This is a genomic window from uncultured Flavobacterium sp. (genome assembly GCF_963922255.1).
In the GTDB taxonomy this organism is placed as follows: domain Bacteria; phylum Bacteroidota; class Bacteroidia; order Flavobacteriales; family Flavobacteriaceae; genus Flavobacterium.
Genome location: NZ_CAWUIC010000012.1, coordinates 1 through 57,671, shown reverse-complemented (window position 1 = coordinate 57,671; position 57,671 = coordinate 1). Strand labels below are relative to the sequence as shown.

Below are 57,671 nucleotides of genomic sequence, written 5' to 3'. Positions count from 1 at the left end.
ACAGTTAATAATAACAAAGCATATCTTTTTTTAGCTTTCATAATAAATAATTCTTAAAATAAATTTATTCAACAATCAATTTCTTCGATTTAATAAACTTATTGTCTTTGTAATAAAATGCTTTTCCTTTACTTAAATCAACTTTTATAAAATCACAATTTGGAATGATTTTTAATAAGGTAGGTTTTCCCATGTATGATAATTCAACTTTTTTAGTTTTATTATTCATGATAACAAATGCATTTCCATCAAAATCAGTTTGAACAATTTTTGAATTATTAGAAATTAAACTCGCACCTCTTAAAGCACCTTGATTATCAAAAATTTGAAAGGTTATATTCTTATTATTTTTATAATTTTCAAATCCATAATCATCAAACATTTTTCTGAAATATCCCAACCTTTTATCACACTCTAAACCTAAAACGTCTTTAAATTCTTTAGATTTAGGAAATAAATAATATTGAATACACTCAAAACAAATTTCTAGAACTGAAATTACTTTTTCATTTTTATCAAGAAATATAATGGCATTTCTTGGAGTATAGCAATCAACAACTGAAATTGTTAATAGTGTGTCATTAGCTTTTGTTTTGTAATCATAATTAAACATGAGGTTACTCAACTCTTTTATTGTTTTACTTTTAAGTTCAACAATTTTAGTAGCATCATATAATTTAACCTTCAAAGAATCATGAAAAACAAATTCCTTTTCAATTTTGTATCCAAATTCAGATAAACCAACACTATCCTTTCTTTTTAAATGATATTCTTCAGCATTTGGATAACTTATCAACAAAATCATTTCAGCTTCACTAAAAGGAAAAATAGCATTTCGCTCTTCAACAGTTGTCGTTCCAAAAAATCCACACTCAACATTACTTTTATCCTGTGAATATGAGATATAGTGAAGACACAAAATAAGTAGTAAAATGTTGAAGATGTTTTTCATAATGGATAATTAAATACTTAAAATTAGATAAATCCAAAAATATACTGGAACTAAAGAAATCATTACTAATATAATTTTCTCCTTCAATTGTTTAATTTCTTTTAAAATAAGTGTAGAATTAATCAAAGATAAAAGTAAAGCAAAAAATTGAAGTAAATAACAAGAGTAATTTCCATAAACATAAATCCATCTATAATCAGAAAACCTAAAATATCTTGAAACTCTGACTATAAAAAAAGCAGCTAAAAAAGCAACAATAATATAATCTGTATTTCTATATAAGTTTTTAAAAATCATATTATTATTAATTGAAATTAACTGCTAACTATAAACTGAACACTGCAAACTTCCTTAAATCCCAGCGACTTCCGTAATCTCTCCAATAATTCTATTCGCTAAATCATCTGCTAATTGTTGGGTTTGAGCTTCTGTGTAGATTCTAATAATTGGCTCTGTGTTTGATTTTCTTAAGTGTACCCAATTTTCAGCAAAATCAATTTTTACACCATCTATTGTAGTGATGTCTTCGCTTTTGTACTTTTCAGTCATGGCTTCTAAGATTGCATCAACATCAATTTGAGGTGTTAATTCAATTTTGTTTTTACTCATGTAATATTGAGGATAGCTCGCTCTCAATTCGGCAACAGTCATGTCTAAATTAGCTAAATGTGTTAAAAATAATGCTACACCAACCAAACTATCTCTTCCGTAGTGACTTTCTGGATAAATGATTCCACCGTTTCCTTCACCACCAATTATGGCATTGGTTTTCTTCATTAATTCTACCACATTTACTTCACCAACAGCACTGGCTTGGTAGTTTCCGTTGTGTTTATTCGTAATATCACGCAAAGCACGAGACGAACTCATGTTAGAAACCGTATTTCCTGAAGTTTTGCTCAATACGTAATCAGCACAAGCTACTAAAGTATATTCTTCACCAAACATTTCACCATCGTTCGAAATGAAAGCTAATCTATCCACATCAGGATCAACTACGATTCCGAAGTCCGCTTTTTCATCAACAACTAGTTTACAAATATCTCCTAAATGTTCTTTTAAAGGTTCCGGATTATGAGGAAAATGACCGTTTGGTTCGCAATATAGTTTCACGACTTCAACACCCATTTGCTCTAATAAATTCGGAATCACAATTCCACCAGAAGAATTCACACCATCAACAACTACTTTGAATTTTCGTTTTTTCACCGCTTCAGCATCAACTAAAGGTAAATCCAACACTTCATTAATATGAATATCCATGTATGAATCATTCACCGTAACTTCACCTAATGAATCTACATCCACAAAATCAAAAGCTTCACTTTCTGCAATTTCAAGGATTTTTTCTCCTTCAGCTCCACTCAAAAATTCACCTTTTGCATTCAGTAATTTCAAAGCGTTCCATTGTTTTGGATTGTGAGAAGCTGTTAGAATAATTCCACCATCAGCTTTTTCCAAAGGAACAGCAATTTCAACGGTTGGAGTTGTTGATAAACCTAAATCAATGACATCAATTCCTAATCCAACCAAAGTATTTTGTACTAAATTATGAATCATTGGACCCGAAATTCTCGCATCTCTTCCAATAACAACTTTTAGTTTTCTTCCAGCTTCTAACTTCCCTCTTCCAGTTTTCAAAAATGTTCCATAAGCTGAAGCAAATTTTACAGCATCAACTGGTGTAAGGTTCTCTCCTACTTTTCCTCCAATGGTGCCACGAATTCCTGATATTGATTTTATTAAAGTCATTTTTATTTTTAGGTATTAGGTTATGGGTAAATGGTAATAGGTTACCAATTTTGAAAAACAAAGATAGCAAGTTGAAACTAATAAAAAAATTGATTTAAATTAGTATATTTACCATTAACAAAATTATTCAAATTATGAATAAAAAAATTACCCTATTGGTTTTCTTATTTTTTGCGCCTTTTATGTTTTCTCAAGAAGTTTCGTCCGAATATAGGTATAAGAAAGAAAAAAATAAATCAGGTTGGAATTTTACTGAACAAGATAATATTATTCTTTATTCAAATAATACTTTTTTAAGAACTTATAGTTTACAATATCATGAAGTTATTAAATTTCAAGAAAAAGGAACATGGGAAATGAAAAATAATACACTTACTCTGAAAATAGAATATAAAAAAGTAGAAAAGTGGATTGAGACTGAAATTTTTCAATATTATAAAGTTAAAAATAAAAGCATAATTCAATTAGATAATTTTAATGAAAATAGAAAATTAAAAAAAATCAATTAATATTCTCAATCCCTTTTAACCATTTAAACACCTAACCTTTTAACCTATTTAATGAATTTCCTAGCCCACATTTACCTTTCTGACAACAACGATTTCATAAAAATCGGCAATTTTATGGCTGATGGTATTCGTGGAAACGATTATTTGAATTATCCTGATGAAATCAAAAAAGGGATTATTTTGCATAGGTATATTGATACTTTTACTGATGCGAATGAAACCTTTAGAATAAGTAAACACAGGCTTCATGAACGTTATGGGCATTATTCTGGTGTGATTGTAGACATTTTGTATGATCATTTTTTAGCTAAAAATTGGAATAAATATTCTGATGAATCTTTAACTAGTTTTGTTTTTCGTTTTTATCAACTTTTACAAGACAATTATGATGTTTTAAGTCCAAAGACAAAAAGAATTCTTCCTGTAATGATAGAACAAAATTGGCTGAAAAGTTATGCAACTATTGAAGGTATATCAAAAATATTATATCAAATGGATTACAGAACAAAATTCAAATCTAAAATGCAATTTGCTGTAGAAGAATTAGAAACTTTTTACAGTGATTTTGATAATGAATTCACTTTATTTTTTGAGGAATTGCGAAATCATGTGAAAGAAAAATTGATTGAATTAAATGAACTTTAAAGAAGAACTCATCAAGGAATTAAAAGCAAATTCCAATCATGAAATAGCTATTCCAATGGAAAATTACATGAAAAATAATTTCACGTTTTTAGGAATCAAAACCGAAAATCGAAGAGCTATTTTTAAAGCTGTTTATGAAAAACATAAACCAGAAATCAAACTAAATTACAGAGAAATCACTTGGCAACTGTATCAAGAAAAAGAGCGAGAAATACATCAATGTGCTATTGATTTGATTCAGAAAGAAATTAAAAAAAAGTTTGTCATCGAAGACATTCAATTCATTGAAAAACTTATCATTACAAATTCTTGGTGGGATTCAGTTGACACAATTGCTAAATATTTGGTTGGTGGTTATTTAGAACAATTTCCAGCAGAAACTTTAAAAGTAATTGAACGCTTTTCCAATTCTGAAAATATGTGGTTAAACAGAACTGCTATTATTTTTCAATTAAGTTACAAAGAAAAAACCAATTTTGATTTACTAAAATCCGAATGCGAAAAACACAAGCATTCCAAAGAATTTTTTATCCAAAAAGCAATCGGTTGGGCTTTGCGTGATTACAGTCGTTTTAATCCAGATGCAGTAAAAAAATATGTGGAATCAACCAACTTAAAACCGTTGAGTCAAAAAGAAGCTTTACGTTTACTCTAAAAATCTTTCACAATCCAATCAAAAATGGTAATTTCGCAAGAACTAAAAAAACAAAAGAATGTCCACGAAAAAAGTCAATCCTTTTTTTCGATTTATAAGTAAAAACTTTAAACGATTAGAGCGATTTATTTTTCTTTTAAAAACATTTCTAACACCTCGACAATTCATTTATTTTTCTTGTGTTTTAGTTGGAATTTCTTCAGCCTTAGCGGTGATTGTTTTAAAAGCATTTGCACACAAAGTTTACCAATTTTCTCAATACTTAGACGGTTATCTTCATTTACCCTATAGTAATAGTATTTTACCTGTCATTGGAATTATTTTAACTGTTTTTGTAGTAAAAAAATTCTTAGATGGTAGCATTCAAAAAGGAACATCTCACATCATGTATGCAGTGGCAAAAAAAGATGGAATTCTTCCTAAAAAGCAATTGTATTCGCAAATAATAACAAGTTCCTTAACTGTTGGTTTGGGTGGAAGTGCTGGTTTAGAGTCACCAATTACTGTAACTGGAGCAGCTTTTGGAAGTAATTATGCTCAAAATTATAGATTAAGTTATAAAGACAGAACCTTATTATTAGCTTGTGGTGTTGCTTCTGGAATTGCAGCTGCTTTTAACGCTCCTATTGCTGGTGTTTTATTTGCGATTGAAGTAGTATTAGCAGAAATAAGTATTACAGCTTTTATTCCAATTATGATTAGTGCTGCAACTGGTGCATTAATATCTACAATTGTTTTGGATGAAGACATCTTAATTACTTTTAAAAACGTAGAAAGTTTTGATTATCATAATATTCATTTTTATGTTCTCTTAGGCTTGCTTTCTGGTTTACTTTCCATTTATTATGCTCGTTATTTTAGAAAAATTGAGACCCATTTTGCCAAAAGTAGACTTGGAGTTTATCAAAAAGCTTTATATGGAGCTGGAATTTTAGCAATATTAATTTTCTTATTTCCAACATTATTTGGTGAAGGTTACGCTAGCATAAAAACTATAGCAGATAATCATCCTGAAAAAATATTAAACAACACCTTATTATCTGGTTTTGAAGACAATAAATGGATTTTATTAGCCTTTGTTGGAGCAACTATGATGGTGAAAGTCTTTGCTACAGGTTTAACTTTAGGTTCTGGTGGAAATGGTGGAAACTTTGCTCCTTCTCTATTTGTAGGTTCTTATTTAGGATTTGTACTCTCGTATTTTGTAAACGCAATTGGTTTAGCCAAGTTACCTATTACAAATTTTACATTAGTTGGAATGGCAGGAATTTTAAGTGGTCTGTTTCATGCACCTTTAACAGCAATTTTCTTGATTGCAGAGATAACAAGTGGTTATGAATTAATGGTTCCCCTAATGATAGTTTCATCTGTAAGTTATGCTATTTCAAAACGTTTTGAGCCTTATTCTTTTGACATCAAGCACTTAGCGGACAAAGGAGAAGTTTTTACAGATAATAAAGATAAAAATATTTTGACTTCTTTAGAATTATCAAAACTATTACAAACAGATTTTAAGGCAATTGTTGTTTCAGAAAACTTGAATGAATTAATTGATAAAATCCAACAATCCGATGAAATCATTTTTCCAGTTTTAAATGAAAAACAAGAATTAGAAGGTTTAATATATTTGGATGATGTTAGAAAATATATGTTTTCTGCTTTCAAAATCAAATACACTTCCACAGATGAAGTCATGCAACAACCAAAAGAAATAGTTTTCTACGACGAAACTATGGAAACGGTTATGGATAAATTTGAAAACAGTGGTTCTAAAGTTTTACCTGTTCTTAAAAATGGTAAATTTATAGGTTTTATTTCTAAACATTTTGTTTTAATAAAATATCGAGAAAAATTGAAAGATATGATTATTGAGTAAAACCCTTTAGAGTACAAAACTCTAAAAGGGCTATTTTTATTTACTTTTTTCTCCAACAAAATTGTCACTCTGATTTTTAAACAACACGTTAAATGTAGTTAAACTTCCATAACATCTTGTAATGTATTGTTGCAACTCAATTTTCTCAAAAGCTTCTAAATTACTTGAATTTATTTTTTGTTCCATCACACGTAGTCTATCTCTAACCATTATAATTTTATTGAAAAAAGTATCAATCGGAATTTCTTTGTTTTGAGTTTGTGTACCTGGTTCTAAAACGATTTTCCCACCTTTCCATTTATCTGCAATTGAAACTTTTGGTCCAATATCGCTATACTTTTCTAGCAAGTTCTTTAAGGCTTTTTCAATTTCATAAAAACTAACTGAATCCACTTCGTCTTCTAAAGCTTCAATTACTTCAAATTCACTGTCTAATTCAATTGTTTCTAATCCATTTTCTACAAAAGTTACCCAATAAAATTTTGGAGATACATTTGTAACAACTCCAATTCCCAATTCTTGATGTTTTATTCTTGATCCTATTCCTAATAATTTCATGTATTTCATTTTTTTAATCGCTCAAAAATATAAAAACTTTTCTTAAAACAATTCGTCTCATTCTTGAAATCTCTATAAAAATAGTATCTTTGCTTTTTGCCAAAAAATTATGCTAAAAACAGAAGAAACTATCGAAATTATTGGTGCTCGAGCCCATAATTTAAAAAATATTGATGTAATAATCCCAAGAGAAAAACTGGTTGTTATCACAGGTGTTTCAGGTTCTGGAAAATCTTCATTAGCCTTTGATACCATTTATGCTGAAGGACAAAGAAGGTACATTGAAACCTTTTCTGCTTATGCAAGACAGTTTTTAGGTGGTTTAGAACGTCCAGATGTTGATAAAATTGACGGACTTTCTCCTGTTATCGCCATCGAACAAAAAACTACCAGTAAAAGTCCACGTTCAACCGTTGGAACTATTACAGAAATATATGATTTTCTTCGTCTTTTATATGCTAGAGTTGGTGACGCTTATAGTTACAACACTGGAGAAAAAATGGTCTCTTATTCTGATGAGCAAATCAAAGAATTAATTGTTGAAACTTTTAATGGCAAAAGAGTCAATATTCTAGCACCTGTTGTTCGTTCGCGTAAAGGTCATTATCGTGAACTTTTTGAGCAAATTGCTAAACAAGGTTTCTTGAAAGTTAGGGTTGATGGAACCATTCGTGATTTAGATTTCGGAATGAAAGTCGATCGTTACAAAACGCATGATATCGAAATTGTTATTGATAGAATGGCTATTGATGCAACAGAAGATACAGATAAAAGATTAACTGAAAGCATCAAAACAGCTATGTATCATGGTGATGATATCTTGATGGTTATTGAACAAGAAAGTCAAGAAGTACGTTACTTTAGTCGAAATTTAATGTGTCCTTCAACTGGAATTTCTTATCCAAATCCAGAACCAAATAACTTTTCATTCAATTCTCCAAAAGGAGCTTGTGAAAACTGTAATGGTCTTGGAGTTGTGAATGAAATCAATCTGAAAAAAATTGTTCCAAATCCCAAATTATCTATAAAAGCTGGTGGTTTTGCTCCTTTGGGTGAAATGAAATCGTCTTGGATTTTTAAACAATTGGAAATTATTGCACATAAATTTGATTTCAAACTTTCTGATCCAATCGAAACCATTCCACAACAAGCCATGGATATCATTTTATATGGTGGAAATGAAAAATTTGAAGTGGTTTCAAAAGTAATGGGGATTACCAAAGAATATAAAATCGATTTTGAAGGTATTTCTAACTTCATCAAAAATCAGTATGAAGAGAGTAACACAGCATCTTTGAAACGTTGGGCAAAAGAATTCATGGACGAAAATGAATGTCCGGTTTGTGAAGGAAGTCGTTTAAGAAAAGAATCGCTTTATTTTAAAATTGACGATAAAAATATTGGTGAATTAGTTCACATGGATATCAATGAACTCTTTGATTGGTTCAAAAATTTACCTGAAAAATTATCTGAAAAACAAAATGCCATTGCGGTTGAAGTCATCAAAGAAATCGAATCTAGATTACAGTTTTTATTGGATGTTGGATTAAATTATTTGACTATTAATAGAAGTTCCAAATCGCTTTCTGGTGGTGAAGCACAACGAATTCGATTGGCCACACAAATTAGTTCACAACTTGTTGGAGTTTTATATATTTTAGATGAGCCCAGCATTGGATTGCATCAAAGAGATAATGAACGATTGATCAAATCACTTGAAAACTTACGTGATATAGGAAATTCGGTAATTGTTGTTGAACACGACAAAGACATGATCGAAAGAGCTGATTATGTGATTGATATTGGACCCAAAGCAGGAAGATTTGGTGGAAAAATCATCAGCGAAGGAACTCCAAAAGAATTATTAAAAGAAAACACTATAACTGCTCAATACATGAGTGGTAAAATGAAAATAGAAGTGCCAAAAGAAAGAAGAAAAGGGAATGGAAAAACCCTAAAACTTTCAGGTGCAACAGGAAATAATTTAAAAAATGTTACCGTAGAATTTCCTTTAGGACAAATGATTTCTGTGACTGGAGTTTCAGGTTCAGGAAAATCTACGTTGATTAATGGTACGCTCTACCCTATTTTAAATGCTCACTTTTTTAATGGTGTTAAAAAACCTCAACCTTACAAAAAAATTGAAGGTTTAGAACATATTGACAAAGTTATTGAAATTGACCAAAGTCCAATTGGTAGAACTCCTAGAAGTAATCCAGCAACTTACACGGATGTTTTTTCTGAAATTAGAAAATTATACACCATGACACCAGAAGCCATGATTCGTGGTTATAAAGCTGGTCGTTTTAGTTTTAATGTTTCTGGAGGAAGATGTGATACTTGCGAAGGTTCAGGTGTTAGAACAATTGAAATGAGTTTCTTGCCAGATGTTTATGTAGAATGCGAAACTTGTCAAGGAAAGAGGTTTAATAGAGAAACTTTAGAAATTAGATACAAAGGAAAATCAATTTCTGATGTTTTAAATATGACAGTTGATGAATCGGTTGATTTCTTTGAAAACATTCCGAAAATTCATAGAAAAGTAAAAACTATTCAAGATGTTGGATTAGGTTATATTACATTAGGACAACAAAGTACCACACTTTCTGGTGGTGAAGCACAACGAATTAAATTAGCATCCGAATTATCGAAAAAAGACACAGGAAACACTTTTTATATAATGGATGAACCTACAACAGGTTTGCATTTTGAAGATATTCGTGTTTTAATGGGAGTTTTGAATGAATTGGTAGATAGAGGAAATACAGTTTTGATTATCGAGCATAATTTAGACGTAGTAAAATTGGCTGATTATGTGATTGACATTGGTTATGAAGGTGGAAAAGGTGGTGGACAATTAATCGCAAAAGGAACTCCAGAAGAAATTGTAAAAAATAAAAAAAGTTACACGGCTCAATTCTTGAAAAAAGAATTAATTTAGCGTGTTTGTTAAATAATAAAAGAAAGAATATGTCAGTAGAAAAATACGAAAACGACGATCAAAGAATACAAGAAAAGTTAAAACAAAAGACTTGGAATGAAATAAGAACTAACGATTCGTGGGCAATTTTTAAAATTATGTCAGAATTTGTCAACGGATACGAATCAATGGGAAGAATTGGCCCATGTGTATCTATTTTTGGTTCAGCTAGAACTTTACCAGAAGATCCTTATTATTTATTAGCTGAGAAAATTGCTTACAAAATCAGTAAAGGAGGCTATGGAGTTATTACTGGTGGTGGACCAGGAATTATGGAAGCCGGAAATAAAGGAGCTCATTTTGGTGGTGGAACTTCAGTAGGTTTAAATATAGAATTGCCTTTTGAGCAACATTTCAATCCTTATATTGACAGAGATAAAAACTTAAATTTTGATTACTTCTTTGTTAGGAAAGTAATGTTTGTAAAATATTCACAAGGTTTTGTAGTTATGCCTGGTGGATTTGGAACTTTAGATGAATTATTTGAAGCAATTACTTTAATTCAAACAAAAAAAATTGCCAAATTTCCAATTATATTGGTTGGAACAGAATTTTGGTCAGGTTTAATGGATTGGATTAAAGCAACTTTAAGAGACAAGTACAAAACTGTTAGTCCAGATGATTTAAACTTAATTAAAATCGTAGATAATGAAGATCAAGTTTTAGAAGCTTTAGATAGTTTCTATAAGAAATATAATTTGTCTCCTAACTTTTAATAATATAAAAAGTCCTTTAAATTGAAGGACTTTTTTTTATAATTTTTTTTTAATAATACTTACTGTAATATTCAATAAAAATAATAATTGACTTATTATAGTTATAGTTAATGCAGAAAATAAAGCAAAATTTATTCTTTGAATAGTTTTTGAGTATTTAAAGAAAGACTCTATATTACTAGTATTAACTTCTAAATTTTTTACTACTTTGAATAAAATATAAATAATTATAATTCCCAGTATACTTATTATAACATGAGTAATTGAAAGCCAATTAATCAATGGAATATTAAATAATTTAATTAGAAAATATCCTAATGAAATTATTCCTAGAACAGTTGATAATATAATCGCTAAATGAAAATTATTAATTACGTAGTAAGTATCATGAACGTTAATATCCAATGTTTCTTTTCTATTTAAAAATCCCATAATCAAAATTATTGGAATCAAAATTAAAAAAGGAACATACGTCTTTTCAATAATCCAATTCATCTTTTTAATTACTTAATTATAATCTTTCTAGTAATACTTGAATTATCATTAGAAATTTTAACAAAATAAATTCCAGAAGTAACATCACTTAAAGATAAAATAATTTCATTAGTAAATGATACTTCTTTAATTAATTGACCTGTTATCGAATAAATTTCAGCTTTAGCTTCTGCTTCAATTCCAGCGATTACTACATAATCTGTTGTTGGATTTGGATAAACCACAACTTTAGAAACTTCAAAATTTTCATTAGATAAAACGTATGGTTGCCCAACATTACTTCCAAAAATATAACTCGCTAAATCTGGATTATCAATAAAAGGATTTCTATTTACTTGCCAAGTGTAGATATAGTTATTTCTATTCATTTCAAAATCATCTGGTGGATCTTGTTGGTGCCATTGTAATAAAGTAGCTAAATCACCAATAAAACCGCTTGGAGATTCTGCAACATTACCGTTCACAACATTTAAAGCGTTATATCGAACATCCATATAAAATAAAGCTCTTGCTACATCACCTTTCCAACTACCTTGTGTTCCTGATGGTCCATTGTAGTCAAGTCCATAGTTTCTATTGCCTCTTAAACTGTTTTCGGCTCCATCTTCAGCTCTAATATGGTGTGCATCTCCATGACCTGCTAAAACATCGTTTGCACTTACAGGAAACCAAATGTTTATGCCATCTGAAGAAGAGAACGTTCCATCTTGAAAACCACCTCTTGATTGCGGAAAAATATGTTCTCTATTCCAAACACCAATATTACTACTGCTTGTTTGATAGTCGATTTTTGATTTAGGTTGTTCCACATACATCAACCAAACTTGACTACTGTTTAAAGGATTTACATCACATTCTTTTAATATAAACTCCACATCTCCATAAGTATGCCCATGAACTACGTTTGGATCAGCAATAATATCTTGTAAGGCTTGTTTTAGAGTACTTCCAGATAAACCATTTAAACTTGAATAATAATTTGCAGGAGCTGTACTTGAAACAATACCATAAGTGGGGTTTAAAGGTGTTCCCCAAGGTTGAACAATAAAATCATTATCATGAACACGAACAATAACGTCATTATTGGTCAATGTATAAGCACTAGGTACATTTAGAACAGAAATTTTTAATTCTTCATCACCTTCATCTGTTGTATCGTCAAAAATTGTAATAGTTGCAGTAGCAGAAGATTGACCTACTAAAATTGTTGTAGTAAGATTTCCAGTAAAATCATTTACTCCAAAATTTCCATTAGAAAGTGTGTAATTCAAAATCAAATTTGAATTTTGAACAGGATTTTGAGTTGTAAAAGTGATTATAAAAGATTCACTTTCAGTTAATTCTGTTACAGATGAAGCTATTGAAATACCATTTAAAACAACACCAGTTCCATCATTATTTGCTCCTGGAGTTGGAGTAGCAACAGCATAAGTTCCATCATTATTACGTTGAATTGATTTTGTAGCAGCACTAGAAGTTTGATTTTCATTCACACAAACTGTTAAACCAAAAGTAGACATTAAAGTTGTAGGACTTGTTGTTGCACTGTTGGAATAGGCTAAAGCATCTACAACATTAGTAGCTGTTGCAGGAGTATCAAGAGGAAAATCAGATGCATTTCCTAAGTATAAAGCGACTAAATCAGGTCCGTTTTGAATAGTTGAATTAGGAATAACCAAAGCTGGAGATGGAGAAAGCAAAGAATTTCCTAATAAAAAAATTCCATTTATATCTGTAGAGTATCCATCTAAGTCAATTGAGTTGTAACTTAATGTTCCTGTTCCACTTGTGAAACCATTGTAAAAAACTAAAACATAACCATCTAAAGAAAAATTAGGAGTAGTAGATTTTAGCTCTAAGAATTCAAGGGTATCAGTACTTGGTGTATCTGCATCTAATTCATTAATAACAACTTGAGAAAAAATAAAGTTACACAACAGAAGTGTAAAAATTAAAAGTATTTTCTTAATCATAATTTTTTTTACAAAGGTAACTATTTAAAAATGAATGAAAAAAAATCATTGTTAAACTAATATCAACAATTCAGCAAAAATAATGTTAATATACCACTTGTTAAGTCTTGCTTTTGCTATATTTACATTCAAAAAATTGCTAAAATTTGAAATTAATTCGTTTCATACTGTTTTTCCTTTTGCTTCAAAGTAACGTTTGGGCACAACATAAAACAAATTTGAATGTAAAAGTTGATCCCAAAAATCATCTTTTATACGTTCAACAGGAAATCTTATATTCCAATAACACTACTGATACTCTCAAAACTATTTTATTAAATGACTGGAATAATGCATTTTCTTCCAAAAATTCTGCTTTAGCTAGACGTTTTTCAGATGAATTCTCTAGGGTTTTTCATTTGGCAAAAGATGAAGATAGAGGTTATACCAAAATTAATTCTATTGTAGATGAAAAATTCAACCAATTGGCATGGGAAGATTTTGATAATAGAGTTGATGTAAAAAAATTAACGCTTACAGAACCCATTTTACCGAATTCACAGCATAAAATTCTTTTGAATTATGTAGTAAAAATTCCGAATGAAAAATTCACTAAATATGGATTTGACAACAATGGAAAACTATATTTAAAAGATTGGTTTTTAACCATCCCAAGGTATGAAAACAAGCAATTTATTGTTCAAAGCAATGAAAACTTAGATGATATTTCAAACGCTTTAAGTGATTATAAAATTGATATTGAATTTCCTAAAAATTATGAAGTTTTTAGTGATTTAAAACGAACAGCGTTTTTTGAGGATTTAGATAGTAAAAAATATACTTTAACAGCTAAAGGAAAACAAACCATTTCACTTGTTTTTGAACCCAAAGAATCAATTTCTTTTAAAAGTTATAAAAATGAAAATATTGAAGTTGTTTCTAATTTTGAAGACAAACGATTATCTGAAATTGACATAGCTTTAGTAATCGATAAAGTTACCAAATATGTTACGAATCAAATTGGAGTTCCAAAAGAAAATAAAATTCTTATTTCTAATGATGATTACAACAAGAATCCGTTCTATGGTGTAAATCAATTGCCTTCATTTATCAATCCTTTTCCAGATGAATTTATATTTGAAGTACGATTTTTAAAGACCTATTTGAATAATTTATTAAAAGAAAACATCCAAATTAACCACAGAAAAGACCATTGGATTGAAGAAGGAATTCAACAATATGTTCTTATGAATTATATTGATTATCACTATCCAAAATTCAAAATGATGGGTAGCTTGTCTAAAATTAAATTGCTTAAAGGTTACAACATTCTTTCCACAGATTTTAATGATCAGTTTTATTATGTTTACCTGTTAATGGCCAGAAAAAACTTAGATCAACCCATTGGAAGTGATAAAAATTCCCTAATAAAATTCAACGAGCAAATAGCAGGAAAATATAGAGCTGGTTTGAGTTTACGTTATTTAGATGCTTACTTAGAAAACAATATTGTTCCAAAAAGTATTGTTGAGTTTCTGGAAATGAATAAAAACATGCAAACTTCAAGATATGACTTTGAATTCATTCTAAAACAAAATGCAGCAAAAGATATTGATTGGTTTTTTGATACTGTAATCAACAAAAGAGATTTAATTGATTATAAATTTGGATCTATAAAAAAACAACAAGAAAACATAAGTGTCTCAATAAAAAATAAAACATTAACAAACGTTCCTATACCTTTATATGGGTTAAGTAACGATACGATTGTTTATAAAAAATGGTTGACAAATATTAAATCAGACACCACTATTATAATTCCTAGAAACAATATTGATAAATTGGTTTTAAATTACAAAACTGAGGTTCCAGAATTTAATTTAAGAAACAATTGGCATTCTCTTAATGGTTTCATTTTCAACCATAGGCCTTTAAAATTTAGTTTTTTTAAAGACTTAGAAAACCCATATTACAATCAGGTTTTTTATGTTCCAACAGCTGAATATAATTTATATGATGGCATTAAAGTAGGAATGAAAATTAATAATCGTTCTGTTTTAAACAAACCATTTACATTTGATTTATCACCAGAATACTCTTCAAACACCCAAAAAATAGTAGGAAGTATATCAGGAATGGTGAATCAAAATGTTCGAGAAGGAAGATTATATAACATTCGTTATGCCATGTCAGCTTCTACTTCGCATTATGCTCCAGAAGCTTTGTATACACGTATTATTCCTACGATCCAATTTAGGTTTAGAGATGAAAATTTCAGATACAATAAAAATGAATACATCCAATTATCTCAATATTATGTGGACCGAGAAAAATCAGCTTTTACCACAGATGCTAACACGGATAATTATTCAGTTTTTAATGCTCGATACTACAATATTCAATCAGAAATGACTAAATATTATTCTTTTCACACAGATTTACAAATTGCAAATTCTTTTGGAAAACTAGCTGCTGAAATTGAGTATAGAAAACTGTTTGAAGATAACAGAAGAATAAATCTTCGTTTTTATATAGGAACTTTCATGTACAGAAGCACCAATTCAGATTTTTTTAGTTTTGGTGTTGATAGACCAACGGATTATTTATTCAATTATAATTTGTTAGGTCGTTCAGAATCTACAGGTTTATTTAGCCAACAATTTGTAATGAGTGAAGGTGGTTTTAAATCCAAATTTGATACAAGATATGCCAACCAATGGATTTCAACGATTAACGGAAGTTTTAATATTTGGAATTGGATTGAAGTTTATGGTGATGTAGGTTTAATTAAAAACAAGTCTATCAGTACTCAGTTTATCTATGATAGTGGAATTCGTTTAAATCTTGTTCCTGATTATTTTGAATTGTATTTTCCTGTTCAGTCTTCAAACGGATTTGAATTAAATCAAGATAATTATGGTCAAAAAATAAGATTTGTAGTTACTTTAAGTCCAAAAACTTTAATTTCACTATTTACCAGAAAATGGTTTTAGTATATAATCTTGAAAAATAATCACCTTTAGCGTGATTTTAGTTATTTATTTCTAATGAAATAGCCAAATATTATGAATAATTTATTTTTTGTTTAAAAAACAACAGCTATTAACATAAATAATTCATTCAATTTATTAAATTTGTACCAAACCCAATTGTATTATTTATGGAAGCACAAACCAAACAAAATATTTCATTTGAAGATTTTAAGCAAGAAGTTCTTTCTGACTTAAAAATAGCAATTACTAGTAGAGAATGTAGTCTTCTTGGTAGAAAAGAAGTACTTACAGGAAAAGCTAAATTTGGTATTTTTGGAGACGGAAAAGAAGTGCCACAATTAGCTATGGCAAAAGCGTTTAAAAATGGTGATTTCCGTTCTGGATATTATCGTGATCAAACCTTTATGATGGCAATTGGAGCTTTGAACATAGAACAATTTTTTGCTGGTTTGTATGGTCATACCAATTTAGAAAATGATCCAATGAGTGCTGGTCGTCAAATGGGTGGACACTTTGCAACGCATAGTTTAGATGAAAATGGAAACTGGAACAACTTAACGTTACAAAAAAATTCGAGTGCAGACATCTCTCCTACTGCTGGACAAATGCCTCGTTTGCTAGGTTTAGCACAAGCTTCAAAAATATATAGAAATGTAAACGGAATTACCAATAAAACTAACTTTTCAATCAACGGAAATGAAGTAGCTTGGGGAACAATTGGAAATGCCTCAACTTCTGAAGGTTTATTTTTCGAAACAATCAATGCTGCTGGAGTTTTACAAGTACCAATGGTAATGAGCGTTTGGGATGATGATTATGGAATTTCTGTTCATGCAAGATACCAAACTACTAAAGAAAACATCTCTGAAATCTTAAAAGGATTTCAAAGAGATGAAGATAATAAGGGTTACGAAATATTAAGAGTAAAAGGTTGGGATTATCCTGCTTTAATTGAAACCTATCAAAAAGCTTCGGAAATAGCCAGAGAAGAACATGTTCCTGTTTTAATTCACGTGCAAGAATTAACACAACCACAAGGACATTCCACTTCTGGAAGTCATGAAAGATACAAAAATGCAGAACGTTTAGCTTGGGAAGCTGAGTTTGACTGTTTAGCAAAAATGAAAACTTGGTTAATTGAGAACAATTTAATTACAGCTGAAGAAATTGAAGAGTTAGAGAAATCAATCAAGAAAGAAGTTTTAGAAGGAAAAAAAGCAGCTTGGAATGCCTACTTAAATCCAATCAAAACGGAACGTGATGAATTAGTGGAATTATTAAATTCAATTGCTGCTTCTAGTTCAAACAAAGTTTTTATTGAGAAATATGCTTCAGATTTAGCTTCTATAAAAGAACCAATTCGAAAAGACACGCTTTCAACCGCTAGAAAAGTATTGCGTTTAATCAAAAACGAAGACAGTAAAGCCAATTTATCATCTTGGATTTTTGGATATAAAGAAACTATTCAACCTAAATTTAGTTCACACTTATTTTCTTCTTCGAAAGATGCTATTTCAAAAATCAATGAAATAAAACCAACATTTGATGATTCAGCAGAAGATGTTGATGCAAGAGTTGTTATTAGAGATAACTTTGACGCTATTTTCTCAAAATATCCTGAAACCTTAGTTTTTGGGGAAGATGCTGGGAATATTGGTGATGTAAACCAAGGTTTAGAAGGAATGCAAGAAAAATATGGAGAATTCAGAGTTTCAGATGCTGGAATTCGTGAAGCTACTATATTAGGCCAAGGCATTGGAATGGCTATGAGAGGTTTACGTCCAATTGCAGAAATTCAATATTTAGATTATTTATTGTATGCTATTCAAATCATGAGTGATGATTTAGCTACACTTCAATACAGAACCAAAGGAAGACAAAAAGCACCTTTAATCATTCGTACACGTGGACATAGATTGGAAGGAATTTGGCATTCAGGTTCTCCAATGGGAATGATAATAAACGCTATTCGTGGAATTCACGTTTTAGTACCAAGAAACATGACTAAAGCAGCAGGTTTTTACAATGCTTTATTGCAAACCGATGAACCAGCTTTAATCGTAGAATGTTTGAATGGATACCGTTTAAAAGAAAAAATGCCAACTAATCTAGGAGAATTCACTACACCAATTGGAGTAGTAGAAACCATTAGAGAAGGTTCTGATATTACAATTGTTTCTTATGGTTCAACATTAAGAATCGTAGAACAAGCGGCTAAAGAATTACAAGAACATGACATTAATGTTGAAGTTATAGATGTTCAATCGTTATTACCTTTCGATTTGAATCATGATATTGTAAAAAGTATTCAAAAAACAAATCGTTTATTAGTAGTAGATGAAGATGTTCCTGGTGGAGCAAGCGCTTATATTTTGCAAGAAATTATTGAAAATCAATCAGCTTATAATTACTTAGACAGCAAACCACAAACCTTAGCTGCTAAACCTCACCGACCAGCCTATGGCACAGATGGTGATTATTTCTCAAAACCAAGTGCAGAAGATATTTTTGAAAAGGTTTATGAAATAATGCATGAAGCGAATCCGAAGAAATATAGTAGTTTGTATTAGAAAATAATAAAAAATCCCGATTTTAATTAAATCGGGATTTTTTTATGTCATTAATAACACTGTTTTTACCTGTAAAATTTTCTAATGAATCTAAATATTTTAATGAAGTTTCGCTATCATTAGTGTAATAATACAATTCAGAAGCTTTTAAATATCTAAAACATTTATTATCATAATTTAAACTAATCCAATTTTCTAAAGTTTCTGCATATAAATACTCATCTTTCATTTCATGAGTGATTTTAACTTTTAAAATATAAAAATTTGGGAAAGTCTGAAAATATTCTGGAATCTGATTGAACATATTTAATGCTTCATCATATTCTTTTCTTTCATACAAAGAATTGCTCGCAACCAAATATTTTTGTGCATGATAATATTCTGTTACATTCATTAATTGGTTTTGAATTGCCCAATTAAAATGTAAATTCAAATTAAAACTTGTTACAGTTGATATATAATTTGTTATGTGAATTTTATTGTTTCTTTCTTCTAAAATAAAATCAGTTATTTCAAAATTATCATTATTTTTTATCATGATTAATGCATGATATTTATTCTTTTCCTTAAATAGTTTTAAAAGTTTGGTTTCACTTTCTTTAGTAACTATTTTCATTATATTTTTTAAATACGGTGCATAAATCTGAAAAAGTTGATTAACTACATAAGTTTTTCTCAGTTTATATTGATTAGCAACACCTAAAGTATCTGATGTTTTTTTGATATCGTCTAAAATAAAATTTATATCAAACTTATCTTGTAGTTTTTTGACTTCCTTTTTTTTAATATTTATAACTATTTCTTCAGCGTATGCTTTATATTCATCCTCAGACAATTCACTATCTGAACAACCAATAAGTATAAAAAAGATAACGAAAAATAGATAATAAATATTTTTCATTTTATAACTTCCTCCTTTGCTTCTCAGCCTTAATCAAACTCAATTCTCTACTAGTCTGTCCAGCTACAGAAGTGTTTTCTTCGGCTCTTCTTATTAAGTAAGGCATCACATCCCTAACAGGTCCAAAAGGCAAATATTTGGCAACATTGTACCCATGAGCTGCTAAATTATAACTGATATTATCACTCATACCATATAATTGTCCAAACCAAATTCTAGTGTCATTTGGCAAAATTTTACGCTCTTTCATTTGTTGCATCAACTTGTAAGAACTCTCTTCGTTGTGAGTTCCTGCAAAGATTGACATTGTATCAATATGGTCTAACATAAAAGTTACAGCTGCATCATAATTTTCATCAGTAGCTTGTTTGGAAACACAAATCGGAGATTTATACCCTTTTTCTTCAGCTCTTGTATTTTCTTTTTCCATGTAAGCACCACGGACCAATTTCATACCTATATAAAAACCTTCTGTTTTAGCTTCTTCGTGTAGTTTTTTCAAATAATCCATTCGATCCCAACGATACATTTGTAACGTATTAAATACAATGGCTTTTTCTTTATTATATTTTTGCATCATTTTAGCCACAACATTATCAGCAGCATCTTGCATCCAACTTTCCTCACCGTCAATCAAAACCGCTACATCTTTATCATAAGCTGCTTTACAAAGTTTGTCAAAACGCTCCACTACTCTATTCCATTCATCTTGTTCTGAAGCTGTTAACTCTTTATTTTCTCCAATTTTTTGATATAAAGCAAAACGTCCCAAACCTGTTGGTTTAAAAACAGCAAATGGTATAGCATCACGCTCTTTTGCAAATTCTATAGTTTTCATAGTCATAGCAAAAGCAGCTTCAAATTGGTCTTCAGCCTCTTTACCTTCTACAGAATAATCCAAAACCGATGAAACTCCTTTGGTATACATTTTATCTACAACACTTAAACAATCATTCTCATTAACACCACCACAAAAATGATCAAAAACAGTAGAACGAATTAAACCTTCTACAGGTAAATGAGCTTTTAATGCAAAGTTAGTAACTGCCGTTCCAATACGAACAAGTGGTTGACTTTCAATCATTTTAAACAAAAAGTAAGCTCTTTCTAACTCAGAATCACTTTTTAAAGCAAAAGCAGTTTGTGTATTTGTAAATATTTTTTCCATTGTTTATTCATCAAAAATGTATGCAAATATACGGTAGTGTTACATATTATTAAATAAAAATTACCTTATTTTGCATTAAATTGAAACACTTGATAATGCAAACCATAAAAGCCAATACATATTCTGTTTATTTTAACGAAGAAGGGTATTCTTATCTTTCAGAATTACTTTTACCTACTAAATATTCTAAAATATTCGTTTTAGTTGATGAAAATACTAATACACATTGCTTACCAAATTTTTTAGCCAATTTAGCTACTGAAATCGAAATTGAAATTATCGAAATTGAAGTCGGTGAAGAGCAAAAAAATATTGAAACTTGTATGCAATTATGGCAAGCATTAACAGAATTAGGTGGTGATAGAAAAAGTATTTTAATTAATCTTGGTGGTGGAGTTGTTACTGATTTGGGTGGATTTGTAGCTTGTACATTTAAAAGAGGCATCGACTTTATTAATGTTCCAACAACACTTTTATCAATGGTTGACGCTTCAATTGGTGGAAAAAATGGTGTTGATTTAGGACAATTAAAAAACCAAATCGGAATTATTAGAGAACCAAAAGCAGTAATTGTAATTCCTTCGTTTTTAGAAACTTTGGCTCAATTAGAAATGCGATCTGGATTAGCAGAAATGTTGAAACATGGTCTAATTTATGATAAAAAGTATTGGAACAAATTCAAAAGTTTATCAGAATTAGATGGTGATGATTTATCCGCTTTAATTTATGAATCTATTGAAATAAAAAATAAAATTGTTTCAGAAGATTTAACTGAAAATGGAATTAGAAAAGCATTAAATTTTGGTCATACATTAGGACATGCTATTGAAAGCTATTTTCTTGAAAATGAATCCAAAACAAAGTTACTTCACGGTGAAGCTGTTGCTGTTGGTATGATCCTTGAAAGTCATATCTCAATGGAAAAAAATTTACTTTCAAGAGAAGATTATCATGAAATAAAATATGTTTTAAAAGATATATATGACACTATTTTATTTGATAAAAATGATATTGAAAAAATCATCGAATTACTAATTTACGACAAAAAAAATGAATTCGGAAAAATTCAATTTGCTTTATTAGAAGGTATTGGAACTGTAAAAATCGATCAGACAGCAGATAATGAATTGATTTACAAAGCTTTTGATGATTATAAAACTTCTTAAAAATTTAATATAATACCTAACAAAAAAATAAATTAATTTTTACCTTTGTGACAATGAAAGACAACAGTTACACATTTAACACAAAGAATAACGACAGAAGTGAAAGCAAGACAATTGACATACAATTGAACACGGCTTTGTTTTATGAATTAAACGTTGAATTATTTTTACTTTCAAAAACCTTTAAAGAAAAATTAGTAGTTATATTTGCTAATATTAGAGTTTGAATAATCTAAATTACTGATTTTCAAAACTTAATTACTATAAAAATATATCTTACACTAATGAATACAAAATATTTCGACTTAATTAATCAAACATTTTATTTTCCTCAGGAAGAATTCAAATTGAACAAAGACAATCTTGAATTTCATAATATTGATTTAATGAAGTTGGTTGAACAATATGGAACTCCTTTAAAATTTACCTACTTACCACAAATTTCTAATAACATCAACAAAGCAAAAGGTTGGTTTAGAAAAGCAATGGAAAAACATAAGTATGAAGGAAACTACCACTATTGCTATTGTACTAAAAGTTCTCATTTTCAGTTTATTATGAATGAAGCTTTTAAAAACAATATTCACATTGAAACTTCTTCTGCTATAGACATTAATATTGTGGAAAATCTTTTGGCTGAAGGAAAAATATCTAAAAAAACTTATGTTATATGCAACGGTTTTAAACGCGACGCATATGTAGACAACATAGCACGTTTGATCAATAACGGACAAAAAAATACGATTCCTGTAATTGATAATTATGAAGAATTAGATCTTTTACAAGAGCAAATTGACGGAAAATTCAAAATAGGAATTAGAATTGCTGCCGAAGAAGAACCAAAATTTGAATTCTACACTTCAAGATTAGGAATAGGATATAAAAACATTGTTCCATTTTACAGAAAACAAATTCAAGAAAATAAACAAGTAGAGCTGAAAATGCTTCATTTCTTTATAAATACTGGAATTCGTGATACAGCTTATTATTGGAACGAATTATTAAAATGTTTAAAAGTATACATTGCTCTTAAAAAAGAATGTCCTTCATTAGACAGTTTGAATATTGGTGGTGGTTTTCCTATCAAAAATTCATTAGCTTTTGAATATGATTACCAATATATGATAGATGAAATCATCAACCAAATTAAAATTGCTTGTGATGATGCTGAAGTTGATGTACCTAATATATTTACAGAGTTTGGATCTTTCACAGTTGGGGAAAGTGGTGGAGCCATCTATCAGGTTTTATACCAAAAGCAACAAAATGATAGAGAAAAGTGGAACATGATTGATAGTTCATTCATTACTACTTTACCAGATACTTGGGCAATCAACAAACGTTTCGTCATGTTAGCCATCAACCGTTGGAATGATACTTACGAAAGAGTTTTATTGGGTGGTTTAACTTGTGATAGCGATGATTATTATAATTCAGAACAAAATATGAATGCAGTTTACTTACCAAAATACAATAAAGAAAAACCATTATATATTGGCTTTTTTAACACTGGTGCTTATCAAGAGACTATTGGTGGTTTTGGAGGTTTACATCACTGTTTGATTCCGCAACCAAAACATATTTTAATTGATAAAGATGAAAATGGAATCATAGCTACAGAAATATTTTCAGAACAACAAAAAGCTGAAGATATTATGAAAATATTAGGATACGAAAAGAAAGAATAAAAAACAGTTTAGCAACTAAACAGTTAAACAATAAAAAACAAGAAGATGAAAGGACCAATTAGTCAATTTATAGAAAAAAACTATTTACATTTTAATGCTGCTGCTCTAGTTGATGCTGCAAAAGGATATGAAGAACATTTATTGGAGGACGGAAAAATGATGGTAACTTTAGCTGGTGCAATGAGTACTGCTGAAATGGGAAAATCATTAGCTGAAATGATTCGTCAAGATAAAATTCATATTATTTCTTGTACAGGTGCAAATTTGGAAGAAGATATCATGAATTTGGTAGCTCATAATTCGTACAAAAGAATCCCAAATTACAGAGATTTAACACCTCAAGAAGAATGGGATTTGTTAGAAAATCACTACAACCGTGTAACAGATACATGTATTCCAGAAGAAGAAGCTTTTAGAAGATTACAACAACATTTAATTGATATTTGGAAAAAAGCAGAAAACGAAGGAAAAAGATATTTTCCACATGAATTTATGTATCAAATGATTAATTCAGGTGTTTTAGAGCAATATTATGAAATTGATCCTAAAGATTCTTGGATGGTAGCTGCAGCAGAAAAAAACTTACCTATTGTTGTTCCTGGTTGGGAAGATAGTACAATGGGAAATATTTTTGCTTCTTACTGTATTAAAGGAGAGTTACAAGTTTCAACTACAAAAAGCGGAATTGAATACATGATGTGGTTAGCCGATTGGTATCCAAAAAATTCTGGTGGAAAAGGAATTGGTTTTTTCCAAATTGGTGGTGGAATTGCAGGTGATTTTCCAATTTGTGTTGTACCAATGCTTTATCAAGATATGGAAATGACTGATATTCCTTTCTGGAGCTATTTCTGTCAAATTTCTGATTCTACAACAAGTTATGGTTCTTATTCTGGAGCAGTACCTAATGAGAAAATTACTTGGGGAAAATTGGATATTAACACACCAAAGTTTATAGTTGAATCAGATGCAACCATAGTAGCACCGCTGATTTTTGCTTATATATTAGGAAATTAATTATTTTCATTTTTTTGAAAAAAAATCTTTGATAATATAAATTAGGATATTACATTTGAAAAATATTTAAGATTAAATACAACCCAATGAAACGAGTAATTGTTGATTACGCTAAATTAACAAACGAAATCCTTACCCTATTAGTAGAACGATTTCCAGATGGATATGATGATGCAGATATCATTAGATTCAAAAACGCTAAAAATGAAACGATTGAAGCTGTTGAAGTAAAAACAGAAGACACTATCTTTTTAGTAAAAGTAAGTACGAAGTTAGCAGACAGAATTGAAAACTTTGACGATGATGATGATGATGACTTAGATGTTGAAAATCCTACAGAAAATTTAGATTCTTTAAAAGAACTAGATATTGAAGACGACGATGACGATGATGATATAGAAAACACCGACACTTCAAATGATGAAGATGAAGATGAAGAATAAATTAAAAAGCCTCTTAATTGAGGCTTTTTTTATAAATATCTTTCTTTAATGATTTTAATGTGATGTAATTCGTGACCTAAAATTATAAATCCGATTGCTCTAACCGAAACATCTTTTCCTGAAGCATTTCCCATTAAAATTAATTTTTCTTCATCAAAACTATCAAACAAAGAATATGTAGCAAGTCTTACCGATTTATACTCTATAATAAGTTGGTCTAAAGAACGATTTGTCGCATTGGCTTCAATAGCATAATTATTTTCCTCAAAACCTGGTAAAGATGTTTTATCATTTCTGGAAATTCGCAAAGCTCTATATTGAAATATTCGTTCGCAATCTATAAGATGTAATAAAATATCCTTCACAGACCATTTCTCGGGTTGATAACGATAATCTAACTTATCAGATGGAACAGATTGAAAAAAAGCAACAGTCTCTTCCATATTAAGCAAAAAACTTTCTAATAAACTTAATGCTCTTGATAAACTAATATAAGTTTCAAAATAAGGAGCGAATTCGTTTTTATTTAATTCCATAAAATAGTAGATATAAAAAAAGCCTCAATTAAGAGGCTTTGTATTAGATTACATATCTTTAAAAATTGTATGCATTAATCGTTTTTTATCATTTATACTTTCTTCTAAAGAAATCATAGTTTCTGTTCTATAAACTCCTTCGATATCATCAATCATGAAAATTACTTCTTTTGCATGTTTAGTATCTTTTGCTCTAATTTTACAGAAGATATTAAATTTACCCGTAGTGATATGCGCTACAGTTACAAAAGGAATTTCACTAATTCTTTCTAAAACAAATTTAGTTTGTGAAGTATTGTGAAGAAACACACCTACATAAGCAATAAAAGAATAGCCTAATTTTTCGTAATCCAATGTCAAAGAAGAACCTTGAATGATTCCTGCATCTTCCATCTTTTTTACTCTTACGTGTACTGTTCCTGCAGAAATAAGCAATTTTTTAGCTATATCAGTGAATGGAACTCTAGTATTATCAATCAACATATCCAATATTTGGTGATCAACTTCGTCTAATCTAAACTTACTCATAGTTTTGTTTTATATTTTGTGCAAAAAAATTAAATATTTTTCAGTAAAAAAACAATCTTATTACTTTTTTAACAATCCATCGATGAAATTTTTGTTTTTTCCGATTAAAAAATCAGCTTTAACATCATTTTGCGGAAATTGGCAATGATTTGAAGAAAACTCTTCTCCTTTTAAATCATATTCAACATGTCCAAAGTATTCTGTTTCGTTATTTTCGGTAGTTACCAAATAAGGTTCAAAAGCAATTGTTCCGTTTTTTACGACTTCTTTATATTGTGCAGCAAAATTAATTATTTTTTGTATACCATTCTCATTTATTTTAACATTTTTATAAAGAATATCAAAAAAACTGACTTTATTATCAGGAATATTGAAATATTCTGCATTATTGTTATCAACTATAACGTTTTCGTGAATTATATCAAATGCGACTAAAAGTCCTATAAAAATATATTTACGAGTAATATCTCTTGCATAATCATTTGGGTGATGACCCGCTTCAAAAAGAATAGTAACTGCATTTTTAGAAGCAAAATAATCTCCAAAACAAGTATCACAATATGCATCATTATATCTTCCAATATGTCCAGGAATATAGGTTTGTAAGACATTATTCATCTTTCCAATAACATACATAGCTTTCGAACGTTGTTCATTTATATCTCTATTTAGGTTATAAGCTGGTGCCAAAAATGAAATTATAGCTGATTTATTGGTATCACCAACTCCATAAATTGTTCGCTGATCATGCATATTTAAGCAATAATCAGGTTGAAAATCATTAAAAATTTGCTTTAATATTTTACTTTCTGGTTGGGTACTTTCATTCACATCTCTGTTTAAATCAACTTTATTTATGTTCTCTCTAGTATGAACTTCTGCTCCATCTGGATTTGCTAATGGAACAATATATAAGGTATATTTTGATTGAATAAAGTCTGAATATTTTTTATCACTTAACAAAACTTCAAAAAAATCAATTATGGCTTTTGTACAAGTTGCTTCATCACCATGCATTTGTGACCACATATAAATTTTCGTTTTTCCATGACCAAATTGTACAGAATAAATTGGTTTTTCTAATACCGATTTTCCTTCAATTTTGACCTTAAAATCATCGTTTAATTTGCTTAAAATTGGCTTTATAGATTCGTTAGTGATATGTCTACCTTTTATTTCTTTGTTGGTATAAGTAGAAAAAATTTCCTCGTATTGCATAGTTTACATTTATGAATTACAAATGTAAACAACTTATTTTTTACAATTGTAAACAATGAAATTTACAAATTAATTTACTTCTGTAAACGCTATTTAAAACTGTTTAAAATGTTAATGTTTACAATATGAAACAAAATCACACAAAACATTAAATTAATTGATAACCAGTTTTTTAGTGTTGTTTAATTAAAGTATTTGTTAGCGCTTAAATTGTGGTTTACAAAAGTAAATTTGCTTTCTCAAAACTATTTATTTACATTTGTAACAAGTAATTCAATATGTACTATTTACAATGGTAAACATCGAAGATTTCATCAAAAGATTAGAATTAATTTTAGAATATTACAGTTTAACTGCTTCTTCTTTTGCAGATAAAATTAGTGTGCAGCGTTCAAGTATGTCGCATTTATTATCTGGAAGAAATAAACCAAGTTTAGATTTTATTATGAAGCTTGTAGAAGAATTTCCTGAAGTAAGTTTAGAATGGATTTTAAATGGAAAAGGTAGTTTTCCTAAAGATGACTTTGCACCTACTCCAACAATTATTTCACCCGAAAATAAAATTGTACAAGAACAAAAAGAAGATTTATTTTCCTCTCAACCTGAAAAACAAAATGAAACTTTTGAAGAAAAAAAAGTAACCCAAATTTCAAATTTTGAAAATCATTCTGAAAATGAAATTGAACGTGTAGTTATCTTTTTTAAAAATGGAACTTTTAAAAGTTATACTTCCTAAATTAAATAATTTAGAAAAAGAAAAAGTCTTCATTTTACAATGAAGACTTTTTCTTTTTCTTAGACATAATTAAATATTAATTCAAAATAGAGAAACCTAAAAAGGTTTAGTATTAAAAATTAGTATTCATAAAAATTTTTCCCATAAACATACTTTTTAGCGGTTAGATAAATTATATACGATATGGAATTTATTTTGGATTTAAATTTTTTAAAAAAAGTAAAAAATTTAATTGAAACTATTTTCAGCGACCTTACCTTTTACATTTTTAAAATAAGAATGAAGGATTTTTAAATCTTCTTTAATATTTCCTGTTGGATAAAATGGTTGATGATATACTACTTGTTTTTTACCATAATCAAACGCAACAGGAATAATTGGAACGTTTGCTTTTAGAGCCATATAATAAAACCCTGTTTTCCATTCTGCTACTTTTTTACGAGTTCCTTCTGGAGCAATTGCTAATCTAAAAACTACTTTGCTGTCAAATATTCTAACTATTGCATCGACTTTGTTTTCTTTAGCTTGACGATTTAAAGGTGTTCCACCAGTCCATTTAAAGAAACAGCCAAACGGAAACACAAACAATTCTTTTTTGGCCACGTAATTGATTTCCTTTTTAAGAATTCCTCTTGAAAAAATTCCCAAGAAAAAATCCCACCAACTTGTATGAGGAACTGCAATGATTATACATTTTTTAATATTGTCTTCAATATTGCCAATAACTTTCCAACCAAAAACTGTTGAAAAAATAAATTTGTATATGGTTTTTTTCATTTATTGTTTTTAAAAATATATTTTACCTTTACGCAAAACACAATACAAATATAATGCTTCAAAAACTTTTAAGTTACTTAATTCCTATAAATGTGCATCGACAAAATTCTGTTATCAACAAAGCGTTAGAAGTAACTTGGAATAATGGAAAGCTGGTTTTGGATTCAAAAAACACTAATTATTCGTATGGAAGTTTGCAAAGAGCTTTAAAAAAAGGCTTACGTTTTATAGGTTTTGAAAGAATTAGAAATTTTGAAAATACATTGGTTTTAGGAGTTGCTGGTGGAAGTGTTATTAAAACTTTAGTTGAAGAAATAAAATACAAAGGAAAAATTACTGGAGTTGAAATTGACAATCGTGTTTTAGAATTAGCCAATCAATATTTCAAATTGAATGAAATTGAGAATTTAACTTTAGTAAACGATGATGCTTTTGAATATGTTTTAAAAACCAAAGAAAAATATGATTTAATCATCATCGATATTTTTCAAGATACGGTGATGCCAAATTTCTTATTTGAAGACTTTTTTATCATTCGTGTAAATTCTTTATTACATGTAAATGGTTTTATTTTATTCAACACAATGGTTTTAACAGAAAAAGACAAAGAAAGAAATAGATTGTATCGTTCTAAATTTAAGGAACAATACTCTTTACGAATGTATCCAAAAATTGAAGAACATAATGAGTTGTTTACGATTAAGAAATTGAGTTGATCTTTTTTTAAGTTCTAACTTTATTTTTTTGAATTATTTAATATCCATAAAATAATTCCTAAAAATATGTATTTCAAATATTCAAAAATCGATGCATAAGAGTATAAAAAAACATTCTCACTTTGATTTATATTATAAATAATTAATTCTTCTTTATAAAATTTTTCTAAATAATTTGTTGAAACATACTGAAAAATAAGTCGTCCAAACATTATAACAAATATTGAACTAATTAAAATTAGATACAATTTTGAATAATTAATATTTTGTAATTTATTAAAATAATTTAATGAAATAAATAAAATAGTACAATAAAAAATTGTACTCATACTATTATAAATCCAAAATGAAATTTCAAAAGGAATTCCATTAAAAATTAACATTTTTTCAATTATTAAATAAATTAGATGTGTAAAGCACATTATTGAAATCCATAAAAAGATTCCTATCCCTATAGTATTAATGTTTAAAACTTTCTGATTCCCTATATTACTATTATTTATCATTATTAATATCTTTAATAAAATCTAAATCATCTTCCTAGCTCGTTCCAAATCTTCTTTCGTATCAATTCCAATTCCGATGTGATTGGTTTCAATCATTTTGATGCGTTTTCCGTATTCTAAATAGCGTAATTGTTCCAATTTTTCAGAAGCTTCTAACGAAAGCATTGGTAAACTGTAAAAATCCAACAAAGCTTGTTTTCTAAAAGCATAAATTCCGATGTGTTTCATGTAGCGAACTCCAACATTTTCTTCTCTTGGAAAAGGAATTACCGAACGCGAAAAATATAGAGCAAAACCATTTTGGTCTGTGATTACCTTAACGTTATTAGGGCTTTCAACATCTTGTTTATCAGTAATTTGACACATTACAGAAGCTAAATCTACTTTTTTATCAGCATCATTTTTAAATACTTCAATCAACGCTTTTAAAGGGTTTTCGTCAATAAAAGGCTCATCTCCTTGCACGTTTAATACAACATCAACATCCATATTTTGAACTGCTTCTGCAATTCTATCGCTGCCGCTTTCGTGTTCTTTTATAGACATAATGGCTTTTCCACCATTTGAAATAATCTCTTTAAATATCAAATCAGAATCCGTAACTACAAAAACATCGTCAAAAAGATTGGTGTTTTTTGCGGCTTCGTATGTTCTTAGAATTACAGTTTTTCCTCCTAAATCTTGCATCAATTTAGCTGGAAATCGTGTGGAAGCATATCTTGCTGGTATTACGGCTATTATTTTCATTTTTTAAGTTGCTTAGTAACTTAGTAACTTAGCAACTAAGTCACTTAGTTATTAAGTTATTAATAATATTTATAAATTTAGAATCTGTTTTTGGCTTCTAACTCTTACTAGAAGAAAAAACCTTCTTAAACATCTTAATTCCGACAAAAATAATCAGAAGTACTACAATAAAAGCTATAATTGGAGCAAAAATTGCTAAAATGGATACAAAAGAAGCTGTTGCGGTTTCAGTTGAAGAAACAATATTATTTCCCAAACCTCCAGTTGTGACCGTTGATGTGGCACGAGCAGCAGCAGTTGATGTTGTGATGGCAGCTGCAGTTCCTCCACCAGCAATTATGGCTAATCCCCAAGTTATCATTGGATCTAAATCTATTAAAGTAGAAGCCATAACCACAGAACCAGCAATTGTAGCTAAAGGTATCGAAATTGTATCCAATAAATTATCTATAAATGGTATATAGTAAGCTCCAATTTCTACTACGGTTGCAATTCCAAGACAAATAATAGCAGGCATTCCTCCTATCCAAGTAAAAGAATCTCCAACAGGAACAAAACCATAATGAGTAGCTAAACTCAACGCAAAAAGAGGTACAAATACTCTGAATCCTGCTGAAGCAGCTAATCCAAATCCAAGTAAAATGCTTATTATTGTTTCGGTCATTTTTTTTAAGGTTAAAAGTGATGTATGTTGTAAGTTGTCTAAAGGTAATTTACTTTGTCTTAATACTTAAATCTTAATACTTTTACAAAACAAAATTCTCATCTTTAAACCCTATTAAATATAATTTTTCTTTGGCTCTTGTCATAGCGGTGTAAAGCCATCTTATGTAATCTTTGTCTATTCCATTTGGCAAATAAGGTTGTTCTATAAAAACAGTATTCCATTGACCTCCTTGTGATTTGTGGCACGTTATTGCATAAGAAAACTTGACTTGTAAGGCATTAAAATATTCGTTATTCTTTACTTTTTGAAATTTTTTATACTTTGAAGTTTCATCTTCATAATCTAGGAGTACTTCTTGATATAATCGATTTGATTCCTCATAAGTTAATGATGGCGATTCACTTTTAATAGTATCCAATAACAAAATCGTATCAAACGGAATTTGATTTGGATAGTCGACCATTCTTATTTTTACTGTTGCAAATTTGAAACCATAAAGTTCTTTAATATTTCTAATTTCCAACACTTCAATAATATCACCGTTGGCAATAAACCCAGCTTCATCAGAATCTTTTAACCAAAAATAATTATTTTTTACAACCATCATATAATCACCAGAAGAAATTTCGCTTTCTTTTGATAAAATGCGACTCCTAATTTGCTCATTATATTGATTCGCTCGCTTATTAGAACGAACGATAAAAGCTGTTTCTTCTAAACCATAATTGCTAAAAGCCTCATGAATAGCATCTTGAATATCATAGCCATCTTGTAATCTGACAATGTCTTTAAATCCTTTTATATCAAACTTATAAGTATCAATAAAATGTGATTTTAAGATTTCACGTAGTTCTGTAGCATTAAATAATATACCAGAATCTTCTTCTTGTCGCATTACTTCATCTAACTCTATATGATGGACATTTTTATTATAATGTAACGACAGGGAATCGATATTCAAAGCTGGACTAACATCTAAATGAACAGGTGGTAATTGAGCTGTATCACCTACAAAAATTACTTTACAGTTTTTGCCCGAATCCACAAAAGACAATAAATCATCTAAAAGAGAGCCATTTTCATACAATTTAGATTCTTGATTGGTATCAGAAATCATAGAAGCTTCATCCACAATAAAAATCGTATTGGTGAATTTATTGGGTTGCAAAGTAAAATTAACTCCACCACCACTCGATTTCTTAGGAAAATATATTTTTTTATGAATGGTAAAAGCCGGTTTTTGAGAATAATTACTAATCACTTTTGCAGCTCTTCCTGTTGGTGCTAACAATAAATATTTTTGATTTGCGTTCTTAAGTTGATTGACTATGGTGGAAATTACGGTGGTTTTACCTGTTCCAGCATATCCTTTTAAAACAAAAAGTTCATTATTAGAAGTATTGATAACAAAATCAGCTACTTTTTGAAAAAAAATGTCCTGTTTTAGCGTAGGTTCAAACGGAAAATTATCGCGTAATAGTTTGTAAAACAGCTTTGAAGTCATTATTTTTTAATTTGGCTTTTATTATTTTTCAAATATACTGATGATTTTTTTAAGAAATTCTTTTGAGAAGAAAAAAAAATTGTAGATTTGCGTACCTATTAAACTAAAAAATTAAGAAATCAAATGTTAAAATTAGCCATCTTTTTAGTAGTACTTATTGTATTAATCTTTGTTCTTGTTAAGATTTTTGACAAAATTGCAACACCTAAAAACAGAATTTTCTTTTCAATCTTATTATGGATTATTACTGGAGTTTTTGGATATTTAATTTATAACTCTGTTATGGCGCCAATTCGTTTTGACGAAGAAAAAGAAGTGCGTTTTGAAACTGCTGTAGCAAAAATGCTTGATATTAAAAAGTCGCAAATGGCTTATAAATCAATTAAAGGTAATTATGCTCCAACATTTGATTCTTTAGTTAAATTCATTGAAACTGAAAAATTTGAAATCATTGAAAGAAAAGATACTTCAGTTCCAGATGTTGCAAGAAATGCTGCTTTTGGATTAACTAATGGTGAAGGTGGATATTTTAAAGATATTGTAATAACTAGAACTTTAGGATTTAAATCTGTTAAAGATTCATTGTTTAAAAACTCTGAAAGATACAAAAGAATGAATGTTGTTAAAATAAAAGATTTTGAAGTTCCTGTTGAAATGAAAACAAGTTCTATTGTCGTTAAAGAAAAAGCTTTCCCAACCCTACAAGTTCAAATTGATAAAAATGCAGTTTTAAAAGGAATGGACGAAGAATTATTGGAGCAAGAAAAGAAAAAGAAAGCTATTGACGAAATTAATGGTGATAAAATCGTTCTAGGATCATTAGAAGATGTTACTTTAACCGGAAATTGGCCAAAAAAATATGGTAGTAACGAGTAACGATATCACTCAACGAAATTATAAAAAGTTGTCCATTCAGGTTTCCTTGAGTGGACTTTCTTTTTGTGTCTTTGATACAATTACTAATAAAATATTGATTCACAATTCAGTTGCATTCCAAAAGAATGAAGTAATTGATGGTCAATTGTGGAATGCTTTTATCGATAATTCTATCTTGTCTAAAACTTATGATGAGATAATTATACTTCACGATAATAACCTCAATACTTTTGTGCCAAAATCTTTATTTGATAAGAATAATATAGCTAGTTATTTGCAATACAACGTCAAAGTTTTTGAAACCGATTTCTTTGCTATTGATGAAATAAACACTTACGAAATCAATAACGTTTATGTTCCTTTTGTGAACATCAATAACTTTTTATTAGATCAATTTGAGAGTTTTAATTATAAAAACACCAATACAATTTTAGTTCAAAAAGTGTTAGATAAATCAAAAAATGTGGATGAGAAGCAAGTTTTTGTTCATGTTCAAGAAAATCATTTTGAAATTGTAGTAGTCAAAAATCAACAATTATTATTGTTCAACTCATTTGAATATAATACAGCTGAAGACTTTATCTATTATATTTTATTTACTTTTGAGCAATTGCAATTGAATCCAGAATTAGTTTCAATGTCCTTACTTGGAAATATTTCCAAAGAAGATGCTTTTTATAAAATAGCATATAAATTCGTTCGAAATTGTAATTTATTAGACGTTATCAATCCATCTAAAATTCATGATGTAACAGAAGAAGAAATGTTACGTCACTTTATACTATTCAACTCGTGAGAATCATTTCAGGTAAATACAAAGGCAGAAGAATTCAAGCTCCAAAAAAATTGCCCGTTCGACCAACAACCGATATGGCAAAAGAAGCTTTGTTTAATGTCTTAAATAACAATTTTAATTTTTCTGGCTTACGTGTTTTAGAGTTGTTTGCTGGAACTGGAAATATAAGCTATGAATTTGCTTCTAGAGGAAGTGCTCCAATTACTTCAGTAGACGGAGATTTTGGCTGTGTTTCGTTCATCAAAAAAACAGCAACCGAATTTGATTTTGATATTACGGCTTTAAAATCAGATGTTTTTGCTTATTTAGAAAGAAGTAAAAATAGTTATGATATAATTTTTGCTGATCCACCTTATCACCTTACTCAAAATGACTTTGAAAAAATTGTAACGCTGATTTTCGATAATGAAATTTTGGATGAAGAAGGTATGTTGATAATTGAACATTCAAAAGATACTTCTTTAGAACACATGATTCATTTTTCTTTTGCCAAAAGATATGGAGGAACGGTATTTTCTTTCTTTGAATTTGAAGAAGAGGAAGAAGATGATTTTGTGGAAGAAAATGAAGACGATATTTAATTTATTCTTCAAAAATTAAACTATCAGCATCAGCTCCTAAATCTTTTAAATTCTTTACTACTTTCTCTACAAACTCAGAAGGTCCACAAACGTAAAAATGTTGGCTAAAGTCGACTATATTTTCAATTAAGAAGTTTCTATCAATTCTTCTACCTTGAAAACCAACAACTCCTTCTCTTGTAAAAACGGGTCTAAAGTCTTGTTTAAACATCCTTTGCAGTTCTTGGCCAGCAATTACATCTAAAGATGTTTTATTGACAAAAATTAATTTATTTCCGCGTAGTTTATTTTTCTTGTATAAATCTCTAAAAATGGCTAAAAAAGGTGTTATTCCAGTTCCAGCAGCTATAAATACTCCTGGTTTTTCATAATGAATAGCTCCAAAAACATCGTGAAGAATTAATTCATCTCCAGCATTAATTCCAGCTAACTTATTGGTAACACCATTATGGTCGTTATAAATTTTAATAATAAACTCTAAATTTTTAGCATCTTTTTGGTTCGTAAAAGTAAAAGGTCTTTTTTCAGTTTTCCATTCAGGTTCATTTACAGAAATATTTACTGCTTGGCCAGGTATAAAGTCATACCCTTCAGGTTTTTCAACTACAAAACGTTTTACATCATAATTTATAAATTGTGATTCTAAAACTTTAACAATTACTTTATTCATATAAGCTTTATTAATTAAAAAAGCAGACCTATAAGCCGGATTCTGTCTCCGATGAATCGGAGCCTTATCATTTATCTAGATCATAAATTACTTTATGACTCAAGCTGTCTACCCTTCAACAACGGACGAGTAATCCTTAAATGCTGATATACTTGACATTTCACCGCATAGAGTTTACCTGGTTTCACTACAGCATTACCTGTACATACTTTCTGTTGCACTTGTCCTTTTCCAATAAATTGGAACGATGGGTGTTACCCACTATGCTACTCTTTGGTGTCCGGACTTTCCTCCCTTCCAACGAATCGGAACGACGATAAGGTGGTCTGCAGTGCAAATGTAGGAATTTAAAAGTAAAAATGCATCGACTTACTTTAACATTTATTTATATGAAAACCATTATGAATTCATTATTTTAGAGGAAATAAAAACTGCTAAACAAAATACAAAATGAAAAAAACGTATCACTATGCAACCGTAATTGAAGCCTTAAAAATTTTAAAAGAAAAAGGGTATGAATATGATTATAATTTGAATGAACAAGAAATCATTGACAATCAAAATGATTTAGTAATTGATGAAATATTTAGATATGAAGGAGCAACAAATCCTGATGATGAATCTATGGTTTATGGAATTAATTCAAAATCAGGAAAAAAAGGGGTTTATGTTACAGGGTTTGCAGCAAATTCGATAAGTGAAGCTGCAAGAATTCTAATAGATATAACTATAAAAGATAATTTAAAATAGTCATTCATTTTATCTTTCATGATTTTGATATTTGAAGGAATTACTACTATATTTGTATTCAAGTAAAACCTATGGAACAATTTATAGTATCGGCTCGAAAATATCGTCCGCAAACATTTAAAGATGTTGTGGGACAAAAAGCTATTACTAATACTTTACTGAATGCAATTGAGCATAATCATTTAGCTCAAGCTTTACTTTTTACAGGGCCAAGAGGTGTTGGTAAAACAACTTGTGCCAGAATTTTAGCTCGAAAAATTAATCAAGAAGGATATGATGATCCAAATGAAGATTTTTCGTTTAATGTATTTGAATTAGATGCTGCTTCTAACAACAGTGTTGATGATATTCGAAATATTATTGACCAAGTTAGAATACCACCACAAACTGGAAAATATAAAGTATATATAGTTGACGAGGTCCACATGCTTTCTTCTGCTGCTTTTAATGCATTTTTGAAAACATTAGAAGAACCTCCAAAACATGCCATTTTTATTTTAGCAACTACAGAAAAACACAAAATCTTACCAACTATTTTATCACGTTGTCAAATTTTTGACTTCAAACGCATTACCATTAATGATGCAAAAGAACATTTAAAAGAAATTGCTACCGAACAAGGTGTGACTTTTGAAGATGATGCTTTACACATTATAGCTCAAAAAGCTGATGGTGCTATGAGAGATGCTTTATCTATTTTTGATAGAGTTGTTTCATATTGTGGGAATAATTTAACAAGACAAGCTGTTTACGAAAACTTAAACGTACTTGATTTTGAATACTACATTCGTGTAACAGATTTTATACTTGAAAATAAAATTCCAGAGTTACTTTTAGCTTTTGATGATATTTTAGCCAAAGGTTTTGATGGTCATCATTTTATTGCTGGATTAGCTTCTCATTTTAGAGATTTATTGGTTTGCCAAACTCCTTCTACTCTAACTTTATTAGATTCTGGTGAACAAGCCAAAGCCTTGTATAGTGCTCAAGCTCAAAAAGCTTCACAAGATTTTCTTTTAAAAGGAATTGATTTAGCCAACACAGCTGATTTAAATTATAAAATCAGTCAAAATCAACGTTTACTGGTAGAATTATGTTTGATGCAGTTAGCCTCTATCACTTTTGATGGAGAAAAAAAAAAGTCTAATGCATTTATAATTCCAGCTACTTATTTTAGAAACAACAGCTACTCAATTACTGAAGTTAAGCCTGTTGAAAATGCTAAGCCTACAGTTGTAAGTGAGCAGGTTTTAGAAGATATAAAAAAGGATGCAGAAAGCAGTGAAGAGATTGAGGTAAAACAACCTGAAAAAATTGAAACTACTGTTGCTACAACAATAAATAACCAACAAACTACGTTAAATAATCAGCCTAAAGTTTCTGCTTTATCATTAGCTGGTTTGCGTGCAAAAAAAGAATTAGAAGCCAAGCAAAGTCAGCATTTAAAACATTTGGGAGAATTACCTTCTGAAAAATTTACTGAAACAGACATGCTTTTGCAATGGAATAAATTTGCCCAACGAATGCAAGATTCTGGTAAAATGTTGATGTCTACTTATATGTTGATGAATGAACCAATCCTAGACGGAACAGTTATTACCTTAGAACTACCTAATGAAAGCACCAAAGAAGAATTTTTATCGGGTTGTGTAGAATTATTAGGATATTTACGTGGAAAATTACACAATCACGATATTGTTATAGATGTTAAAGTCAATGAAACTGTAGAAAAGAAATATGCTTTTACACCAGATGACAAGTATGAACGTTTAAGAAAAATAAATCCTGCGATAGACTTATTGAGAAAAACTTTTGATTTGGATATTTAAAAAAAATATTACCTTTAAATTTATGGAAATTTACCAATTAACTTATAAATCTAAGTCTATAAATGAAATGGACCAAGTTTCCTTGGATTTAATATTAAGTGAAGCAACTACAAGTAATTCTAAATTAGCTGTAACAGGGTGTTTAATTTATTTTAAAGGTTCTTTTATACAAATATTAGAAGGTTCCAAAGTAAATGTTTTATCTACTTATGATAAAATTATTAATGATAACAGACATCATTTTATAGATTTATTATGGGAAAATGAATCGGAAAAAAGATTTTTTGAAAAATGGGACATGGGTTTCTTTTCACCCGAAAGTGACAACGAAATATTATTTGTAAATAATTACAAATTACTATCTCGTTTTGCAGATAAATCTAGAGGTGCTACTTTGAGTTTTTGGGCTTCAGTTGAGAAAATTTTGGACGAAAAAAGTTGTTAATTATTTAGAAAAAATTAAATCCTTCCAAAATACATCGCTTTCACAATTCCATCTGAAAGTCCTATTTTTGGTACATAAATTTGTCTCGCACCACTCCATTTCATGGCATTTAAATATATTCTCGTTGCCGGAATAATAACGTCAGCTCTATCTGGATTCAATCCCATTTCAGAAATTCTTTCTTCATAAGTCATTGCGTTAAGTTTTTGATACTGAGAGTTCAAATAGACATAAGACAAAGGAGTGTCTTGATGTTTTTCAGATAACTTGAACAACTTGTTGATGTTTCCACCAGAACCAATTAATGTAATATTTTCATATTCTGCTGTATTCGTCTTTATCCATTTTTCAATTTCAGTCCAAACAATATCATTTACCATATTGTTTAATAGACGTACTGTTCCGTTTTTAAATGATTTTGAAGCGACAATTTTTCCTTCACTAAAAAGTGAAAACTCTGTACTTCCTCCACCAACATCAACGTATAAATATGTTCTGTCTGAATTGATAAATTGCTTTAAGTCTGATGCCGCAATAATAGCTGCTTCCATCTTTCCATCTATAACATCAATTTTAATATCCGCTTTTTTCTTTATTAATTCAACAATATCTTTTCCATTATAAGCTTCTCTCATTGCTGAAGTTGCACACGCTTTATATTTTTCAATTTTATGCACTTTCATCAACAATTTAAATGCTTTCATAGCATCTAACATTCTATCAATATTTTCTTGGGAAATTTCTCCAACTGTAAAAGCATCTTGCCCTAAACGAATAGGTACACGTACTAATGAACTTTTATTAAACTGTGTTGGTTTATCTTTTTGTTCTACAATATTAGTTACCAACAAACGCATTGCATTGGAGCCTATATCTATTGCAGCATATTTCTTAAGATTAATCATCTAAATTTGGGCTTTTATATTTTTTTAGGTTTAAATTATATATTTTCAAAAACGACATTAATTTTATTTCTGTAATAATTATACATTTCTAATTGAGCTCTAAATGGTTTTTCACCATTTATTTTTCTGTATTTATTTTCAAGCGAATGATTATGAATTCTGGCTTTTACATTAGCTCGCCAAGAAATTTCAAAACAATCCATTAATTCGTCTTTTATATCTTTATCATAAATAGGACAAGTAACTTCTACTCTACTATCTAAATTTCTAGTCATAAAATCTGCTGAAGAAATAAATACTTCTGGATCACCATCATTTCTGAATATGTATATTCTGGAATGTTCTAAGTAATTATCAACTATACTAATAGCTTCAATATTTTCACTCATGCCTATGACCCCAGGAATTAAACAACAAATACCTCTTATGATTAATTTAATCTTTACACCTGCTCTACTGGCTTCATAAAGTTTATCAATCATTTTAGTATCGGTTAAGCTATTCATTTTTAACTTAATAGTTGCTTTTTTACCGGCATTTGCATTTGTTATTTCTCTATCAATCAACTTATTGAAACGAGATCGTGTGTAATGAGGCGAAACAATTAAGTGTTTATAACGATGAATGCGATAATTGACATCAAAAAAGTCAAAAATTTTATTAGCATCTTTAAGTATTTTTTGGTTGTAGGTAAAAAGGGTCACATCTGTATAAAAACGAGCCGTAACTTCATTAAAATTACCTGTTGAAATAAACCCATACATTTTTATTTTTTCACTTTCTTGACGCTCAATAACACAAATTTTACTGTGTACTTTTAATCCTTTGACTCCAAAAATCAACTGAATTCCTTCAGTTTGCATTTGTTCGGAATATGAAATATTGCTGGCTTCATCAAAACGAGCTTGTAGTTCAATTTGAACAATTACTTTTTTACCATTTCTGGCTGCATTAATAAGCGAACTGACAATTTGAGAGTTTTTAGCTAAACGGTATAGTGTTATTTTTATAGAAATAACTTTTGGATCAAGAGCTGCTTCTCTTAAAAATCGGATTAAATAAGAAAATGATTGATATGGTGCATTAAGCAAATAATCTTTCTGTTTAATTTTAGTTAGAATACTTCCTTCTAAGTCTAATCCTGGAATCGGTAAAGCGTAATTTTGTTTGTAAAGCAAATCATATCTCCCTAAGTTAGGAAAATCCATATAATCTCTACGATTGTGGTACCTTCCACCAGGAATCACGCTGTCTGAACTATCAATTTTCATTCGTTTTAACAAAAACTCTAAAGTGTCTTTAGCAATATCTTGATCGTACACAAAACGAACAGGTTCTCCAACTCTTCTTTCCTTAACAGAATCTGAAATTTTTTCCAATAAACTTTTAGATAAATCGCTGTCAAACTCTAACTGTGCATCACGAGTAATTTTAATCATATGAGCTGAAATTGACTCATAATCAAAAACATTAAAAATACTATGTAAGTTGTACCTTATTACATCATCTAACAAAATTATGTATTGTTTTTCATTATTAGAAGGTAAAACGACAAATCGATTAACTGTTTTTGGCATTTCTACAATTGCATACTTAACATCTTGTTTTGGTAAAAAAGTATCAAAAAAAGTTTCTTTTGTAGGCTTCATAATCAATTTAACGGCTAAATAACCTGAAGTATCTCTCAATAAAGGAAATTCTTCTAAATTATTTAACATAATTGTTACAACTGCTGGACTCACCTTTTGAATAAAGAAATCTTTGATAAAGTTTTCTTGGTCTTTATTGATTTCTTTTTCATTGATAATGAATATGTTTTCTTTCTCTAACTTTGCCTCAATATCACTTAAAATTCTTAAACTTTCTGACTGTTGTTCAATAACAATATCAGTAATGTCTTTTAAAAGCTTTTCAGCTGAAATTCCTCCTAAAATTTTTTCCGTATTTTCTTGTTCAATATTCATTCTACGAATCGCAGCATATCGAACTCTAAAAAATTCATCTAAATTATTAGAAAAAATTCCTAAAAAACGTAATCTATCTAAAAGCGGAACAGTTTCATCTGCCGCTTCTTGAAGGACACGTGCATTGAATGTTAACCAGCTTTTTTCTCTATCTATATAAATATTTTGAACTTGGTCTTCTATCATTATTTTAAATCTCTAGGGAAAATTGTCTTTATAATAACTCCTTTTTTAGGAGAAAAAGTATTTAATTCATCAAATTTAAGCATTACTACACCACATGTAGGTACATTTTCAATATAATAATTACCAAATTTATTAACAAAATCTGTAATTGCATTGTTATGTCCAAAAATAATTAGATTTCCTTTAGAATTATTTTTAATTATTTTTTCTAACTGAATAGAATCAAAAGTATAAAGGTTATTTGTAAAAATAACATCTTCTACATTAATATTATTCAAAGAACAGAAAATTTTTGCAGTTTGCCTTGTTCGTTTTGAAGAACTAGCTAAAATATCATATGGTTCAGCAAGAAAAAAATGATTTGGATTAAAAACTAATTGGGCATCATTTATTCCTCTAGTAGATAAAGGTCTATCGTGATCCATTAAATCATATTCCCAAGAGGATTTAGCATGTCTAATCAGTATAAGTTTCATTTATTTTTATATCAGAAAAGGAATTATTAACAAATTTAACCTTCAAAAAAAATGTTAATTAAAAAATATCAATTTTTTAAAATAAACAACAAAATTACATTTAAAAAGCATCAAAAAAATAATTTATATGAATATAGTTTACATATTTAACAAAAATATAACACAATCAAACCAATTAACAAATTGTTAAATGTTGATAACTTCTGCTTTTTATCGTTCGAAAAATGTTTTTTATCGAATTTACAGTTCACATAGGTAATTATTCATTTAACTATTTTACATTTGTAAGGTGATAGTTTAGATTAAAAAGTCTAAACTAACACAATAGACACATTAAATATTATAAGAATAGGTATGAAACACACTTTACTTAAAAGGTTGATTGTTTTATTATGCGTTTTTGCGTCTGTATTCAATTTTGATACAAAGGCAGAAGGTACAAAAACAGTTTCACCAACATCTAATAACTTAACTTCCTTAGTTATTATTCCTTATCGTAATTCGGGTTCTTTCTTAAATTGTAACGAAGACAATCGAATTTATTTCCGTATTAAAGACCATACAGTCGAAAATTTTTATTTTGGATTTGATTGGAGACAGTACAGAAATGGAGTAACTTCTGGAACAATTAGTAACTTAACTGACGTATATTACAGAATTAGACGACCAGACGGAAGTGTTGTGGTAGGTCCAACTTTATGGAATCCAAATAATGCAGCTGGTAAAATTAATTCTTACGCACAAGCGTTAGCTGGTCCAAATATTAATGGGTTAAACCCAACAGGATATACTCCTTTAACATTTGATCCTTCAGTAAATGGTGAGTTTTGGATTGAAATGTATAGAAGTAATGATGGTGGAGCTACAATGATTCCAAATGGAAATAGCGGAAGTTCAGCGAATTGGGCACATTCCCCATATTTTGATTTTACTGTAGGTAAAGCTAACAATACAGTTTATAATGGAAGGGTTCATTCTGACAAATGGGCTTTTGTAGCTGTTCAACCTACCAATGGAGCAGAAGTACAATTTTCTGTAAATATCAACTCTTCTTCATCACCACAATTATATGCTTACACTGATGATAAAGCAATATTAAAAATTGAATTTCAATCAAATTTTAGACCTGTAGCCTATGATGTTGCAGTAAATAGCTATGGTGTTGTAAACACGAGTAATTTTGCAGTAAATAGAAAATCTATAAATTCAAGTGTTTCACCCTCATTTCAAAATGGGTATAAGGTGTTTTTAAACCAACCTGATTCCACGATTTACCCAATAGCATCTGTACCTTTGTTACCTAGATTTATAGAACCTGCTATTAGTGGTTGTGGTCCAAATTATGCTGTAAGATTTGATGCTCCAGAATCTGGAGATATAAAAATTTTCTTTAATTTAAATGGTGTTCCTGGTTATCAAGCTGGTACAGCAGATAGAATCCTTGAATTATTTAATGTACCTGCCGGATATAATGAAGCACAATGGGATGGATTAGATGGTTTAGGAAACAATGTAAATAATTCAACAACTATACAGTTATCTTTAATTTTGTTAAAAGGTAGATTTAATTTGCCTATATATGACGCTGAAATTAATGCAAATGGTATTAAAGTATCTTTGATCGCTCCTATTTCTGTTCCAAATGCTCAAATGTATTGGGATGACAGTTTATTAACTCCAATTGGATCTTCATGTGATGCAAGTTTTAATAATACTAATAATATAACTGGAGCTGGATTAAATAACTCAACAATTGGATCAGTTTCACCAGCTCATGCTTGGAGTGGTGATGGAAATTTAGGAAATGTAATTCCTGCTCCAATAGTAAATGGAAATCAAGATGATGACATTTTATGTAATGATTTTGGTAATCTTAGAGTACTTAACACTTGGGGATGGGGAATTTATACACAAGATGTTTTTACAAACGCAAAGAAAGGTTGTGTAGATTTATATGTTGATATAAATGCAAATAACACTAATCCTAATGTTGGTTCAACAGTAACTCTCACAATATTAGCAGGAAATAATGGTGCCAATACTGGAACAAATATTAATGTAGATGGTTTACTGCCTAATGGGTATACTTTTGTAAGTTCTTCACAAACTGGAGGTACTTATAACCAAACTACTGGTGTATGGACAATTCCTTCACTTACTAATGGACAAACACAAACTTTAACAATAGTAGCAACAGTTTTACCACAAGGAGATTATAATTTTCCTACTACAATTGCTGGTTTTGAATTTGATCCTGATTTATCAAATAATGAAGATATTATTCGAGTTGAACCAACACCTATAACAGATTTAGGAGTAGTAAAAACCATAAATAATTCAAATCCACAAGTAGGTTCGCAAGTTGTATTTACAATTGCTGTAAATAATTATGGACCTAGTAATGCGACAGGAGTTTTTGTAAATGATTTACTTCCTCCAGGTTATTTATATGTCTCAAATACTACTACGGTTGGTTCATACAATCCTTCAACAGGAATTTGGACAATTGGTGATTTAAATGTAAGTGCAACCGGAACATTAACTATTACTGCATCGGTTAATGCAATAGGTAACTACACTAATATAGCTACAATCACAGGTAATGAGTTGGATATTAATACTGTAAATAATACATCAAGTGTAACTCCAAATGCTAGTGCTGTTTCTGATGTTGCTGTTACAAAGATGGTTAACAATCCTACTCCATTAGTAGGAACGAATGTTATTTTTACAATTAATGTCACAAACAATGGACCTAGTAACGCAACTAATACAATTGTTACTGATCTTTTACCACCAGGTTACACATATGCTTCTCATACACAAACTGCTGGAACTTATAATTCAAATACTGGTGTTTGGTCAATTGGAACTCTTAATAATGGTATAACAAGAACCTTAACAATTACGGCTGTTGTATTGAATTCTGGAAACTACACCAATACAGCTACTGTTACTACTGACAATATTGATACTAACACAAACAACAATACTGCTTCAGCAACAACAAATCCTGTTAAGAATGCAGATTTATCAGTTGTAAAAACTGTTAGTAATACTACTCCAAATGTTGGTGATAATATTACTTTTACAGTAACTGTGACAAATAATGGACCAAGTACAGCAAACAGTATTTCTGTAGCAGAAGCTTTTCCTACAGGTTATACGGTTAATAATGTAACTGTTAGTTCTGGTCAATATAATCCAAATGTTAATTGGACAAACTTTAATCTTACAGTAGGTCAATCAGCAACTTTAACAGCAAATGTTACTGTAAAACCTTCTGGTAATTACTTAAATACTGCAACAATTACTGCAAGTAGTGTTGTGGATCCTGTAAGTTCAAATAACTCATCAAGTGCAACAACAACTCCAAATGCAGTAACAGATTTAAGCATCACTAAAACAGTAAATAATCAAGTTCCTTTAGTAGGATCTAATGTGATTTTTACTGTAATAGTTACAAATAATGGTCCAAGTAATGCTACTGGTGTTACAGTTCAAGACTTATTACCAAATGGATACTCATTTGTTTCATATACTTCAACTACTGGAAACTATAACAGTACAAGTGGTGTTTGGAATGCAGGAAATATTTCAGCCAATGGTTCAAAAACCTTGACAATTACAGCTACTGCTCTTCAGACTGGAAATTATGTAAATACGGCAACTGTTACTGGAAATGAAATTGATATCAATTTGACTAATAATACTTCTTCAGCATCAACTAATCCAAACATTATTGCTGATTTGGCTGTTTTGAAAACAGTTTCTAATACAACTCCATTAGTTGGTAGTCAAGTCACATTTACAATTACAGTTACCAATAATGGCCCAAGTAATTCTCAAGATGTAGAAGTTAATGATTTATTACAAAGTGGATATACTTATGTTTCAAGCACAGCTACACTAGGATTGTACAATTCTTCAACAGGAATTTGGGATATTGGCAATTTAGCTAACGGAAATGTTGCTTCAATAAATATTGTTGCAATTGTTAATGGTTCAGGTGATTATTCAAACACAGCCACTGTAACACAGGCTTTTACTGATCCAAATCCTTCAAACAACACTTCAACGGTTACTACTACTCCAGTGCCAACAAGTGACCTAATTGTAACTAAAACAGTTGACAATCAAACTCCTTTAATGGGACAAAACGTAATATTTACAATTGAATTAACTAATGCTGGGCCAAGCACTGCTACAGGAATAATTGTTGCTGATGCTTTACCAAGTGGATACACTTATGTTAGTCATACTGCTACAGCAGGCACATATAACCAAGCACAATGGACTTTAAGCTCATTGAATAGTGGTGTTTCTGAAACTTTAACTGTTGTTGCTTTAGTTAACCCAACTGGGAATTATTCCAATACAGCAACAGCTTTTGGTAATGAATTAGATCCAAATATTTCTAACAATACTTCAACTTCTACTCCTGCTCCAATACCTAATGCAGATTTAGCAGTTGTAAAAACTGTAGACTTAGCTACACCAAATGTTGGTAATACTATTACTTTTACAATTGTAGCTACAAATAATGGACCTATTAATGCTACTGGTGTTAAAGTTAATGACATATTACCGGCAGGATATACTTATTTATCAAGTACTACAACTGTTGGTACATATAATAATGTATCTGGTTTATGGACTATTGGAAATTTAAATATAGGAATTAGTCAAACTCTAACAATTACTGTTCAAGTAAATGCTAATGGACCATACACTAATATTGCTAATGTAGTTGGTGATCAATTTGATGCAAATCTTAACAACAATAGCTCTATTTCATCTCCAATTGTGGGGCAAACTGCTGATTTAGCAGTTGTAAAAACTGTAAACAATACTTCTGCACAAGTGGGAAGTAACGTAACTTTTACCATAGTAGTTAACAACAATGGGACAAGTAGCGCAACAGGAGTTATAGTTCAAGATTTACTACCAAGTGGATTTACTTATGTTTCACATAATGCTCCTGGAGGAACATCTTATAGTAATACTAGTGGAATTTGGAATATTGGAAACTTAGATACTGTACAAACAAGAACATTAACAATTGTTGCAACGGTCAATAATACAGGAAACTATACAAATATTGCTACAGTTTCAGGAAACCAATCTGATAATAATCCTTCAAATAATATTTCAAGTGCATCTACAACTCCTGTTAGATTAGCTGATTTAGGAGTTACTAAATCTGTAAATAATGCTACTCCAACTGTAGGAAACAATGTAATTTTCACAATTGTTGCCACTAATAATGGCCCAAGCAATGCTACTGGTGTTATTGTAAATGATTTATTACCTTCTGGCTATGAATTTGTAAATGCCACTGCAACTTTAGGAGTGTATAACAACGGAAATGGAAATTGGGTAATTAATAATTTAACCAATGGAAGTTCAGCTACATTAACTTTAACTGTTAAAGTAAATGGAAATGGAAATTACCTAAATACTGCAACTATTAGTGGAAATGAATTAGATAATGTCTCTACAAATGATTCGGCTTCTGCTTCAACTAATCCAGTTAAAAATTCAGATTTATCTATCACTAATAATGTAGATATTTCAACTCCAATAGTAGGAAGTAATGTGATTTTCACAATTGTCGCTACCAATAATGGTTTAAGTGATGGAACTGGTGTAACGGTTACAAACACCTTGCCTAATGGATATACATTTGTATCAAATAATCAATCTGTTGGTTCTTTTAATCCAACAACTGGTGTTTGGACAATTGGTAACTTACCAACAGGAATGAGTGAGGTTTTAGAGATAACAGCTACCGTTTTACCATCAGGTAATTATGTTGATTCTGCAACAGTAACAGGCAATGAAACTGATAGTGATTTAACTAATAATACTGCCACTGTTGAAACAATGCCTTTACCTGTTACTGAAATTCAAATCACTAAAACAGCAAGCAATGCAACTCCAAATGTAGGATCACAAATTACATTTACAATAGTTGTAAAAAATAATGGCCCAAGTGATGCTACAAATGTAGTGGTTACTGATAATTTATTGTCTGGATACACTTACCAATCAAATACAACAACTGTTGGTTCTTACAGTAATGTTACTGGCTTATGGAATGTTGGAAATTTAAATAATGGTCAAACTGAAACAATGACTATTACTGCTTTAGTAAATACTACTGGAAACTATTCAAATACTGCTAGTGTTAGTCAAACAGAATATGATTCTGATCCAACTAACAATACAAGTAGTACAACTCCTATTCCAAATCCTATATCTGATTTAGCTGTTGTAAAAACTGTAAATAATGCTACTCCATTAGTAGGAACAAATGTTGTCTTTACCATAGTAGCTACTAATAATGGACCAAGTATTGGAACTGGAGTTTCAGTAGCGGACTTATTACCTTCTGGATATAGCTATGTTACTTATAGTTCAACTCAAGGTACATATAATAATGTTACAGGAACATGGGCTATTGGAAATCTAAATAATGGCCAATCTCAAACTTTAACAATTACAGCAACAGTTTTAAATACAGGAAATTACACAAATACTGCAGTAATTTCTGGAACAAATACAGATAACGTTACGACAAACAATAGTTCTTCTGTTGCCACTACTCCTGTTTTATCAAGTGATATTGCAATAATTAAACAAGTAGATATTTCTACTCCAGACGTAAACGGTAATGTTATATTTTCAATTGTAGTAACAAATAACGGACCTAGTAATGCTTCAGGAGTTACAGTTACAGACTTATTACCATCAGGATATACTTATGTAAGTAACGTAGTTTCTACAGGAACATATAATGAGGTAACTGGTATTTGGACAATAGGTTTAATGGCCAATCAAACAATGCAAACAATGGAAATTACTGCAACAGTAAATCCATCAGGAAACTTTGTTAATACAGCTTCAGTTACAGCTAATGAAAATGATCCTGTTTTGACAAACAATAATTCTTCTGCAAGTACAAATCCTTGGCCTTTAGCTGATGTAGGTGTTACAAAAGTGGTGAATAATACTACTCCAAATGTTGGAACAGATGTTATCTTTACAATTGTAGCAACAAATCATGGTCCAAGTAACGCTACAGGTACGCATGTATCAGATTTATTACCTAGTGGATATACTTATGTAAGTCATACTGTTACTACTGGTACATATAATAATATATCTGGTAATTGGACGATTGGTAATTTAAATAATGGTGTTTCACAAACATTAACTATTACAGCAACTGTAAATACAACTGGTAATTATACTAATACAGCTATTATTGATGCTAACGAAAATGATACTAATACTACAAATACACAAGCTTCAGCTTCTACAACACCAGTAAAACTTTCTGATTTATCAGTTACAAAAACTGTTGATAATATTAATCCTTATGTAGGTAATAATGTTATTTTTACGATTGTTGCTTCAAACAATGGAATCTCAAACGCTACAGGTGTTCGAGTTGATGATGCCTTACCAAGTGGATTTAACTATATTTCCCATACAGTTACTACGGGTACATATAATGTAAATACAGGTGTTTGGAATATTGGAAATATGGCAGTTGGACAAACTCATGTTTTAACGGTTACGGCACAAATAGATACAAATGGAAATTACACAAATATTGCCGAAATAAGTGGTGATCAAACGGATCCAAATACACTTGATAACATTGCTTCTGTAACTGTAGTTCCTAGAGACAATATTCTATTAGTTAATGATTATGCTGGTCCTATCAATGGTTTAGATGGTGAAAATGGAGTTGTTAATGTTTTAGACAATGATATATTTAATGGTGCTTCACCTATAAATATTAATGACATTATCCTTACAACTTCAATTCCTGATCCTAATGGTTATATTACTTTACAACCAAATGGAACAATAAATGTTGCACCTAACACACCTGCTGGAACTTATACATTAACATATCAAGTGTGTAATGCTGCTTTACCAACAGATTGTCATACAGCTTTAGCTGAAATTCTATTGGTTGGTCCAACAATTGTTGCAAATGATGATGATTATACGAGTACTCCAATAAATGCTACAACCGGATTTACTGACTTATTTAATGTTTACTCAAATGATGTTTATAATTTAAATTTTGTTAACCCAGCTCAAGTGACATTAACTTTAATTAATCCAACTCCTAACTTTACAATTAATCCTCTAACAGGTTCTGTTTCGGTTAATCCAAACTTACCTGCAGGAACCTATTCTTTTGTTTACCAAATTTGTGGTAACTTAAATCCAACTACAAATTGTGATACTGCAACTGTAACAATCAAAATTGAAGTATCAAGAGTTGAAATAAAAGCATTGCTTCAAGGTTCTTTATTTGGAACTACAGATGGAAAAATGCGTGATGACTTAAGGGTTAATAATGTAATTCCTTTAACAGAACCATATTCTGCATTAGGAACTGGTGGAAACACTAGATTCAACAGACCTGATTTTGTTTCAAGTGAACAAACCACTAATGCAGTTTTAAGTATTGCAGGAGATAATGCAATTGTTGATTGGGTATTCGTAGAATTAAGAGACCCAGAAAATAGCTCAATTGTTTTACATACTAAATCTGCTTTAATTCAAAAAGATGGTGACGTTGTTGAAAGCTCTGACGGAACAAGTAGTTTATATTTTAACAACTTAACAAAAGCTAGTTATTTTATTTCAATTAAACATAGGAATCATTTAGGAGTCATGACAGCATTGCCTGTTCAATTCTCAGGAACCAACGCGATATTTGACTTCTCGAGTGCAACTCCAGCGATGCTTTGGAATCAAACTCCTATGTATGATGGTTTTGAACAAGAATTAGAAACAAATGGTAAATATGCAATGTGGGCTGGAAATACAAATGCTGATAGAAAAGTAAAATACGCTGGAAGTAATAATGACCAGAGTGTAACTTTTAGCACTGCTTTAAATTATACTGGTAACGACTTAAATAATTACAACTTCAATAATGCTTTCCCTGGATATTTTATGGGAGATGTTAATATGGATGCAAAAGTAAAATATCGAGGTGTTGGAAATGATCCTACTTATATATTCTTCAATATTGTTACCAAGTACATATTGAATATGCTGGATTTATATAACTATGATATCTTCCTAGAACAAACACCTAATTAAGAAATAAATTTATACACCAAACAAAAAATAAACAAATGATTAAAAGAATAATCTTTGGATTCCTATTTTTGGCTACCTGTATTAGCTACGGTCAACAAGAAATTGACTTAACTTTAAAATACAATAGTAGTTTAAATAGATATGAAGTATATGCAAAGTCTAATTTTACACTAAATAACTTCACTTGGGGACCTTCACAAATATCAATAGTTACACCAAGTAGTTTGGCAGATACTCCTTTAACAATTACAAGTTATGAAGCTGGAAATTGGGGTGACAATTCTGTTATCTACTCACCTTCTTCTCAAGCTCAAAATGACTTCCATGGTGTCGAATCTGGAGGTGCATTAACTGACTTAGTAAGTGGTGTAGAAAAATTAATTTTTTCATTTCAATTACCTGGTGGTTGTGTTAGTGGTTTAAGACTTTTCAATAATGGTATTGATCCTGACTCTTCGCAACCTGGAATGTTTGGTGGAGACTTTAGTAATACTATTGATAATGGTATGATTACCGATGTTTTTCATGCAAATTACAACAATAATGGTACAAACTGTATCGATGCAGTTGACGATTCTCCTAGTGCTGTAATTGGTTCAAATGGGGCAACAAATGTTGTGAATGTTTTTACTAACGATACATTAAATGGAAGTCCTGTTGATCCTTCAGATGTAACATTAACAGAATTAAATCCAATTCCAAATAGTCCACTTACATTAAATCCTGATGGTTCAGTAGATGTTGATCCAAATACTCCAGCAGGAACATATACACTTACTTATCAAATTTGTGAAGTTTTGAATGCTTTAAACTGTGATACTGCAATTGTGACTATTATTGTTGATGCAACTGAAATTATTGCAAATGATGATAATACTTCTGCTACACCTGTAAATGGAACTACTGGACAAAATTCAGTTGTCAATATTTATACAAATGATACTTTAAATGGAACTTCTTTCATTCCATCAGCTATTGTTTACAGTGTTTTAACCCCATTTTCAACTACAAATATTACTGTAGATGCAAATGGAAATGTTAATGTTGGTCCAAATACTCCAGCTGGAATCTATACTTCAACTTATCAAATTTGTGAAGCTTTAAACCCAACAAATTGTGATGATGCAATTATTACAATACTTGTCGAAAGTTCTGATATTGTGGCAAATAATGATGCTCCTTTAAATCCGGTTAATGGAACAAACGGTGCAACAAATGTTTTAAACGTTTTTGACAATGATACATTGAATGGAAGTCCTGTTAATCCTTCAGATGTAACTTTAACTGAGTTAAATCCCGATCCAAATAGTCCACTTACATTAAACCCTAATGGTTCTGTGGATGTTGATCCAAATACTCCTGCTGGCACATATACTTTGACTTATCAAATATGTGAAAATTTAAATCCAACAAATTGTGATGATGCAACAGTTACTGTAATAGTTGGAGCGGCTGAAATTATTGCAAATGATGACGATACTTCAACTACACCTATTAATGGAATAACTGGACAAAATTCAATTATCAATATTTATGCAAATGATACTTTAAACGGTACTTCTTTTGCCACAACAGATATTAATTATTCAGTATTAATTCCATTTTCAACTCCTAACATAACTGTTGACAATAATGGTTTTGTAAATGTTGCTGCTAATACACCTGCTGGGACATATACTTCAACTTACCAAATTTGTGAAGCTTTAAACCCTACGAATTGTGATGATGCAATTATTACAGTAGTTGTAGATTCTTCAGATATTATTGCCAATGATGATACTCCTTCAAATCCAATTAATGGAACAGATGGTGCAACTAATGTTTTAAACGTTTTTGATAATGATATTTTAAACGGTAATCCAGTAAACCCTTTGGATGTTATTTTAACAGAATTAAATCCAGATCCAAATAGTCCTCTTACTTTAAATCCCAATGGTTCAGTAGATGTTGATCCAAATACTCCTGCAGGAACATATACGCTAACCTATCAAATTTGTGAAGTTTTAAACCCAACAAATTGTGATGATGCAACAGTAACTATAGTGGTTGAATTGAAAAACTTTTTTATTAAAGTAATGCTTCAAGGATCATTATTTGGAACATCTAATGGAATAATGAGAGATGATTTAAGAACAAATAATGTAATTCCTTTAACTGAGCCATATACTGATTTAGGAAACTCAGGTAACACAAGATTTACAAGAGCTGATTTTACAGTTAGTGAACAAACGACAAATACAATATTAAATGTTACTGGTAATGATGCAATTGTTGATTGGGTTTTTGTTGAATTAAGAGATCCTTTAGACATAACAACAGTATTGCATACTAAAGCAGCCTTAGTACAAAAAGATGGTGATATTGTTGAAAGTGCTGATGGAGTAAGTCCTTTACGTTTTTCAGGAATTAACAAGGTAGGTTATTATATCAGTGTTAAACACAGAAATCATATAGGAGTTATGTCAAATACTCCTGTAACGTTTACAGGAAGTGACATTGCTTTTGATTTTACAACTAGTTCCCCTACTGCTACATGGAATGAAAATTCAAGTTTTGAAGGATTTGAACAAACTCAAGATATAAGTGGAAAATATGCTTTGTGGGCAGGAAATACAAATTCTGATCGTAAAGTTAAATATTCTGGTACATTTAATGATCAATCTGTAATATTCAGTACAGTTATTAATCATGTAGCCAATTCATTTAATAATTACAATTTTGATTTTGTATTACCAGTTTATTCAAACGGAGATGTAAATATGGATGCAAAAGTCAAATATAGAGGAGTTTTAAATGATTCGAATTATATATTCTTTAACGTTATTACAAAATATTTACTAAACGCTTCGGATTTATATAATTACGATTTGTTTAAAGAGCAAATACCAAATTAAAAGCTTAACCAAATGACAAATAATAAATACACAAAAATGAGAAACAAAATTATATTTGGTCTTATTCTGTTAGTAAACTTTTTAGGGTTTAGTCAAGGTAATATTGACTTAACTCTAAAATATAATGTTACTGACAACAGATATGAAGTTTATGCTAGACCTGATTTTACTCAAAATAATTTTACTTGGGGTCCATCGCAAATTTCAGTAGTATTACCTGCTTCAATTGCAGATACTCCATTACAAAATTTAATCAGCTATAATGCCGGTAATTGGGGTGATAATTCTATTATTTACGCTCCTGTTATACAACCTCAGAATGACTTTCATGGAGTTGAATCTGGTGGTGCCTTAACAAATCTTGTTACTGGTAATGAATTACTTATTTTCTCATTTACTGTTAATGGTGGTTGTGTGCCTGGATTAAGACTTTTTAATAATGGAATTGATCCTGATTCAAGTCAACCTGGTATGGGTGGTGGTGACTTTAGTAACACTATCGATAACGGAATGATTACTGATGTTTTCAATGTAAATTATAATAATAATGGAACAGTTTGTATTGATGCAATTAACGATAATATGTCGGTGAACTTTCCAAACGGTGGTATTGTAGGAAATGTTTTTGTTGATAATGGTTTTGGTCAAGATACATTATACAATACTCCAATAACTAACTCTACACTAGTCAACATCACAGTTCTTGATGATGATGGAATTATAGGTATAACAATTAATCCAAACGGAGATGTAATTATTCCTGCAAATACACCTCCTGGAAATTATGAGGTTATTTATCAAATTTGTGAAGTAGCAATACCTACTAATTGTGATTCAGCAACTATTTTTATTACAATTAATGGTCAAATTATTGCAGAAGATGATGTTATAACGGCTAGTGAAATTGGTGGTACTGTTGGAAATATTTTCCCAAATAACGGTGTTGGTCCTGATACCTTAAATGGAAATCCTATTACCGTTAGTACAACTGTAACAATTACTCTACAGAATGATGGTGGTTTAACTGGTTTAACTGTCAATAATAATGGTGACATTATAATTCCTCCAAACTCTAATATAAATAATGGGATACCTTATGTTGCAACTTATGAAATTTGTGATGCATTAAATCCTGGAGTTTGTGATACAGCAACAATAACTATTGTACTTACACCTACAATTGTCGCTGAAGATGATAATAATTTTATTATTAGTTACTCTCAACAAGGAATTGTTGGAAATATTTTTGTAAACAATGGAAATGGAACAGACACATTAGAGTCTATTGCAATTACAAATCCTTCATTAGTTAATATTTCTATAACTAACAACCCTTCATTAATTGGTTTAACAATTACTCCTGGTGGGGATATAGTTGTTCCTTTAAACACAACTGGACAATTATATTCTATTGAATATACAATTTGTGAAGTGGCAAATTCTTCGAATTGTGATACAGCAATATTTACAATTTATGTAATTGAAGTAGTTGATGATAGTGCTTCTGTTCAAGAAAATTCTTCTGTGGATGTTGATATTTTCTTTAACGATACTTTATTTATTGGAGATACAAATGTTCCACAATATGGAACCTTAACAATCTCAACACTTCCAACAAATGGTACCGTTACAATTACTGACCCTAATGGAACTCCATTAGATCCTACAGATGATGTTGTTACATATACTCCAAATGCAAATTATAGCGGTCCTGATAGTTTTGAGTATACTATTTGTAACAACAACACTCCTACTCCTAATTGTGATACTGCTTTAGTTACTATCAATGTTTCTGCTACAAGTGCTGATATAGTTACAGTTAAAACAGATAATTCTGCAACTTATACACCTGGTACAGATGTTACTTATACAATTACCGTAACAAATAATGGTCCTGATGATGCTACAAATGTAGTTGTTAGTGATCCGCTTCCTACAGGTATTACTTCTGCAATATGGAGTGGTAATAACGGTTCAAGTGGTGTTGGTGCTTTATCAAATACTATCCCAACTTTAGCTAATGGTACTTCGGTGGTTTATACATTAACACTAATTGTACCTTCTAACTATACTGGGAATTTAACCAATATTGTTACTGTAACTAGTGACACTTCTGATCCAGATCCAACATGTCCAACTTGTACTGATATTGATACTCCTTTATTAATTATCGATGCTGTAAATGACCCTATCGGTCCTATTAGTTCTGACATCACTTCTCCAGTAGTAGTGAACATATTAAATAACGATACTTTAAACGGTAATCCAGTTGATCCTTCAGATATAACTCTTACTGTGGGTTCTAATCCTGGTGGTTTCCCTGTAGATTTAACAACTGGTGAAGTAACTGTTCCTGTGGGAACTCCTGCTGGAACCTATGTAATCACTTATACGATTTGTGAAAATGCTAATCCAACTAATTGTGATACTGCTGATGTAACTATTATCGTTGAAGATCCAAATAATCCGGCAACTATTGATGCAGTAAATGATACTACTAACCCTATTGATGGTGTCACGGGTGCTAATAATGTAGTCAATGTGTTAGATAATGATAGTTTGAATGGAACAACTCCAGTTAATATTGCAGATGTAATTTTAACTATCGTGACTCCTGCTCAAGACCCTGGTGTAACGTTAGATACAACAGACGGAACTGTAGATGTAGCTCCGGGAACTCCTCCTGGTGTATACACAATCACATACCAAATATGTGAAACAGTAAATCCAACGAATTGTGATACAGCGAATGTAATTGTAGTAGTTGAAGACCCTACGGATACAAATGTGATTGTAGCTAATGACGATGATATGTCTGCTACTCCTATAAACTCAACTATCGGAAATCCTACTGTAGTAAATGCTCTTACAAATAACGATACTCTTAACGGTGTAGTATTTACTGATGCAACTGCAGTAACAATATCAGTATTAACTCCTGCAACTGATCCTGGTGTATCTTTAGATATAACTTCTGGAAATGTAGCAGTAGCTCCTGGAACTCCTGCAGGAACTTATGTAATCACTTACATGATTTGTGAAATCGCTAGTCCTAATAACTGTGATGTAGCTAATATTACTATAGTAGTAGAGCCTGCGGTTATCGATGCTGTAAATGACCCTATCGGTCCTATCAGTTCTGACATCACTTCTCCAGTAGTAGTGAACATATTAAATAACGATACTTTAA

General features: G+C 30.0%; 44 protein-coding genes and 1 other RNA gene (1 of these 45 running past the window's edge). 24 read left to right on the top strand and 21 right to left on the bottom strand.

Translation table 11 applies throughout. The annotated features are described in order from the left end of the window. The 4 genes in view from AABJ49_RS10560 to glmM are tightly spaced (at most 54 nt apart) and all read right to left on the bottom strand, a layout consistent with a single transcriptional unit that may run on beyond the window. Positions 1 to 41 carry the 5' end (the start) of a hypothetical protein gene (locus AABJ49_RS10560; protein ID WP_338378241.1) on the bottom strand. 313 nt of this gene lie to the left of the window's left edge, so the window shows 41 of its 354 coding nt (coding positions 1–41); the start codon lies at positions 39 to 41; the stop codon falls past the left edge of the window. Positions 42 to 64: 23 nt separating this feature from the next. Further along, a complete protein-coding gene (locus tag AABJ49_RS10555) occupies positions 65 to 952 on the bottom strand; it encodes a hypothetical protein (RefSeq protein ID WP_338378240.1) in 888 nt (295 codons plus the stop codon). 9 nt (positions 953 to 961) lie between these two features. Next, entirely contained in the window at positions 962 to 1,249 is a 288-nt protein-coding gene (locus AABJ49_RS10550; RefSeq protein ID WP_338378239.1) for a hypothetical protein, read from the bottom strand. Positions 1,250 to 1,303: 54 nt separating this feature from the next. Continuing rightward, the gene (gene glmM / locus AABJ49_RS10545) at positions 1,304 to 2,704 is read right to left on the bottom strand and encodes a phosphoglucosamine mutase (RefSeq protein ID WP_338378238.1); all 1,401 of its coding nucleotides are present in this window, start codon (positions 2,702 to 2,704) and stop codon (positions 1,304 to 1,306) included. A gap of 134 nt (positions 2,705 to 2,838) precedes the next feature. Here glmM and AABJ49_RS10540 point away from each other — a divergent pair, with 134 nt between their 5' ends. From AABJ49_RS10540 to AABJ49_RS10525, 4 genes are read left to right on the top strand one after another with little or no spacing between them, the layout of a single operon-like run. Continuing rightward, positions 2,839 to 3,213, top strand: a complete 375-nt coding sequence (locus AABJ49_RS10540; RefSeq protein ID WP_338378237.1) for a hypothetical protein — start codon at positions 2,839 to 2,841, stop codon at positions 3,211 to 3,213. 51 nt (positions 3,214 to 3,264) lie between these two features. Then, the gene (locus AABJ49_RS10535) at positions 3,265 to 3,858 is read left to right on the top strand and encodes an acyl carrier protein phosphodiesterase (protein ID WP_338378236.1); all 594 of its coding nucleotides are present in this window, start codon (positions 3,265 to 3,267) and stop codon (positions 3,856 to 3,858) included. Next, positions 3,848 to 4,513 carry a DNA alkylation repair protein gene (locus AABJ49_RS10530; RefSeq protein WP_338378235.1) on the top strand — a complete coding sequence of 222 codons (666 nt, stop codon included), beginning with the start codon at positions 3,848 to 3,850 and terminating at the stop codon, positions 4,511 to 4,513. Before AABJ49_RS10535 ends, AABJ49_RS10530 begins: the two co-directional genes overlap by 11 nt. A gap of 58 nt (positions 4,514 to 4,571) precedes the next feature. Next, complete coding sequence (locus AABJ49_RS10525; RefSeq protein WP_338378234.1) at positions 4,572 to 6,389, top strand: chloride channel protein; 1,818 nt, start codon at positions 4,572 to 4,574, stop codon at positions 6,387 to 6,389. A gap of 36 nt (positions 6,390 to 6,425) precedes the next feature. Here AABJ49_RS10525 and AABJ49_RS10520 read toward each other — a convergent pair whose 3' ends face one another. Next, the gene (locus AABJ49_RS10520; RefSeq protein ID WP_338378233.1) at positions 6,426 to 6,947 is read right to left on the bottom strand and encodes a hypothetical protein; all 522 of its coding nucleotides are present in this window, start codon (positions 6,945 to 6,947) and stop codon (positions 6,426 to 6,428) included. A gap of 109 nt (positions 6,948 to 7,056) precedes the next feature. Between AABJ49_RS10520 and uvrA the strand changes: the two genes are divergently transcribed. Together uvrA and AABJ49_RS10510 are read left to right on the top strand one after the other, a co-directional pair. After that, positions 7,057 to 9,888, top strand: a complete 2,832-nt coding sequence (gene uvrA / locus AABJ49_RS10515; protein WP_338378232.1) for an excinuclease ABC subunit UvrA — start codon at positions 7,057 to 7,059, stop codon at positions 9,886 to 9,888. Positions 9,889 to 9,917: 29 nt separating this feature from the next. Next, positions 9,918 to 10,643: a TIGR00730 family Rossman fold protein gene (locus AABJ49_RS10510; RefSeq protein ID WP_338378231.1), complete on the top strand. Its 726-nt coding sequence runs from the start codon at positions 9,918 to 9,920 to the stop codon at positions 10,641 to 10,643. Between the two features lie 36 nt (positions 10,644 to 10,679). Here AABJ49_RS10510 and AABJ49_RS10505 read toward each other — a convergent pair whose 3' ends face one another. Together AABJ49_RS10505 and AABJ49_RS10500 are read right to left on the bottom strand one after the other, a co-directional pair. Continuing rightward, the gene (locus AABJ49_RS10505; protein WP_338378230.1) at positions 10,680 to 11,138 is read right to left on the bottom strand and encodes a hypothetical protein; all 459 of its coding nucleotides are present in this window, start codon (positions 11,136 to 11,138) and stop codon (positions 10,680 to 10,682) included. An 8-nt stretch (positions 11,139 to 11,146) separates the two neighbouring features. Next, the gene (locus AABJ49_RS10500) at positions 11,147 to 13,111 is read right to left on the bottom strand and encodes an endonuclease (RefSeq protein WP_338378229.1); all 1,965 of its coding nucleotides are present in this window, start codon (positions 13,109 to 13,111) and stop codon (positions 11,147 to 11,149) included. A gap of 218 nt (positions 13,112 to 13,329) precedes the next feature. On the opposite strand from AABJ49_RS10500, the gene AABJ49_RS10495 reads away from it, so the two are divergent. Further along, positions 13,330 to 16,083, top strand: coding sequence for an aminopeptidase (locus AABJ49_RS10495; protein ID WP_338378228.1), 2,754 nt, complete (start codon positions 13,330 to 13,332; stop codon positions 16,081 to 16,083). Between the two features lie 167 nt (positions 16,084 to 16,250). Next, a complete protein-coding gene (locus tag AABJ49_RS10490) occupies positions 16,251 to 18,653 on the top strand; it encodes a thiamine pyrophosphate-dependent enzyme (protein WP_338378227.1) in 2,403 nt (800 codons plus the stop codon). A 22-nt stretch (positions 18,654 to 18,675) separates the two neighbouring features. Here the strand turns inward: AABJ49_RS10490 and AABJ49_RS10485 are convergent, their stop codons facing one another. Both AABJ49_RS10485 and AABJ49_RS10480 read right to left on the bottom strand, forming a co-directional pair. After that, positions 18,676 to 19,554: a hypothetical protein gene (locus tag AABJ49_RS10485; RefSeq protein ID WP_338378226.1), complete on the bottom strand. Its 879-nt coding sequence runs from the start codon at positions 19,552 to 19,554 to the stop codon at positions 18,676 to 18,678. A 1-nt stretch (position 19,555) separates the two neighbouring features. Further along, the gene (locus AABJ49_RS10480; RefSeq protein WP_338378225.1) at positions 19,556 to 20,722 is read right to left on the bottom strand and encodes a proline dehydrogenase family protein; all 1,167 of its coding nucleotides are present in this window, start codon (positions 20,720 to 20,722) and stop codon (positions 19,556 to 19,558) included. Between the two features lie 95 nt (positions 20,723 to 20,817). Here AABJ49_RS10480 and aroB point away from each other — a divergent pair, with 95 nt between their 5' ends. From aroB to AABJ49_RS10455, 5 genes are all read left to right on the top strand, one after another. After that, positions 20,818 to 21,888: a 3-dehydroquinate synthase gene (gene aroB, locus AABJ49_RS10475; protein ID WP_338378224.1), complete on the top strand. Its 1,071-nt coding sequence runs from the start codon at positions 20,818 to 20,820 to the stop codon at positions 21,886 to 21,888. Positions 21,889 to 21,941: 53 nt separating this feature from the next. Further along, a complete protein-coding gene (locus tag AABJ49_RS10470; protein ID WP_338378223.1) occupies positions 21,942 to 22,115 on the top strand; it encodes a hypothetical protein in 174 nt (57 codons plus the stop codon). Between the two features lie 57 nt (positions 22,116 to 22,172). Next, a complete protein-coding gene (locus AABJ49_RS10465; RefSeq protein WP_338378222.1) occupies positions 22,173 to 23,576 on the top strand; it encodes an arginine decarboxylase in 1,404 nt (467 codons plus the stop codon). Positions 23,577 to 23,621: 45 nt separating this feature from the next. Beyond that, entirely contained in the window at positions 23,622 to 24,593 is a 972-nt protein-coding gene (locus AABJ49_RS10460; protein WP_338378221.1) for a deoxyhypusine synthase family protein, read from the top strand. Positions 24,594 to 24,679: 86 nt separating this feature from the next. Further along, a complete protein-coding gene (locus tag AABJ49_RS10455; RefSeq protein ID WP_338378220.1) occupies positions 24,680 to 25,036 on the top strand; it encodes a DNA primase in 357 nt (118 codons plus the stop codon). Positions 25,037 to 25,065: 29 nt separating this feature from the next. On the opposite strand, the gene AABJ49_RS10450 is transcribed toward AABJ49_RS10455, so the two are convergent. From AABJ49_RS10450 to AABJ49_RS10440, 3 genes are read right to left on the bottom strand one after another with little or no spacing between them, the layout of a single operon-like run. Beyond that, complete coding sequence (locus AABJ49_RS10450) at positions 25,066 to 25,572, bottom strand: DinB family protein (protein WP_338378219.1); 507 nt, start codon at positions 25,570 to 25,572, stop codon at positions 25,066 to 25,068. 48 nt (positions 25,573 to 25,620) lie between these two features. After that, on the bottom strand, positions 25,621 to 26,100 hold the full coding sequence (locus AABJ49_RS10445) for a winged helix-turn-helix transcriptional regulator (protein WP_338378218.1): 480 nt from the start codon (positions 26,098 to 26,100) through the stop codon (positions 25,621 to 25,623). 60 nt (positions 26,101 to 26,160) lie between these two features. Then, the gene (locus AABJ49_RS10440) at positions 26,161 to 27,318 is read right to left on the bottom strand and encodes a M14 family zinc carboxypeptidase (RefSeq protein ID WP_338378217.1); all 1,158 of its coding nucleotides are present in this window, start codon (positions 27,316 to 27,318) and stop codon (positions 26,161 to 26,163) included. 292 nt (positions 27,319 to 27,610) lie between these two features. Here AABJ49_RS10440 and AABJ49_RS10435 point away from each other — a divergent pair, with 292 nt between their 5' ends. Then, the gene (locus AABJ49_RS10435; RefSeq protein WP_338378216.1) at positions 27,611 to 28,054 is read left to right on the top strand and encodes a helix-turn-helix transcriptional regulator; all 444 of its coding nucleotides are present in this window, start codon (positions 27,611 to 27,613) and stop codon (positions 28,052 to 28,054) included. A 228-nt stretch (positions 28,055 to 28,282) separates the two neighbouring features. Here the strand turns inward: AABJ49_RS10435 and AABJ49_RS10430 are convergent, their stop codons facing one another. Next, positions 28,283 to 28,831 carry a 1-acyl-sn-glycerol-3-phosphate acyltransferase gene (locus AABJ49_RS10430; RefSeq protein WP_338378215.1) on the bottom strand — a complete coding sequence of 183 codons (549 nt, stop codon included), beginning with the start codon at positions 28,829 to 28,831 and terminating at the stop codon, positions 28,283 to 28,285. A 53-nt stretch (positions 28,832 to 28,884) separates the two neighbouring features. On the opposite strand from AABJ49_RS10430, the gene AABJ49_RS10425 reads away from it, so the two are divergent. Continuing rightward, positions 28,885 to 29,547, top strand: a complete 663-nt coding sequence (locus AABJ49_RS10425) for a fused MFS/spermidine synthase (protein WP_338378214.1) — start codon at positions 28,885 to 28,887, stop codon at positions 29,545 to 29,547. Between the two features lie 527 nt (positions 29,548 to 30,074). Here AABJ49_RS10425 and kdsB read toward each other — a convergent pair. The 3 genes from kdsB to AABJ49_RS10410 all read right to left on the bottom strand — a co-directional run bounded on the left by kdsB (position 30,075) and on the right by AABJ49_RS10410 (position 32,971). Further along, a complete protein-coding gene (kdsB, locus tag AABJ49_RS10420) occupies positions 30,075 to 30,800 on the bottom strand; it encodes a 3-deoxy-manno-octulosonate cytidylyltransferase (RefSeq protein ID WP_338378213.1) in 726 nt (241 codons plus the stop codon). 97 nt (positions 30,801 to 30,897) lie between these two features. Further along, on the bottom strand, positions 30,898 to 31,464 hold the full coding sequence (locus AABJ49_RS10415; RefSeq protein ID WP_338378212.1) for a DUF4126 domain-containing protein: 567 nt from the start codon (positions 31,462 to 31,464) through the stop codon (positions 30,898 to 30,900). 82 nt (positions 31,465 to 31,546) lie between these two features. Then, the gene (locus AABJ49_RS10410; protein WP_338378211.1) at positions 31,547 to 32,971 is read right to left on the bottom strand and encodes an AAA family ATPase; all 1,425 of its coding nucleotides are present in this window, start codon (positions 32,969 to 32,971) and stop codon (positions 31,547 to 31,549) included. Positions 32,972 to 33,094: 123 nt separating this feature from the next. On the opposite strand from AABJ49_RS10410, the gene AABJ49_RS10405 reads away from it, so the two are divergent. Genes AABJ49_RS10405 through AABJ49_RS10395 form a run of 3 tightly spaced genes read left to right on the top strand, consistent with a single transcriptional unit; the run spans position 33,095 to position 35,224 of the window. Beyond that, positions 33,095 to 33,847: a hypothetical protein gene (locus AABJ49_RS10405; RefSeq protein WP_338378210.1), complete on the top strand. Its 753-nt coding sequence runs from the start codon at positions 33,095 to 33,097 to the stop codon at positions 33,845 to 33,847. Then, entirely contained in the window at positions 33,831 to 34,643 is an 813-nt protein-coding gene (locus tag AABJ49_RS10400) for a DUF3822 family protein (RefSeq protein WP_338378209.1), read from the top strand. The genes AABJ49_RS10405 and AABJ49_RS10400 overlap by 17 nt, the downstream gene beginning before the upstream one ends. Further along, positions 34,640 to 35,224 carry an RsmD family RNA methyltransferase gene (locus AABJ49_RS10395; protein WP_338378208.1) on the top strand — a complete coding sequence of 195 codons (585 nt, stop codon included), beginning with the start codon at positions 34,640 to 34,642 and terminating at the stop codon, positions 35,222 to 35,224. Before AABJ49_RS10400 ends, AABJ49_RS10395 begins: the two co-directional genes overlap by 4 nt. A gap of 1 nt (position 35,225) precedes the next feature. Here the strand turns inward: AABJ49_RS10395 and AABJ49_RS10390 are convergent, their stop codons facing one another. Next, positions 35,226 to 35,894: an FAD-binding oxidoreductase gene (locus AABJ49_RS10390; RefSeq protein WP_338378207.1), complete on the bottom strand. Its 669-nt coding sequence runs from the start codon at positions 35,892 to 35,894 to the stop codon at positions 35,226 to 35,228. A 15-nt stretch (positions 35,895 to 35,909) separates the two neighbouring features. Continuing rightward, positions 35,910 to 36,227: RNase P RNA component class A (gene rnpB / locus AABJ49_RS10385), an RNA gene on the bottom strand. A gap of 117 nt (positions 36,228 to 36,344) precedes the next feature. Between rnpB and AABJ49_RS10380 the strand changes: the two genes are divergently transcribed. The 3 genes from AABJ49_RS10380 (at position 36,345) to AABJ49_RS10370 (ending at position 38,918) form a co-directional block, all read left to right on the top strand. Further along, the gene (locus AABJ49_RS10380; protein WP_338378206.1) at positions 36,345 to 36,644 is read left to right on the top strand and encodes a hypothetical protein; all 300 of its coding nucleotides are present in this window, start codon (positions 36,345 to 36,347) and stop codon (positions 36,642 to 36,644) included. A 71-nt stretch (positions 36,645 to 36,715) separates the two neighbouring features. Beyond that, positions 36,716 to 38,473 (top strand): DNA polymerase III subunit gamma/tau, encoded by a 1,758-nt coding sequence (locus tag AABJ49_RS10375; RefSeq protein WP_338378205.1) that lies wholly within the window; start codon positions 36,716 to 36,718, stop codon positions 38,471 to 38,473. A 22-nt stretch (positions 38,474 to 38,495) separates the two neighbouring features. Then, positions 38,496 to 38,918 carry a BLUF domain-containing protein gene (locus tag AABJ49_RS10370; RefSeq protein ID WP_338378204.1) on the top strand — a complete coding sequence of 141 codons (423 nt, stop codon included), beginning with the start codon at positions 38,496 to 38,498 and terminating at the stop codon, positions 38,916 to 38,918. Between the two features lie 14 nt (positions 38,919 to 38,932). Here the strand turns inward: AABJ49_RS10370 and AABJ49_RS10365 are convergent, their stop codons facing one another. The 3 genes from AABJ49_RS10365 to AABJ49_RS10355 are packed head-to-tail and all read right to left on the bottom strand — an operon-like array spanning position 38,933 to position 42,449. Then, positions 38,933 to 39,823, bottom strand: coding sequence for an exopolyphosphatase (locus tag AABJ49_RS10365; RefSeq protein WP_338378203.1), 891 nt, complete (start codon positions 39,821 to 39,823; stop codon positions 38,933 to 38,935). A gap of 35 nt (positions 39,824 to 39,858) precedes the next feature. After that, a complete protein-coding gene (ppk1, locus tag AABJ49_RS10360) occupies positions 39,859 to 41,973 on the bottom strand; it encodes a polyphosphate kinase 1 (RefSeq protein ID WP_338378202.1) in 2,115 nt (704 codons plus the stop codon). After that, entirely contained in the window at positions 41,973 to 42,449 is a 477-nt protein-coding gene (locus tag AABJ49_RS10355; RefSeq protein ID WP_338378201.1) for a phosphoglycerate mutase family protein, read from the bottom strand. Before AABJ49_RS10355 ends, ppk1 begins: the two co-directional genes overlap by 1 nt. A gap of 354 nt (positions 42,450 to 42,803) precedes the next feature. Here AABJ49_RS10355 and AABJ49_RS10350 point away from each other — a divergent pair, with 354 nt between their 5' ends. From AABJ49_RS10350 to AABJ49_RS10340, 3 genes are all read left to right on the top strand, one after another. Beyond that, complete coding sequence (locus tag AABJ49_RS10350; protein WP_338378200.1) at positions 42,804 to 51,587, top strand: DUF11 domain-containing protein; 8,784 nt, start codon at positions 42,804 to 42,806, stop codon at positions 51,585 to 51,587. Between the two features lie 35 nt (positions 51,588 to 51,622). Continuing rightward, the gene (locus AABJ49_RS10345) at positions 51,623 to 54,481 is read left to right on the top strand and encodes a hypothetical protein (RefSeq protein ID WP_338378199.1); all 2,859 of its coding nucleotides are present in this window, start codon (positions 51,623 to 51,625) and stop codon (positions 54,479 to 54,481) included. Positions 54,482 to 54,517: 36 nt separating this feature from the next. Beyond that, a partial coding sequence (locus tag AABJ49_RS10340) for an Ig-like domain-containing protein (RefSeq protein ID WP_338378198.1) occupies positions 54,518 to 57,671 on the top strand: 3,154 nt, incomplete at its 3' end.

Excerpts from the sequence above, each read along its gene's own strand:
- AABJ49_RS10555 (WP_338378240.1), bottom strand. The coding sequence starts at position 952 with ATGAAAAACATCTTCAACATTTTACTACTTATTTTGTGTCTTCACTAT.
- AABJ49_RS10550 (WP_338378239.1), bottom strand. The coding sequence starts at position 1,249 with ATGATTTTTAAAAACTTATATAGAAATACAGATTATATTATTGTTGCT.
- glmM (WP_338378238.1), bottom strand. The coding sequence starts at position 2,704 with ATGACTTTAATAAAATCAATATCAGGAATTCGTGGCACCATTGGAGGA.
- AABJ49_RS10540 (WP_338378237.1), top strand. The coding sequence starts at position 2,839 with ATGAATAAAAAAATTACCCTATTGGTTTTCTTATTTTTTGCGCCTTTT.
- AABJ49_RS10535 (WP_338378236.1), top strand. The coding sequence starts at position 3,265 with ATGAATTTCCTAGCCCACATTTACCTTTCTGACAACAACGATTTCATA.
- AABJ49_RS10530 (WP_338378235.1), top strand. The coding sequence starts at position 3,848 with ATGAACTTTAAAGAAGAACTCATCAAGGAATTAAAAGCAAATTCCAAT.
- AABJ49_RS10525 (WP_338378234.1), top strand. The coding sequence starts at position 4,572 with ATGTCCACGAAAAAAGTCAATCCTTTTTTTCGATTTATAAGTAAAAAC.
- AABJ49_RS10520 (WP_338378233.1), bottom strand. The coding sequence starts at position 6,947 with ATGAAATTATTAGGAATAGGATCAAGAATAAAACATCAAGAATTGGGA.
- uvrA (WP_338378232.1), top strand. The coding sequence starts at position 7,057 with ATGCTAAAAACAGAAGAAACTATCGAAATTATTGGTGCTCGAGCCCAT.
- AABJ49_RS10510 (WP_338378231.1), top strand. The coding sequence starts at position 9,918 with ATGTCAGTAGAAAAATACGAAAACGACGATCAAAGAATACAAGAAAAG.
- AABJ49_RS10505 (WP_338378230.1), bottom strand. The coding sequence starts at position 11,138 with ATGAATTGGATTATTGAAAAGACGTATGTTCCTTTTTTAATTTTGATT.
- AABJ49_RS10500 (WP_338378229.1), bottom strand. The coding sequence starts at position 13,111 with ATGATTAAGAAAATACTTTTAATTTTTACACTTCTGTTGTGTAACTTT.
- AABJ49_RS10490 (WP_338378227.1), top strand. The coding sequence starts at position 16,251 with ATGGAAGCACAAACCAAACAAAATATTTCATTTGAAGATTTTAAGCAA.
- AABJ49_RS10485 (WP_338378226.1), bottom strand. The coding sequence starts at position 19,554 with ATGAAAAATATTTATTATCTATTTTTCGTTATCTTTTTTATACTTATT.
- AABJ49_RS10480 (WP_338378225.1), bottom strand. The coding sequence starts at position 20,722 with ATGGAAAAAATATTTACAAATACACAAACTGCTTTTGCTTTAAAAAGT.
- aroB (WP_338378224.1), top strand. The coding sequence starts at position 20,818 with ATGCAAACCATAAAAGCCAATACATATTCTGTTTATTTTAACGAAGAA.
- AABJ49_RS10470 (WP_338378223.1), top strand. The coding sequence starts at position 21,942 with ATGAAAGACAACAGTTACACATTTAACACAAAGAATAACGACAGAAGT.
- AABJ49_RS10465 (WP_338378222.1), top strand. The coding sequence starts at position 22,173 with ATGAATACAAAATATTTCGACTTAATTAATCAAACATTTTATTTTCCT.
- AABJ49_RS10460 (WP_338378221.1), top strand. The coding sequence starts at position 23,622 with ATGAAAGGACCAATTAGTCAATTTATAGAAAAAAACTATTTACATTTT.
- AABJ49_RS10455 (WP_338378220.1), top strand. The coding sequence starts at position 24,680 with ATGAAACGAGTAATTGTTGATTACGCTAAATTAACAAACGAAATCCTT.
- AABJ49_RS10450 (WP_338378219.1), bottom strand. The coding sequence starts at position 25,572 with ATGGAATTAAATAAAAACGAATTCGCTCCTTATTTTGAAACTTATATT.
- AABJ49_RS10445 (WP_338378218.1), bottom strand. The coding sequence starts at position 26,100 with ATGAGTAAGTTTAGATTAGACGAAGTTGATCACCAAATATTGGATATG.
- AABJ49_RS10440 (WP_338378217.1), bottom strand. The coding sequence starts at position 27,318 with ATGCAATACGAGGAAATTTTTTCTACTTATACCAACAAAGAAATAAAA.
- AABJ49_RS10435 (WP_338378216.1), top strand. The coding sequence starts at position 27,611 with ATGGTAAACATCGAAGATTTCATCAAAAGATTAGAATTAATTTTAGAA.
- AABJ49_RS10430 (WP_338378215.1), bottom strand. The coding sequence starts at position 28,831 with ATGAAAAAAACCATATACAAATTTATTTTTTCAACAGTTTTTGGTTGG.
- AABJ49_RS10425 (WP_338378214.1), top strand. The coding sequence starts at position 28,885 with ATGCTTCAAAAACTTTTAAGTTACTTAATTCCTATAAATGTGCATCGA.
- kdsB (WP_338378213.1), bottom strand. The coding sequence starts at position 30,800 with ATGAAAATAATAGCCGTAATACCAGCAAGATATGCTTCCACACGATTT.
- AABJ49_RS10415 (WP_338378212.1), bottom strand. The coding sequence starts at position 31,464 with ATGACCGAAACAATAATAAGCATTTTACTTGGATTTGGATTAGCTGCT.
- AABJ49_RS10410 (WP_338378211.1), bottom strand. The coding sequence starts at position 32,971 with ATGACTTCAAAGCTGTTTTACAAACTATTACGCGATAATTTTCCGTTT.
- AABJ49_RS10405 (WP_338378210.1), top strand. The coding sequence starts at position 33,095 with ATGTTAAAATTAGCCATCTTTTTAGTAGTACTTATTGTATTAATCTTT.
- AABJ49_RS10400 (WP_338378209.1), top strand. The coding sequence starts at position 33,831 with ATGGTAGTAACGAGTAACGATATCACTCAACGAAATTATAAAAAGTTG.
- AABJ49_RS10390 (WP_338378207.1), bottom strand. The coding sequence starts at position 35,894 with ATGAATAAAGTAATTGTTAAAGTTTTAGAATCACAATTTATAAATTAT.
- AABJ49_RS10380 (WP_338378206.1), top strand. The coding sequence starts at position 36,345 with ATGAAAAAAACGTATCACTATGCAACCGTAATTGAAGCCTTAAAAATT.
- AABJ49_RS10375 (WP_338378205.1), top strand. The coding sequence starts at position 36,716 with ATGGAACAATTTATAGTATCGGCTCGAAAATATCGTCCGCAAACATTT.
- AABJ49_RS10370 (WP_338378204.1), top strand. The coding sequence starts at position 38,496 with ATGGAAATTTACCAATTAACTTATAAATCTAAGTCTATAAATGAAATG.
- AABJ49_RS10365 (WP_338378203.1), bottom strand. The coding sequence starts at position 39,823 with ATGATTAATCTTAAGAAATATGCTGCAATAGATATAGGCTCCAATGCA.
- ppk1 (WP_338378202.1), bottom strand. The coding sequence starts at position 41,973 with ATGATAGAAGACCAAGTTCAAAATATTTATATAGATAGAGAAAAAAGC.
- AABJ49_RS10355 (WP_338378201.1), bottom strand. The coding sequence starts at position 42,449 with ATGAAACTTATACTGATTAGACATGCTAAATCCTCTTGGGAATATGAT.
- AABJ49_RS10350 (WP_338378200.1), top strand. The coding sequence starts at position 42,804 with ATGAAACACACTTTACTTAAAAGGTTGATTGTTTTATTATGCGTTTTT.
- AABJ49_RS10345 (WP_338378199.1), top strand. The coding sequence starts at position 51,623 with ATGATTAAAAGAATAATCTTTGGATTCCTATTTTTGGCTACCTGTATT.